Source organism: Streptomyces xanthophaeus, from assembly GCF_000725805.1.
Lineage (GTDB): Bacteria > Actinomycetota > Actinomycetes > Streptomycetales > Streptomycetaceae > Streptomyces > Streptomyces xanthophaeus.
Genome location: NZ_KL647132.1, coordinates 513521 through 568721, shown reverse-complemented (window position 1 = coordinate 568721; position 55201 = coordinate 513521). Strand labels below are relative to the sequence as shown.

General features: G+C 72.8%; 54 protein-coding genes, 1 other RNA gene and 1 pseudogene (1 of these 56 only partly in view). 25 read left to right on the top strand and 31 right to left on the bottom strand.

The features are described from left to right. Positions 1–9 carry the final stretch of a DUF397 domain-containing protein gene (locus tag IO30_RS0131950; protein WP_031148824.1) on the top strand. Its footprint begins 252 nt before the window's first position, so 9 of the gene's 261 nt are visible here — the last part of the coding sequence; its start codon lies off the left edge, out of view; the stop codon is at positions 7–9. A gap of 64 nt (positions 10–73) precedes the next feature. On the opposite strand, the gene IO30_RS0131945 is transcribed toward IO30_RS0131950, so the two are convergent. Next, a complete protein-coding gene (locus IO30_RS0131945) occupies positions 74–1324 on the bottom strand; it encodes a WD40 repeat domain-containing protein (RefSeq protein WP_237403465.1) in 1251 nt (416 codons plus the stop codon). After that, positions 1321–1719 (bottom strand): DUF4259 domain-containing protein, encoded by a 399-nt coding sequence (locus IO30_RS0131940; RefSeq protein WP_031148820.1) that lies wholly within the window; start codon positions 1717–1719, stop codon positions 1321–1323. Before IO30_RS0131940 ends, IO30_RS0131945 begins: the two co-directional genes overlap by 4 nt. A gap of 136 nt (positions 1720–1855) precedes the next feature. Here IO30_RS0131940 and IO30_RS0131935 point away from each other — a divergent pair, with 136 nt between their 5' ends. Both IO30_RS0131935 and IO30_RS0131930 read left to right on the top strand, forming a co-directional pair. Next, a complete protein-coding gene (locus IO30_RS0131935; protein WP_031148818.1) occupies positions 1856–3982 on the top strand; it encodes an acyl-CoA dehydrogenase family protein in 2127 nt (708 codons plus the stop codon). Positions 3983–3997: 15 nt separating this feature from the next. After that, complete coding sequence (locus IO30_RS0131930; RefSeq protein ID WP_031148816.1) at positions 3998–5182, top strand: lipid-transfer protein; 1185 nt, start codon at positions 3998–4000, stop codon at positions 5180–5182. 567 nt (positions 5183–5749) lie between these two features. Here IO30_RS0131930 and IO30_RS0131925 read toward each other — a convergent pair. Then, entirely contained in the window at positions 5750–6112 is a 363-nt protein-coding gene (locus IO30_RS0131925) for a hypothetical protein (protein WP_051859756.1), read from the bottom strand. A gap of 248 nt (positions 6113–6360) precedes the next feature. Here IO30_RS0131925 and IO30_RS0131920 point away from each other — a divergent pair, with 248 nt between their 5' ends. Genes IO30_RS0131920 through IO30_RS0131910 form a run of 3 tightly spaced genes read left to right on the top strand, consistent with a single transcriptional unit; the run spans position 6361 to position 9307 of the window. Continuing rightward, positions 6361–7215 carry a MaoC/PaaZ C-terminal domain-containing protein gene (locus tag IO30_RS0131920; RefSeq protein WP_031148812.1) on the top strand — a complete coding sequence of 285 codons (855 nt, stop codon included), beginning with the start codon at positions 6361–6363 and terminating at the stop codon, positions 7213–7215. A 29-nt stretch (positions 7216–7244) separates the two neighbouring features. Beyond that, positions 7245–8321: a Zn-dependent alcohol dehydrogenase gene (locus tag IO30_RS0131915; protein WP_031148810.1), complete on the top strand. Its 1077-nt coding sequence runs from the start codon at positions 7245–7247 to the stop codon at positions 8319–8321. Between the two features lie 44 nt (positions 8322–8365). Then, positions 8366–9307, top strand: coding sequence for a 3-oxoacyl-ACP reductase (locus IO30_RS0131910; protein WP_031148808.1), 942 nt, complete (start codon positions 8366–8368; stop codon positions 9305–9307). 98 nt (positions 9308–9405) lie between these two features. Here the strand turns inward: IO30_RS0131910 and IO30_RS0131905 are convergent, their stop codons facing one another. Beyond that, positions 9406–9732, bottom strand: a complete 327-nt coding sequence (locus tag IO30_RS0131905; RefSeq protein ID WP_031148806.1) for a hypothetical protein — start codon at positions 9730–9732, stop codon at positions 9406–9408. A gap of 218 nt (positions 9733–9950) precedes the next feature. After that, positions 9951–11075, bottom strand: coding sequence for a hypothetical protein (locus IO30_RS0131900; RefSeq protein ID WP_031148804.1), 1125 nt, complete (start codon positions 11073–11075; stop codon positions 9951–9953). A gap of 207 nt (positions 11076–11282) precedes the next feature. On the opposite strand from IO30_RS0131900, the gene IO30_RS0131895 reads away from it, so the two are divergent. The 5 genes from IO30_RS0131895 to IO30_RS0131875 all read left to right on the top strand — a co-directional run bounded on the left by IO30_RS0131895 (position 11283) and on the right by IO30_RS0131875 (position 15161). Next, complete coding sequence (locus tag IO30_RS0131895) at positions 11283–12140, top strand: Nif3-like dinuclear metal center hexameric protein (RefSeq protein WP_031148802.1); 858 nt, start codon at positions 11283–11285, stop codon at positions 12138–12140. After that, positions 12137–12880 (top strand): zinc ribbon domain-containing protein, encoded by a 744-nt coding sequence (locus IO30_RS0131890; RefSeq protein WP_031148800.1) that lies wholly within the window; start codon positions 12137–12139, stop codon positions 12878–12880. The genes IO30_RS0131895 and IO30_RS0131890 overlap by 4 nt, the downstream gene beginning before the upstream one ends. Further along, positions 12880–14322, top strand: coding sequence for a bifunctional RNase H/acid phosphatase (locus tag IO30_RS0131885; protein ID WP_031148799.1), 1443 nt, complete (start codon positions 12880–12882; stop codon positions 14320–14322). Before IO30_RS0131890 ends, IO30_RS0131885 begins: the two co-directional genes overlap by 1 nt. Positions 14323–14493: 171 nt before the next feature. Continuing rightward, on the top strand, positions 14494–14745 hold the full coding sequence (locus IO30_RS0131880) for a type II toxin-antitoxin system VapB family antitoxin (protein WP_031148797.1): 252 nt from the start codon (positions 14494–14496) through the stop codon (positions 14743–14745). Next, complete coding sequence (locus IO30_RS0131875) at positions 14742–15161, top strand: PIN domain nuclease (RefSeq protein ID WP_031148796.1); 420 nt, start codon at positions 14742–14744, stop codon at positions 15159–15161. Before IO30_RS0131880 ends, IO30_RS0131875 begins: the two co-directional genes overlap by 4 nt. An 83-nt stretch (positions 15162–15244) precedes the next feature. Here the strand turns inward: IO30_RS0131875 and rnpB are convergent. After that, positions 15245–15647: RNase P RNA component class A (rnpB, locus tag IO30_RS42375), an RNA gene on the bottom strand. A gap of 77 nt (positions 15648–15724) precedes the next feature. Between rnpB and IO30_RS0131870 the strand changes: the two genes are divergently transcribed. Then, complete coding sequence (locus tag IO30_RS0131870; protein WP_031148794.1) at positions 15725–16459, top strand: MerR family transcriptional regulator; 735 nt, start codon at positions 15725–15727, stop codon at positions 16457–16459. Next, positions 16456–17106, top strand: coding sequence for a hypothetical protein (locus IO30_RS0131865; RefSeq protein WP_031148792.1), 651 nt, complete (start codon positions 16456–16458; stop codon positions 17104–17106). Before IO30_RS0131870 ends, IO30_RS0131865 begins: the two co-directional genes overlap by 4 nt. Here IO30_RS0131865 and IO30_RS0131860 read toward each other — a convergent pair. Beyond that, positions 17093–18538 (bottom strand): RNB domain-containing ribonuclease, encoded by a 1446-nt coding sequence (locus IO30_RS0131860; protein WP_031148790.1) that lies wholly within the window; start codon positions 18536–18538, stop codon positions 17093–17095. The genes IO30_RS0131865 and IO30_RS0131860 overlap by 14 nt on opposite strands. A gap of 177 nt (positions 18539–18715) precedes the next feature. Here IO30_RS0131860 and yaaA point away from each other — a divergent pair, with 177 nt between their 5' ends. Further along, positions 18716–19516, top strand: a complete 801-nt coding sequence (gene yaaA / locus IO30_RS0131855; RefSeq protein ID WP_031148788.1) for a peroxide stress protein YaaA — start codon at positions 18716–18718, stop codon at positions 19514–19516. 99 nt (positions 19517–19615) lie between these two features. On the opposite strand, the gene IO30_RS0131850 is transcribed toward yaaA, so the two are convergent. Beyond that, positions 19616–20365 carry a bifunctional DNA primase/polymerase gene (locus tag IO30_RS0131850; protein WP_031148786.1) on the bottom strand — a complete coding sequence of 250 codons (750 nt, stop codon included), beginning with the start codon at positions 20363–20365 and terminating at the stop codon, positions 19616–19618. Positions 20366–20528: 163 nt separating this feature from the next. Continuing rightward, the gene (locus tag IO30_RS0131845; protein WP_031148784.1) at positions 20529–21140 is read right to left on the bottom strand and encodes a TetR/AcrR family transcriptional regulator; all 612 of its coding nucleotides are present in this window, start codon (positions 21138–21140) and stop codon (positions 20529–20531) included. A 155-nt stretch (positions 21141–21295) separates the two neighbouring features. Here IO30_RS0131845 and ddaH point away from each other — a divergent pair. After that, positions 21296–22117: pseudogene (gene ddaH / locus IO30_RS0131840) on the top strand (dimethylargininase); the annotation flags it as partial. Positions 22118–22125: 8 nt separating this feature from the next. Here ddaH and IO30_RS0131835 read toward each other — a convergent pair. Both IO30_RS0131835 and IO30_RS0131830 read right to left on the bottom strand, forming a co-directional pair. After that, positions 22126–23139: a small ribosomal subunit Rsm22 family protein gene (locus IO30_RS0131835; protein ID WP_031148780.1), complete on the bottom strand. Its 1014-nt coding sequence runs from the start codon at positions 23137–23139 to the stop codon at positions 22126–22128. 9 nt (positions 23140–23148) lie between these two features. Then, positions 23149–24483: a Bcr/CflA family multidrug efflux MFS transporter gene (locus tag IO30_RS0131830; RefSeq protein WP_234321900.1), complete on the bottom strand. Its 1335-nt coding sequence runs from the start codon at positions 24481–24483 to the stop codon at positions 23149–23151. 107 nt (positions 24484–24590) lie between these two features. Here IO30_RS0131830 and IO30_RS0131825 point away from each other — a divergent pair, with 107 nt between their 5' ends. Genes IO30_RS0131825 through IO30_RS0131815 form a run of 3 tightly spaced genes read left to right on the top strand, consistent with a single transcriptional unit; the run spans position 24591 to position 26836 of the window. Continuing rightward, entirely contained in the window at positions 24591–25352 is a 762-nt protein-coding gene (locus tag IO30_RS0131825; protein WP_031148776.1) for an SDR family oxidoreductase, read from the top strand. Between the two features lie 57 nt (positions 25353–25409). Beyond that, the gene (locus tag IO30_RS0131820; RefSeq protein ID WP_031148775.1) at positions 25410–26273 is read left to right on the top strand and encodes a PhzF family phenazine biosynthesis protein; all 864 of its coding nucleotides are present in this window, start codon (positions 25410–25412) and stop codon (positions 26271–26273) included. After that, positions 26273–26836 carry a GNAT family N-acetyltransferase gene (locus tag IO30_RS0131815; RefSeq protein WP_031148773.1) on the top strand — a complete coding sequence of 188 codons (564 nt, stop codon included), beginning with the start codon at positions 26273–26275 and terminating at the stop codon, positions 26834–26836. Before IO30_RS0131820 ends, IO30_RS0131815 begins: the two co-directional genes overlap by 1 nt. Positions 26837–26843: 7 nt before the next feature. Here the strand turns inward: IO30_RS0131815 and efeU are convergent, their stop codons facing one another. The 6 genes from efeU to IO30_RS0131785 all read right to left on the bottom strand — a co-directional run bounded on the left by efeU (position 26844) and on the right by IO30_RS0131785 (position 33608). Then, entirely contained in the window at positions 26844–27707 is an 864-nt protein-coding gene (efeU, locus tag IO30_RS0131810) for an iron uptake transporter permease EfeU (RefSeq protein ID WP_031148771.1), read from the bottom strand. 22 nt (positions 27708–27729) lie between these two features. After that, entirely contained in the window at positions 27730–29055 is a 1326-nt protein-coding gene (gene efeB / locus IO30_RS0131805; RefSeq protein ID WP_078904340.1) for an iron uptake transporter deferrochelatase/peroxidase subunit, read from the bottom strand. A gap of 58 nt (positions 29056–29113) precedes the next feature. Beyond that, complete coding sequence (gene efeO / locus IO30_RS0131800; RefSeq protein ID WP_031148767.1) at positions 29114–30265, bottom strand: iron uptake system protein EfeO; 1152 nt, start codon at positions 30263–30265, stop codon at positions 29114–29116. A 175-nt stretch (positions 30266–30440) separates the two neighbouring features. Beyond that, on the bottom strand, positions 30441–31313 hold the full coding sequence (locus tag IO30_RS0131795; protein WP_051859755.1) for a heme ABC transporter ATP-binding protein: 873 nt from the start codon (positions 31311–31313) through the stop codon (positions 30441–30443). Beyond that, positions 31310–32323 (bottom strand): FecCD family ABC transporter permease, encoded by a 1014-nt coding sequence (locus tag IO30_RS0131790; RefSeq protein ID WP_373316551.1) that lies wholly within the window; start codon positions 32321–32323, stop codon positions 31310–31312. The genes IO30_RS0131795 and IO30_RS0131790 overlap by 4 nt, the downstream gene beginning before the upstream one ends. A 262-nt stretch (positions 32324–32585) precedes the next feature. Continuing rightward, on the bottom strand, positions 32586–33608 hold the full coding sequence (locus tag IO30_RS0131785; protein ID WP_031148763.1) for a heme/hemin ABC transporter substrate-binding protein: 1023 nt from the start codon (positions 33606–33608) through the stop codon (positions 32586–32588). Positions 33609–33726: 118 nt separating this feature from the next. Here IO30_RS0131785 and IO30_RS0131780 point away from each other — a divergent pair, with 118 nt between their 5' ends. The 3 genes from IO30_RS0131780 (at position 33727) to IO30_RS0131770 (ending at position 37473) form a co-directional block, all read left to right on the top strand. Further along, positions 33727–35196 (top strand): HtaA domain-containing protein, encoded by a 1470-nt coding sequence (locus IO30_RS0131780; RefSeq protein WP_051902693.1) that lies wholly within the window; start codon positions 33727–33729, stop codon positions 35194–35196. Positions 35197–35278: 82 nt separating this feature from the next. After that, complete coding sequence (locus IO30_RS0131775; protein ID WP_031148759.1) at positions 35279–36778, top strand: HtaA domain-containing protein; 1500 nt, start codon at positions 35279–35281, stop codon at positions 36776–36778. A 32-nt stretch (positions 36779–36810) separates the two neighbouring features. After that, positions 36811–37473: a PhzF family phenazine biosynthesis protein gene (locus tag IO30_RS0131770; RefSeq protein WP_031148757.1), complete on the top strand. Its 663-nt coding sequence runs from the start codon at positions 36811–36813 to the stop codon at positions 37471–37473. Between the two features lie 36 nt (positions 37474–37509). Here the strand turns inward: IO30_RS0131770 and IO30_RS0131765 are convergent, their stop codons facing one another. Together IO30_RS0131765 and map are read right to left on the bottom strand one after the other, a co-directional pair. Continuing rightward, a complete protein-coding gene (locus tag IO30_RS0131765) occupies positions 37510–38157 on the bottom strand; it encodes a biliverdin-producing heme oxygenase (RefSeq protein ID WP_031148755.1) in 648 nt (215 codons plus the stop codon). 134 nt (positions 38158–38291) lie between these two features. Beyond that, positions 38292–39149: a type I methionyl aminopeptidase gene (gene map / locus IO30_RS0131760; RefSeq protein WP_031148753.1), complete on the bottom strand. Its 858-nt coding sequence runs from the start codon at positions 39147–39149 to the stop codon at positions 38292–38294. Between the two features lie 71 nt (positions 39150–39220). Between map and IO30_RS0131755 the strand changes: the two genes are divergently transcribed. Then, positions 39221–39475, top strand: coding sequence for a hypothetical protein (locus IO30_RS0131755; RefSeq protein ID WP_031148751.1), 255 nt, complete (start codon positions 39221–39223; stop codon positions 39473–39475). Positions 39476–39490: 15 nt separating this feature from the next. Here IO30_RS0131755 and IO30_RS0131750 read toward each other — a convergent pair whose 3' ends face one another. Then, positions 39491–40099: a hypothetical protein gene (locus tag IO30_RS0131750; protein ID WP_031148749.1), complete on the bottom strand. Its 609-nt coding sequence runs from the start codon at positions 40097–40099 to the stop codon at positions 39491–39493. Between the two features lie 124 nt (positions 40100–40223). Between IO30_RS0131750 and npdG the strand changes: the two genes are divergently transcribed. Next, positions 40224–40943: an NADPH-dependent F420 reductase gene (gene npdG, locus IO30_RS0131745; protein ID WP_031148747.1), complete on the top strand. Its 720-nt coding sequence runs from the start codon at positions 40224–40226 to the stop codon at positions 40941–40943. Positions 40944–41000: 57 nt separating this feature from the next. Here the strand turns inward: npdG and IO30_RS0131740 are convergent, their stop codons facing one another. Further along, entirely contained in the window at positions 41001–43031 is a 2031-nt protein-coding gene (locus tag IO30_RS0131740; protein WP_031148745.1) for a TerD family protein, read from the bottom strand. A 181-nt stretch (positions 43032–43212) separates the two neighbouring features. Here IO30_RS0131740 and IO30_RS0131735 point away from each other — a divergent pair, with 181 nt between their 5' ends. Next, the gene (locus IO30_RS0131735) at positions 43213–43407 is read left to right on the top strand and encodes a hypothetical protein (RefSeq protein WP_031148743.1); all 195 of its coding nucleotides are present in this window, start codon (positions 43213–43215) and stop codon (positions 43405–43407) included. Here IO30_RS0131735 and IO30_RS0131730 read toward each other — a convergent pair. Further along, the gene (locus IO30_RS0131730) at positions 43404–44207 is read right to left on the bottom strand and encodes a site-2 protease family protein (protein ID WP_031148741.1); all 804 of its coding nucleotides are present in this window, start codon (positions 44205–44207) and stop codon (positions 43404–43406) included. The genes IO30_RS0131735 and IO30_RS0131730 overlap by 4 nt on opposite strands. A gap of 73 nt (positions 44208–44280) precedes the next feature. Between IO30_RS0131730 and IO30_RS0131725 the strand changes: the two genes are divergently transcribed. Continuing rightward, entirely contained in the window at positions 44281–47901 is a 3621-nt protein-coding gene (locus IO30_RS0131725) for an AfsR/SARP family transcriptional regulator (protein ID WP_031148739.1), read from the top strand. A 21-nt stretch (positions 47902–47922) separates the two neighbouring features. Here IO30_RS0131725 and IO30_RS42330 read toward each other — a convergent pair whose 3' ends face one another. From IO30_RS42330 to IO30_RS0131680, 9 genes are all read right to left on the bottom strand, one after another. Then, entirely contained in the window at positions 47923–48705 is a 783-nt protein-coding gene (locus IO30_RS42330; RefSeq protein ID WP_157853410.1) for an SAM-dependent methyltransferase, read from the bottom strand. Positions 48706–48736: 31 nt separating this feature from the next. Then, on the bottom strand, positions 48737–49714 hold the full coding sequence (locus IO30_RS0131715; protein ID WP_031148735.1) for a hypothetical protein: 978 nt from the start codon (positions 49712–49714) through the stop codon (positions 48737–48739). Continuing rightward, positions 49696–50265 carry a flavoprotein gene (locus IO30_RS0131710; RefSeq protein WP_051859751.1) on the bottom strand — a complete coding sequence of 190 codons (570 nt, stop codon included), beginning with the start codon at positions 50263–50265 and terminating at the stop codon, positions 49696–49698. Before IO30_RS0131710 ends, IO30_RS0131715 begins: the two co-directional genes overlap by 19 nt. 67 nt (positions 50266–50332) lie before the next feature. Next, on the bottom strand, positions 50333–50470 hold the full coding sequence (locus tag IO30_RS45690) for a hypothetical protein (protein ID WP_157853409.1): 138 nt from the start codon (positions 50468–50470) through the stop codon (positions 50333–50335). A gap of 41 nt (positions 50471–50511) precedes the next feature. Beyond that, the gene (locus IO30_RS0131700; protein WP_051902689.1) at positions 50512–51468 is read right to left on the bottom strand and encodes a T3SS effector HopA1 family protein; all 957 of its coding nucleotides are present in this window, start codon (positions 51466–51468) and stop codon (positions 50512–50514) included. A 4-nt stretch (positions 51469–51472) separates the two neighbouring features. Beyond that, complete coding sequence (gene lxmK / locus IO30_RS0131695) at positions 51473–52507, bottom strand: class V lanthionine synthetase subunit LxmK (RefSeq protein ID WP_209439907.1); 1035 nt, start codon at positions 52505–52507, stop codon at positions 51473–51475. Between the two features lie 90 nt (positions 52508–52597). Continuing rightward, positions 52598–53032 (bottom strand): hypothetical protein, encoded by a 435-nt coding sequence (locus IO30_RS0131690; RefSeq protein ID WP_031148726.1) that lies wholly within the window; start codon positions 53030–53032, stop codon positions 52598–52600. 212 nt (positions 53033–53244) lie between these two features. Then, entirely contained in the window at positions 53245–54096 is an 852-nt protein-coding gene (locus tag IO30_RS0131685; RefSeq protein ID WP_031148724.1) for an ABC transporter permease, read from the bottom strand. After that, positions 54093–55115, bottom strand: a complete 1023-nt coding sequence (locus IO30_RS0131680) for an ATP-binding cassette domain-containing protein (protein WP_031148722.1) — start codon at positions 55113–55115, stop codon at positions 54093–54095. Before IO30_RS0131680 ends, IO30_RS0131685 begins: the two co-directional genes overlap by 4 nt. Between the last annotated feature and the right edge of the window lie 86 nt (positions 55116–55201).

The following is a 55201-nucleotide window of genomic DNA, read 5'->3' as shown; positions in this document are numbered from 1 at the left end:
AGTCTCTGACGCGCGCCTCGGGCGACACCCGGCCCGGGGCGGCCACGGCTGTGGCGGCTCCGGGGAAGGGCGGCTACTCGTCCTGGCCGTGCGCGTGGTTGACGGCCGCCTGGACCTGCAGCCACGTCGGGTCCGTCGCGGTCGCGGTGGTCACGCTCGCCAGGTCCTCCGCCTCCCAGGCCCGGGAGCCGTCGGTCAGGGCGAGGTGGGGGTACAGGTCGCCGTCTTCGGTGACCTCGGACGTGGAGGCCAGGAACGCCGCGACCGCGGCCCTCGCCGCATCGTCGGCGGCCGTGCCGCACGTCGGCGGGGCGTCGGAGCGGAGGGCCAGGAGGGCGAGGTCGCCCGCGCCGGTCGCGACGACGAGCCCGCCCGCAGCCGTGGCGGCCAGCGCGGTCACCGGGGAGCCGGCCAGTACGCCGTGCTCGGTCGGGCGCGGGGGCTCGACGTCGACGTCGACCTCGACGAGCGTCCCGGTGGGGGTCCCCGTCCAGAGGACCCCGGGGCGGGTTCCGAACGCGATGTTGTGCCGCGACCAGCTGCGCAGCTGGTCGGGCGTGCCGAGGGACGTCGCCAGGACGCTGCGGAGGGAGGGGAACTCGAACACCTCCAACGAGTTCCCGTACGCATGGCCCCGGACCGCGAAATGGCGTCCGTCGGGGCTGAAGGCCGGCGTCTCGTAGCCGTCGGCGTCCAGGATCAGTGCCCGGCGCTGCATCCGCATCGAGGCGGGCCCGGTCCCGTCGTCGATCCGCGCGAAGAGGCCGAGCGTCGCGCCCTGATCGCTGGCGAGCGTCACCACCAGCCCGCCGCCGGGATGCTCCGCGACGCCGGTGTCCCAGCGCGGGCCGGGGGAGAGGGTGCCCGAGGCGAGGTCGATGGCGTCGGAGCGGTCCCACGCGCCGTCCTCGTCGCCCGACGAGGAGGGTGAGGCCCACAGCGTCCGGCCGTCCGGGCTGAACGCCAGGTTCCGGTATCGGGTGGTGGGCGGAAGGCCTTTCAGGTCGGGTTCGGAGCGTCCGGCGGGAGCCCACTGCGTCACCCCGTCCTCACCCGCCACCAGGAGCAGGGGCCGGTGCGGATGCCACACCGCTCGGGGCGTCCGCTTGATCCGGCTCCAGCCGACGGCGTCGCCGTAGGCGTCCGACCCGGCGCCGACGGAGCCCAGTTCGTGCAGTTCACCGTCCGTGCAGTCCCAGACGTGGACCGCCGGACGTTCCGAGTCCAGGCCGGCGACCAGGGGGAGGCGGGGGTGCGCCGTCAGCCGTTCCAGGGGCCGTCCGCTGCCGACCCGGACGCGGGCCACGAGCTCGGGGCCGGTCACAGGAGGACGCTCCGCAGCTGGGAGACGCCCGCTCGCCAAGGGCCGCTCTCCTCGCTCTCCTCCCAGAGCTCCATGAGCTCGGACGGCTCGGTCACGACCCGGTCGAGGGCGCGGACGGCCAGCCCGCGGAGGTCGGCGGGAAGCTCGGGGAGGGGCAGGTCCGGCCCGTAGGGGGTGGTGACGGGCTCTCCCCCGGGGCGCTGAGCGGCGACCAGGGCCGCCGCGGCGATCGCCTCCGCCGCTATGTCCTGGTCGAGGTAGCCGGGGGTGTCGGCCGCGCAGGCGAGGGCCGCGCGGATCAGTGTTTCCCGCTCGCCTTCGGGCGCCTCGTCGAGGCTGCCGGAGAAGTCCGCAGCGGTGTCGTTGTCGAAGGGGCCGACGTCCCAGGTTCCCATGATCTCTCCTGCTCGCGTGATGTCCGGGCATCGTGTCAGCGGGCACTGACAACGGCTCACGCGCTCGGTGACGGAGTAGGAACACGTTTCATTTCTGACCTTCCGTCAGAATGGAACGTGTTCTACTCTGCCGCGCATGGGCATCGGAATCACACAGGAACAGCGGGAGTTGGCCGAGGCCGTCCGCGGCTGGGTCGCGCGGGCCGTGCCTCCCGAGGAGGTGCGCAAACTCCTCGACACCCCGCCGCAGACGGGCTCGCGGCCCGCCTACTGGGAGGGGCTCGCCGCCTCCGGGCTGCTGGAACCGCACCTGGACGGCGGCACCCTCCTCGACCTCGCCGTCGTCGTGGAGGAGGCCGCCCGGGCGGCGCTGCCCGGGGCGTACCTGCCGAGCGCGCTCGCCTCCGTACTCCTGGACCGGGCCGGGGCCGAACCCCTCGGCGGGCGGGTCGGGGCCGTCGCGCTCGGGCCCGGGGACCTGACCGCCGTGGCCGTCGAGGGCGGATACCTCCTCGACGGCACCGCGCCGCCCGTGCTCGGCGCGGGCGAGGCCGACCTCGTGCTGCTCGCCGCCGAGACCGCGCACGGGACCCGCTGGTTCGCCGTCGACGCCGCCGCGCTGGACATCCGTACGCACGACAGCGCCGATCCCACCCGGCCCACCGCCCACGTGCGGGCCCGCGGGGTCACCGCCGGGCCGGACGGGCTGCTGGAACTGGACGCCGCCCTCGTGCGGGACCTCGCCTGCGTGCTCTTCGCCGCCGACGCCTGCGGCACCGCGGCCTGGGCGCTGCACACGGCCGCCGAGTACGCGAAGGTGCGCGAGCAGTTCGGGCGCCCCATCGGACAGTTCCAGGGGATCAAGCACCTGTGCGCCGACATGCTGGTGCGCCTGGAGCAGGCTCGGGCCCTGGCCTGGGACGCCGCCCAGGCCACGGAGGAACCGGCCGAGGTGCGCTCCCTGGTGGCCGCCCTCGCCGCCGGGACCGCGCTGGACGCCGCCTACTCCTGCGCCAAGGACTGCATCCAGGTGCTCGGCGGCATCGGCTTCACCTGGGAACACGACGCCCACATCTACCTGCGCCGGGCCCTCGTCGCACGCCAGCTGCTCGGCCCCGGCGACGGGCACCGGGTACGGGCCGTACGGCTCGCGGCGGCCGGCGCGCGGCGCGAGCTGAAGCTGGAACTGCCCGCGCAGGCCGAGACGCACCGCGCGAAGGCCCGTACCGCCATCGAGGACGCCAAGGGCCTCGACCCGGCCGCGGCCCGCCGCATCCTGGCCCCCACCGGGTACGCGGCCCCGTACCTGCCGCCGCCGTACGGGCTCGGGGCCGGGCCCGTCGAGCAGCTCGTCGTGCAGCAGGAGCTGGTGGCCGCCGGGGTCAGGCTCGCCGACCTCGGCATCGCGACCTGGGTCGTGCCCTCGCTGCTGGCCTACGGGACCCCCGAGCAGCAGGAGCGCCACCTGCTGCCGACGCTGCGCGGGGACGTCACCTGGTGCCAGCTCTTCTCCGAGCCGGGCGCGGGATCGGACCTCGCCTCGCTGCGGACGAAGGCGGAGCGGACGGAGGACGGCGGCTGGGTCGTCAACGGGCAGAAGGTGTGGACGAGTTCCGCGCACAGCGCCGACTACGGCATCCTGCTGGCCCGGACCGACCCGGACGCGCCCAAGCACAAGGGGCTCGGCTACTTCATCGTCGACATGAGGGCCCCCGGGATCGACATCCGGCCGCTCAAGGAGATCACCGGCGAGGCCCTCTTCAACGAGGTCTACTTCGACGACGTCCGGCTCTCGGCGGACGCGCTGGTCGGCGCCGCCGACGGCGGGTGGAAGGTCGCGCGCAACACCCTCGGCAACGAGCGCGTGCACATGGCCGACCAGATGACCTTCGACACCGGCCTCGAAGCCCTGCTGGCCCGCTCCACGGACCTCGAAGGCGGCTACCGGGCCCGGATCGGCGCCCTCGCCGCCGAGGCCCACGCGCTGGCCTGCATCGGGCTGCGCACCACCCTCCAGCAGGTCTCCGGGCTGGAGCCGGGCGCGGGCGCCTCCGTGCGCAAGCTCGTCCAGACCCCCCACCAGCAACGGACCGCCGAGCTCGCGCTCGAACTGCTGGGCCCGGCGGGCGCGGTGTGCGAGGGGGCGGGGGAGCGGGCGGTGCACGGGATGCTCATGTCCCGCTGCCTGACCATCGCCGGGGGCACCACGCAGGTCCAGCTCAATGTCGTCGCCGAGCGGATCCTCGGCCTTCCCAGGGACTGAAGGGACAGCAGGGACATGAAGTCGTACATCGTGGGCGTCGGCATGACGAAGTTCGAGAAGCCGGAGTCGAGGGACTGGCAGTACTGGGACATGGTGAAGGAGGCCGGGACGGCGGCGCTGGCGGACGCGGGCGTGGACTACGGGCTCGTCGAGCAGGTGCCGGTGGGTTACTGCTTCCAGGCCTCCACCGCCGGGCAGCGGGCGGCGTACGAGCTCGGGCTGACCGGGGTGCCCGTCTACAACGTCAACAACAACTGCGCGACGGGCTCGACGGCCCTGATGATGGCCCGGCAGTTCGTGGAGGGCGGGCTGAACGACTGCGTGCTGGCGCTCGGCTTCGAGAAGATGAAGCGCGGAGCGCTGGGCGGCGGGGCGGACGGCGGGGACTTCAAGACCTCCCCGGTGGCCCGGCACTACGGGATCATGGCCGCCGCGCACGGCTTCGAGATGTCACCGCCGACCGCCCAGATCTTCGGGAACGCGGCGCGCGAGCACATGGAGCGGTACGGGACCACGGCCGCGCAGCTAGCGATGGTCGGCGCCAAGAACCACCGGCACTCCGCGAACAACCCGAACGCGCAGTTCCAGGACGTCTACACGGTCGAGGAGATCCTTGCGGCCAAGCCGATCCACGACCCGCTGACCAAGCTCCAGTGCTCCCCGACCTCGGACGGGGCGGCGGCCGCGCTGGTGGTCTCGGAACGCTTCGTCGTCCGGCACGGGCTGCACGACAAGGCGGTGGAGATCGTCGCGCAGGCGATGACCACGGACACCGGGGAGAGCTTCGGGGGCTCGTGCATCGACGTGGTCGGCAAGCCGATGACGGCCGCGGCGGCCCGGCAGGTCTACGAGGCCTCGGGGCTCGGCATCGAGGACGTCGACGTGGTGGAGCTGCACGACTGCTTCTCGGTCAACGAACTGCTCACGTACGAGGCGCTGGGCATGTGCGCGGACGGAGCCTCCGGGAAGCTCGTGGAGAGCGGGGCGACCACGTACGGCGGCCGCTGGGTGGTCAACCCCTCCGGCGGGCTGATCTCCAAGGGGCACCCGCTCGGCGCGACGGGGCTGGCGCAGGCCGCGGAACTGGTCTGGCAGCTCCGGGGCGAGGCGGGGCCCCGCCAGGTTCCCGGCGCGCGGGTCGGCCTGGCCCACAACATCGGCCTCGGCGGCGCGGCGGTGGTCACGCTGCTGCGTTCCTAACCCTCTGGGGCTTCGCGGTGTCCCGTGCGGGGCTTGGCCGTGGGGTGGTGGCCCGTCTGCGGCCTCGTTGCACGGGGCTCCGCCCCGGACCCCGCTCCTCAATCGCCGGAGGGGCTGATTTTTGGCCTCGTTGCAGCGGAGCCTGTCCGGTACGGGTCGGGGAGCGGTGCCCCTCCGGGGTATCTCCTCGGCTCGCGCACCGAGCCCCGTCGGACACGTTCGGCCCAGGTTGCGCGCTCGTCCTGCGGGGACACCCCGCAGTGTCCCCACTCCCCTCGACCACGGCTTCGCTTCCGACGCCGGGGCGTGTGGGGTGGGGGCGCGCAGGAGGGTCCCCGCAGGACGAGCGCGCAACCTAGGCCGCACATGCGAAGCCGGGGCTCAGTGCGCGAGCCGAGGAGACACTCCGGAGGGACCCCGCCCCACACACGACACCCAGGCCAACACCCAACCCGGCCAGCACACCCAACGCCCAGCCTGGGCAAAAATCAGCCCCTCCGGCGTTTGAGGAGCGGGGGTCCGGGGGCTGGCCCCCGGCAGCGGCGCCGCAGACGCACCGAGCCCCCGTCAAGGGCGCGGCCGCAGCGACGGGTCGATCACGGTTTCGCCCCGCGAGGCCCGGCGGATGGCGTCGGCCAAGTCGTCGATCGGGCCGTCGCGCAGGACCAGCCCCGCCGCGCCGGCGGCGAGGACCGCGTCCAGCAGGCCCGGCCGCGCCGACCCCGTCAGGACCAGCACCGCGCACTCCGGATCGTCCGCCAGGACCGCGGCCACCGCGACCGGCTCCTCCACCACGGCAACGGCCGGGCGGGCCATCGTGTCCCGGACGACCTCGATGTCCGGCTGGAGGCCGAGCTGGAGCGCCAGCGCCGGGTTCGCCGGTTCCAGCAGCACACGCAGCGAACGGGCCGGGCGGTGGTCAACGGGCATCTCTTCCACCCGGGAAGGGTATGGCCCAGCCCTCGCGACCCCGCGCAACACGCCTCAGCCGAATGGAATCTGACGGCCGGTCAAGACTCTTCCCTCCTGCTGGGGCGTGCGTTATACATTCCTTCACCGGCCCTAGAACGCGTTCTAGAACCGGTCCCGCATACGACCTCGGTGCGGCCGACGGTGCGGACGGCCGCACCGAGGTCTTCCACGGCCCCCTTCATTTCAAGACAGGGAGCAGCATCCTCATGCCGATCGATGCCGCCAAGGCCCTCGCCGCCGCCCCCCGCGTGGGAGCCATCGGCTGGGACCACAAGGACATCCAGCTCTACCACCTCGGCCTCGGCGCCGGCCGCCCCGCCACCGACCCCGACGAGCTGCGCTACACCCTGGAGTCCAAGCTCCACGTGCTGCCGAGCTTCGCGACCGTCGCCGGTGCGGGCATGGCCATGCTGGGCGGCCTCGCCGCCCCCGGCATCGAGGTGAACCTCGCCGCCGTCCTGCACGGCGGGCACTCCATCGAGCTGCACCGGCCCATCCCGGTCAAGGGCGAGGCCACCTCCACCTCCAAGGTCGCGGCCGTCTACGACAAGGGGAAGGCCGCGGTCATCGTGCTGCGCTCCGAGGTCGCGGACGCCGACGGCCCGCTGTGGACCAGCGACGCCCAGCTCTTCGTGCGCGGCGAGGGCGGGTTCGGCGGCGAACGCGGCCCCTCCGTCTCCTCCGAGCAGCCGGGGCGCGCCCCCGACCGCACCGAGGAGCGGCGCATCCGCGAGGACCAGGCGCTGCTCTACCGCCTCTCCGGTGACTGGAACCCCCTGCACGCCGACCCGGAGTTCGCCAAGCTGGCCGGCTTCGACCAGCCGATCCTGCACGGCCTGTGCTCGTACGGCATGACCCTGAAGGCCGTCGTCGACACGGTCCTGGACGGGGACGTCTCCCGGGTCCGCGCCTACCGCACGCGCTTCGCCGGGATCGTCTTCCCGGGCGAGACGCTGCGCATCCGGATGTGGCAGGAGCCCGGCCGCGTCCTGGTGTCGGTGACCGCCGTCGAACGGGACGACGCGCCGGTCCTCGCCGACACCGTCGTCGAACACGCGTAGTACCAGACCAGACCTTAAGGAGCCGCACCGTGCGCGCAGCACTGCAGAGCGAGATCGGCCAGGACAAGCTCGAGGTCGTCGACGACATGGAGGCCGTGGGCCTCGGTCCCGGCAAGGTGAAGATCCGGATCAAGGCCACCGGCCTGTGCCACTCCGACCTGTCGGCGATGAGCGGCATCCTGCCGCAGCCGGCCCCGTTCATCCCGGGCCACGAGGGCTCCGGGGTGATCGCCGACGTCGGTGACGGGGTCACGCACCTCAAGCAGGGCGACCGGGTCCTCGTCTGCTGGCTGCCGCCGTGCGGCCACTGTCCGTCCTGCAAGCGCGGCCAGGGCCACCTGTGCCTGGAGAGCCTGGTCAACGCGGGCGTCCCCAACTTCCGCCGGGCGGGCGGGGACATCTTCGGCTTCGCCGCGACCGGCACCTTCGCCGAGGAACTCGTCGTCGACGCCAAGTGCGCGGTACCGATTCCCGACGACGTGCCCTTCGACATCGCCGCCCTGATCGGCTGCGGGGTCACCACCGGCCTCGGCGCGGCCATCAACACCGCCAAGGTGGAGGCCGGGTCCTCGGTCGCCGTCATCGGCTGCGGCGGCGTCGGCATCTCCGTCATCCAGGGAGCCAAGGTCCAGGGCGCGGCGCAGATCGTCGCCGTCGACCCCGTCGCCTCGCGGCGCGAGGCCGCCCTGCGGTTCGGGGCCTCCGAGGCGGTCGCCCCGGACGCCTTCGACGACGCCAAGAACCGGATCACCGGCGGCGAGGGCTTCGACTACGTCTTCGAGGTCGTCGGCAAGTCCGCCACCGCGCAGACCGCGTACAAGATGACCCGGCGCGGCGGCAGCGTGGTCGTCGTCGGCGCGGGAGCGCTGGACGACAACTTCCAGATCGACATGTTCTCGCTGTTCTTCGACGAGAAGAAGATCCTGCCGTCGATGTACGGCGGCGGGGACGTGCTCCGCTCCTACGAGCGCACCATCACCCTGTGGCGGGCCGGCCGGATCGACCTGGAGAGCCTGATCACCCACCGGGTGCAGCTCGCCGAGATCAACGACGCCCTCGACCAGATGCGTACGGGCACGGCCCTGCGCACCTGCATCGAGATCTGACCGCCCCCGCCCCGCCCCGTCCCGCTCTGAGAGGAATCCGGTAGATGTCACTCCCACTTGAGGGACTGTCCGCCATCGTCACGGGCGCGGGCCGCGGCCTGGGCCGGGCCGAGGCGATCGAGCTCGCGCGGCTCGGCGCGAGCGTGGTCGTCAACGACTTCGGCCAGCCCGGCCGCGACGGCTCGGGGGAGGCCTCGGCCGCCCCGGCGGAGGAGGTCGCCGCGGAGATCCGTGCCGCGGGCGGGCGGGCGGTCGCTCACCTGGGTGACGTGGCCGACTTCGAGCAGGCGCGCGAGCTCGTGGAGCTGGCCGTGAGCACCTTCGGCAAGCTCGACGTCCTGGTCAACAACGCGGGCATCCTGCGCGACCGGATGGTCTTCTCGATGTCGGAGGAGGAGTGGGACTCGGTGATCCGGGTCCACCTCAAGGGCCACTTCAACACCACCCACTTCGCGTCCGTGCACTGGCGGGAGAGGTCCAAGGCGGCGGGCGGACCGGTCTACGGCCGGATCGTCAACACCTCCTCCGAGGCCTTCCTCGGCGGCTCGGCCGGGCAGCCGAACTACGCGGCGGCCAAGGGCGGGATCGTCGGCCTCACCACCTCCACCGCCCTCGCGCTCGCGAAGTACGGGGTGACGGCCAACGCCATCTGCCCGCGCGCCCGCACCCGGATGACGGAGGACGTCTTCGCGGGCTTCCAGGTCCCGGAGGAGGGCAAGCTCGACGCCCTCGCCCCCGAGCACGTGGCGCCGCTCGTCGGCTACCTGGCCTCGCCGGCCGCGGCCAGGGCCAACGGCCAGCTGTTCGTCGTGCACGGCGGGATCGTGGTGGTGATGGAACGCCCCAAGGTGGCGGCCAAGTTCGACACCACCAAGGAGGCCTTCTCCTTCGAGGAGCTCGACGAGGTCCTCACCCCGCACTACGACTCCCGCCCGGCGAACGAGACGTTCGCCGCGACGGAGGTCCTGGGCCTCAAGCACGACTGACGCGAGGTGGACCTTCGTCGTGAGACCCCCGCGGAAGCGGTGACCGCAGGTGCCCGGGAGTGGCAGACGGGCGCCTGCGAACACGTGCTGTCGCTGTGTCAGGAGAAGATGACGGAGCGGACCTTGACCTCTTCGCCGAGCTTCTTGCCGGGCTCCATGGCGGAGTAGGTGTCCCCGTTGCAGTCGGTGTCGACGAACACGGTGGCGGTGGAGATGGTGAGGTTCTGGGGCGAGTGCCCGGGGGCTTCTTCGGTGGTGCCGGGCAGGTTGATGCACTGGCCGCTCGCCGCGTCGGAAACGACGGCCTCTTGGCCCGTGCTGGTCTTGTAGACGAAGTCGCCGGTCGTCGCGTGGGCGGAGGTCGGTACGGCCAGGGCCAGGAGGAGCGTGCCGACAATCGCGCCAAGGGTCTGGTGAAGACGCATGAGGGGGATGTCCTTTGGTGAAGGGAACCGTTCGCCCCCGAGCCTGCCGCCGTGCCGTCCTCTCTCGAACCCACGACCGCCCTGGTTGCCCCAGTTGGAGCAGGGACGAATCGATCCTGCCTACGCCATGTGCTTCCACCAGCATGAGCAGACGTGAAGCAGCCGGGGCAGCCGTGGTCGGACCACTGATCGTTCTCACTTGATCCACGAGACGGGTCCTAGGTCGCAGGGCGACCCAGGGCCTGCTGGAGGGGGACCGGGCGGGGGGCCGCCGGGGGCGGGTCCAGGCGGACCGGCGGAGGCGGGGCGACCGGCAGGGTCGTCCCGAGGATCCCGCAGGGCACTTCCCGGGTCGCGTACGGCAGGTGGAGCCGGCCCTCCCGGTTCCACAGGCCGGTACCGCCCAGCCAGCCCACCGGGGGGCCGAGCCGGAAGACGTGCCGGTCGGCGGGACGCCACAGGGCGAGCCCGTCCCCGGGCAGCCACAGCGCGACCCCGCAGCTCTCCGGCATCAGGGCCTGCCCCGGCTGCACGGCGAAGGGCAGGGCCTGCGCCAGGCCCTGCGCCCGCAGGCACTCCGGGAAGCGGACCGGCAGGGAGCTGCCCAGTACCCCCCAGCCGAGCCGGGGTTCGCCCGGGGCGTCCGAGCGGATCAGCAGCAGTCCGCTGTCGGGGTCGGCGAGCAGCAGCCGGTCGTCGCTGTCCTCCGTGATCTGGAGCAGCGGGGAGCCCTCGCTGACGCTGCCGGGGCCGCCGCCCAGGTCCACGGCCACGGCCTTGGTGACCCCGTCCCGCTCGCGGTCCAGGGCCAGCATCCGGCCGGCGCGGTCCAGCCAGACCCCGCCGGAGCACCGCCCCGGGACCCGGGCCACCCGCTGCGGGCCGGGGGCGCCGCCCCCGGCCACCTGCCAGACCGTGGTGCCGGCGTCCGACACGGCCAGGGCGAAGGCGCAGGCCCCGTCCGGCGACGGCGGCAGCAGCCGGACCCGTACGCCCTCCTGCGCCGCCAGTCCGCCCAGCTGGAGCTCCCCGGTGCGCGGCCCGGCCGCGGCGCCCGTCGGGTACAGCAGGGCGAAGGCGTGCCGGTCCGCCACCCGCCGGTGGATCAGCACCCGCCCGTCGGCCAGCGGCAGCACCTCGCTGTCGGCCTCCTCGGGCTGGGCGAGCGGCAGCGGGACCGCGTACGCCTCGGGCCCGGCCAGGGTCCAGCGCTCGGCGTAGAGCGCCTCGCCGTTCCCGGCGAGCCGGGCGGCGTACGACCCGTCCACGGCGATCGTGAACGGCGCCGGGACCGGGGCGGCCGGGGGCGTGGCCGTCGTCGTTTCGATGGCACAGACAGTCATCTGCGCGTCACCTCCGGTCGTGAAGCTAGTTTTCGCACTTCATGCCGAACAACACGACCTGGGCGGCTTCACACATAAGGGTGGCCGGGCGGCGATTCGCGTGTGGTCGAGGTGGTGGTTGTGCTGTGCGATATCGGGGCGTTCGGGGCGGGGCCCGTTCTTGCTGCTCCTGACCTGGACGGCCGCCACGGACGGTAGCCTTGGCCCGTGCCCCGTCTCTCTGAAGTCATCGCCGCGCTGGACGCTCTCTGGCCCCCTTCGCGGGCCGAGCAGTGGGATGCCGTCGGGACCGTCTGCGGCGATCCCGACGCCGAGGTCTCCCGGGTCCTGTTCGCGGTGGACCCCGTACAGGAGATCGCCGACGAGGCGCTGAAGCTGGGCGCCGACCTGATCGTCACCCACCACCCCCTGTACCTGCGCGGCACCACCACCGTCGAGGCCGGCACCTTCAAGGGCCGCGTCGTGCACACGCTGATCAAGAACGACATCGCGCTGCACGTGGCCCACACCAATGCCGACACCGCCGACCCCGGTGTCTCCGACGCCCTCGCCGGCGCCCTGGACCTGCGCGTCACCGGCCCGCTGGTGCCCGACGCGAGCGACCCGAACGGCCGCCGGGGCCTGGGCCGGATCTGCGAACTGGACCGGCCCGAGACCCTGCGCGAGTTCGCCGCCCGGTGCGCCGCCTGGCTGCCGCCGACCGCGCAGGGCATCCGCGTGGCCGGTGACCCGGACGCGCTGATCCGCCGCGTCGCCGTCAGCGGCGGCTCCGGCGACAGTCTCTTCGCGCAGGTCCGGGCGGCGGGCGTGGACGCCTTCGTGACCGCCGACCTGCGCCACCACCCGGCGTCCGAGGCCCGCGAGCAGAGCCCGCTGGCCCTCGTAGACGCCGCCCACTGGGCCACCGAGTGGCCCTGGTGCGAGCAGGCCGCCGCACAGCTCGACGCGATCTCCGAGCGCCATGGCTGGGGCCTGCGTACCCACGTCTCGCGCACGGTCACCGACCCCTGGACGGTGCACGCACCGTCCGTGACACCCCCTTCTAACCCTGGAGCCCCCAACTGAACGCCGAGCCCGCCGACCAGATCCGACTTCTCGACGTCCAGGCCCTGGACGTGCGGCTGTCTCAGCTCGCCCACAAGCGCAAGTCGCTGCCCGAGCACGCCGAGGTCGACTCGCTGACCAAGGACCTCGCCAGCCAGCGCGACCTGCTCGTCGCCGCCCAGACGCAGGCCAGCGACGCAGCCCGCGAGCAGACCAAGGCGGAGCAGGACGTCGACCAGGTCCGCCAGCGCGCGGCCCGCGACCAGCAGCGGCTCGACTCCGGCGCGGGCGTCTCGGCCCGTGACCTGGCGAACCTGCAGAGCGAGGTCGTCTCCCTCGCCAAGCGCCAGAGCGACCTGGAGGACGTGGTCCTGGAGGTCATGGAGCGGCTGGAGGCCGCGACCGAGCGCGTCACCGGGATCACCGGGCGGGTCTCCGCGCTGGAGACGGAGCTGACGGACGCCACCGCGCGCCGTGACGCCGCCACCGGCGAGATCGACGACGAGGCCGCCAAGATCGCCAAGGACCGTGAGGTCATCGTCGGCTCCATGCCGGCCGACCTGATGGCGCTGTACGAGAAGATCCGCGTCAAGCAGGGCGGGGTCGGCGCCGCGCGCCTGTACCAGCGCCGCTGCGAGGGCTGCCGCCTGGAGCTCGACATGGCCGAGGTCAACGAGATCAAGGCCGCCGCGCGCAACCAGGTCGTACGCCACGAGAACTGCGGCCGCATCCTGGTCCGTGCGGCCGACTCGGGCATCTGATGCCGGGGCCCGTCCGGTTCGTCGTGGAGGCGGACGGCGGTTCCCGGGGCAACCCGGGCCCCGCCGGATACGGCGCGGTGGTCCTCGACCCCGCCACGGGGGAGACGCTGGCCGAGCGCGCGGAGTACATCGGCGTCGCGACGAACAACGTCGCCGAGTACAAGGGCCTGATCGCCGGGCTGGAGGCGGCGCTCGAACTCGACCCCGAGGCGACGGTCCTGGTCCGGATGGACTCCAAGCTGGTCGTCGAGCAGATGTCGGGCCGCTGGAAGATCAAGCACCCGGACATGAAGCCCCTCGCCGCCCGGGCGGCGAAGGTCCTGCCGCGCGCGCAGGTGACGTACGAGTGGATCCCGCGCGAGCGCAACAAGCACGCGGACCGGCTCGCCAACGAGGCGATGGACGCGGGCAAGCGCGGCGAGCAGTGGGAGCCGTCCCGCTCCTCGGCCGCCCTCGATCACGGCGCGGCCCGCGCCCTCGCGGCCCCGTCCGGCCCGCCGGGCGACGCGGCCGCGGGCGCGGCGGCCGTCCGCGCGGCGCTCGCAGCGGCCTCGGCCGGCTCCCCGGTCTCGTCCGCGTCCGCCGCCCGCGCGGGCGCGCGGGCGGTCGTCCCGGCGGAGGCCGCCGACGTGCTGTTCACGGACGACGAGGCCCCGCCCGTCGCCCCGGAGGACCCGCCCGTGATCGAGCCCTGCCTCGACGCGGACTCCCCGACGACCGCCACCGAGCCCGGAACGGGAGGGGCAGCGGGTGCGGCCGGGACCACCGATGCGGCCGGGACCACCGCCGCGGCGGCCCCCGGCTGGGGTCCCGACATGGGCGCGCCCGCCACCTTCGTGCTGCTGCGGCACGGGGAGACCGCGCTCACCCCGCAGAAGCGCTTCTCCGGCAGCGGCGGCGGCGACCCCGAACTGTCCGAGGCCGGGCGCCGGCAGGCCGCCGCCGTGGCCGCGGCGCTGGCCGCACGGGGCACCGTGCAGACGGTCATCAGCTCCCCGCTGCGCCGCTGCCGCGAGACCGCCCAGGCCGTCGCCGACCGCCTCGGGCTCCCGGTGACCGTCGAAGAGGGCCTGCGCGAGGTGGACTTCGGGGCCTGGGAGGGCCTGACCTTCGCCGAGGTCCGCGAACGGTTCCCCGACGACCTCCAGGCCTGGCTGGACTCCCCGCGGGCGGCTCCCACGGGCGGCGGCGAGAGCTTCGCGGCCGCCACCCGCCGGATCTCCGCCACCCGCGACCGGCTGCTGGCCGCGCACGCGGGCCGCACGGTGCTGCTGGTCACCCACGTCACCCCGGTCAAGATCCTGGTACGCCTCGCCCTCGGCGCCCCGCCGGAGTCGTTGTTCCGCATGGAACTCTCGGCGGCCTCGGTGTCGGCGGTGGCCTACTACGCCGACGGCAACGCCTCGGTCCGCCTGCTGAACGACACCTCGCACCTGCGCTGACCCGGGCAGCAACGAAAGAACCCCCGCCGTTCCCGGCGGGGGTTCTTCGGTTCATCAGGGCCGGTCGCTCCTTTTTCGGGATTTCAGCGCGCGAGGGCGCGCGAGCGCGCGGGAGCCTATGATGTGGCAACAGTGGAAAAGATTCCCACATCACACACAGTGAGGGGTGCCATGGGCATTACGAACGTCGACCTCGACGACGACGTCCTCGCCGAAGCCGCACGGCTGCTCGGCACGAAGACGAAGAAGGACACGATCAACACCGCCCTGGAAGAGGTGATAAGGCGCCACCGTCGTCGGCAAGCAGCCGAGCGCCTCGCAGAACGCGGTGCCCGCGGGGACTTCGAGCCGACCCGCCGGGCCCGGGAGGCCCGCAAGAACGCCGAACGGGCCGAAGTCACCTCCTCCAGGGGCGATGCGTGATCCGCTACCTCATCGACACCAGCGCATACGTGCACCTGGTCACTCACCCCGACGACATGGTCGGCTGGGACGCCGAGATCGAAACCGGCGCCATCGGCATATCCGAGGCCACCCGCACCGAGATCCTGTTCAGCGCCAACGGCCCCGCCGACCGTGACGACATCGAAAGCGACCTCTCCGCCCTCTTCGGCCTCGTCCGCATCCCCAAGGACGCATGGCGCTGGGTGGAGAACGCGCAGTACAAGCTGACCCAGAAGGGCCGGCACCGCGCGGCCGGGCCCCTCGACCTCCTCGTCTGCGCCACCGCCGTCCACCACGGCCTGACCGTCCTGCACCGGGACAACGACTTCGCCACCGTCGCCCGGGTCATCAAGGAAGTGCACCAGCGCGACGTACGCCGCATCGAAGAAGACTGACCGCCCCACCGGGCCTGCCGAAATGCCCCCGCCGTGCGGGAAGAGTGGGTCCCCCACCCTGACCAGGGCCGAAGGGGGAACGGCAGACGAGCCGGCCTGTACGCCGGGTTCTGTCTCCCGGAGACCTCGCGGTCGCCGGGGAGACGGCCATCCATCTAGGACCGGCGTTGCCGCCGGCCTCGTGCGGTCTACCCGCGGACATCGGGCGGGCAGCCCTCGAACGTCCGCGCAGACCCGTCCGTGGACGGATCCTCTTGACCTTGCTCCGGGTGGGGTTTACCTAGCCGCCTGGGTCACCCCAGGCGCTGGTGGTCTCTTACACCACCGTTTCACCCTTACCGAGGGCCGAAGCCCCCGGCGGTCTGTTTTCTGTGGCACTGTCCCGCGGGTCACCCCGGGTGGGCGTTACCCACCACCCTGCCCTATGGAGCCCGGACGTTCCTCGGCGGGATCCGGGGACCCCGACGCGGCCGCCCGGCCGACTCGTCTGTCGTGCCGACCATGTTACCGGCTGTGCCGTCGCGGCTTGACCTTGACGCAGCGGCAGGGTTTCTACTGGGCTCATGCGGATCGGAGAGATCGCCGAACTGGTCGGGGTCACCACCCGGGCCATCAGGCACTACCACCATGTCGGGCTGCTCCCGGAACCGGAGCGGCGACCCAACGGATACCGGGCCTACAGCGTCCGCGACGCCGTCCTGCTGGCGCGGGTGCGCCGCCTCACCGAGCTCGGGCTCAGCCTGGACGAGGTGCGGGACGTGCTCGCGGACGACGCGGGGCGCGAACTCGCCGAGGTGCTGGCGGAGCTCGACGCCGACCTGGCCCGGCAGGAGGCCGGGATCGCGGAGCGCAGGCGGCGGCTCGCGGTGCTGCTGGCCGCTGAGCCGGGGGAGACCGAACCGCTGTCGCCCGCCCTCGCCGCGCTCCTCGCGAAGGCGCCGCCCACGGCTTCGGCGACCGCCGCGATGGACCGCGAGCACCTGACGCTGCTCGATGCCGCGGGCTCCGGCGGGGAGGAACTGTACGCCGCGCTCGGGCCGTTGGCGGCCGACCCCGCTGTGCTCGCGCTCTACGAACGCCTCGACGCGCTCGCCGACGCGGCGACGGACGACCCGCGGATCCCGGTGCTGGCCGCCGAACTGGTGGCGGCCGTCCCCGACGAGGTGTTCGCCGCCGTCCCCGCCGAGGGGCGGGTCGTGGCCGGTTTCCAGGAGGCGCTCCTCGCGGAGTACGCCCCCGCACAGGCCGAGGTCGTACGCCGGGTCATGACGGCGTTCATGGAGAGGGGGCGGGGATGAGTCCGACAGACGTAGGAGCCGGGGTGCCGATGCGGGTACGGGGCGCCGTGCGCCGGGTGCTGCCGGTGCAGGTGCGGCGGCTGGTGCGGCACGAGCTGCTGGCCACCGCCTCCCTCGGGTGGTGGGTGCGGCGGCGCAGGCACGGGGTGCGCCCCGGGGACCTCGCCGCCGGGTACACCGGACCGCAGACGGCCATGATGTACGGCCTGCTGTTCGTGTCGGTGATCGAGACCGTCGCGCTGGCCCTGCTCATCCCCTGGCCGGCCGTCCACCGGGTCCTGCTGGTGCTCGACGTGTACGGGATCCTCATCGTCCTGGCGATGCACGCCGCCTGCGTCACCCGGCCGCACGTGGTCCGCTCCGACGGCTCGCTGCGGATCCGCTACGGCGCCCTGTTCGACCTGACCGTCCCGCCGGACGCGGTGGCCTCGGTCCGCGTCGACCGCCGCTACCCGGAGGGCCGCCTGGTCACCGTGTCCGAGGACGGGGTGCTCGACCTGATCGTGGGCAGCCAGACCTCGGTCACCCTGGAGCTGAACCGCCCCCTGGCCTTCGTCCGGCCGCTCGGCGCCCGGGGGACGGCGCGGACCGTCCGCTTCCACGCCGACGACCCGCGCGCCCTGGTCACCGCCCTCAGGCAGGGATGAAGAGGATCTTCGTGGTGCCCGGGTCCGCCTGGGTCAGCCGGACCCGGATGCGCTCGCCCAGCGGGAGCTCCCGGGCGGCGGACTCCACGCGGCCGACCACCGCCGGGTCCTGGAGGTGGACCGTGCCGACCAGCGGGTCGTGCTCCTTCACGTCGATCACGGTGGCTTCGAAGGTCTCCCCGACGCGGTCCTTCAGCAGGGCGGCCTCCACCAGGTCCACGCACTCCCGCTCCACCGTGTTGGCCAGCCGGGCGCCCTCGGCCATCTCCCGCGGCAGCGCGTCCAGCGCCGACACCGCCCACTGCGGCGGCTCTTCCCCCGCCGCGGCCGCCAGGCACAGTTCGCCCGCGTACCGGTCGACCAGCCGGCGCAGGGGCGCGGTGCAGTGCGCGTACGGGGCCGCCACCGCGGCGTGCACCGCCGGGTCGGGGCTGTCGCCGCCGGTGAAGGCCGTGTAGCCCGCGCCGCGCAGCAGGGCCGTGCACTCCTGGAGGAAGGCGGCGTGCGCGGGGAGGTGCGGGTCGAGGGAGCGCACGAGTTCGGCGTACGGGACGTGGTGCGGCCAGTCGATCCGCAGGGCCCTGGCCGCCCGGCGGAGCCGGCCGACGGCCCCGTCGGGGGCGGTGGGCAGGGTGCGCAGGATGCCGGTCCCGGCGGCGAGCATCAGGTCTGCGGCCACCATGCCGGTCATGAGGGACACCTGGGCGTTCCAGCCGTCGGCGGGCAGCGGGGCCCGGTAGTCCAGGGTGTAGTGCCCGTCGCGTTCGACGACCTCCTGCTCGGGCACGTTCAGCGAGATGCCGCCGCGTTCGCGTTCCAGGGCCTCGCGCAGCCCGCCGATGTCCTTCAGCAGGGCCAGGGACTCCTCGGCCGTACCGGTGTCGATGGCCTTCTGCACGCCGTCGTAGTCGAGCCGGGCCCGGCTGCGGACCAGGGCCCGGCGGACGTCGGCGGTCTCGACCCGGCCGTCGGCGTCCAGGTCGAGCCGCCACAGCAGCGCGGGGCAGGTCTGGTCGGGCAGCAGGCTGGCCGCGCCCTCCGAGAGCACGGGCGGGTGCAGGGGGACCTTCCCGTCGGGGAAGTACAAGGTGGTGACCCGGCGGTGGGCCTCCGCGTCGAGGGGGCTGCCCGGGGTGACGAAGGCGGCGACGTCGGCGATGGCGTAGTGCACGCGGTAGCCGCCGGGGCCGTTGCGGCGGGCGAGGTGCATGGCCTGGTCGAGGTCGACGGAGCCCGGGGGGTCGATGGTGAACAGGGGGAGGTCGGTGGCGTCGTGCGCGGGCAGGCGCGGGTTGCGGGCGGCCCGTTCCGCCTCGGCGCGCACCTCCGCCGGGAACTCCTGCGGCACGTCCAGCTTCGTCCGCAGGTCACGCAGCGCCGCCCGCAGGGCAGCCCCGTCTGCGCCGGTCATGTGCATAGGACGGCGTGGCATGGATCGAGCGTAGAGGCGCCGGGACCGGGCGGCACGGCGAACGGGTGCGCGAGGCGGTGCGGCGGGCGCGTGCGCGGGCCGGTACCGAGGCAGTGCGGCGGGCGGGGTGCGGCGGGCGGTCTACCCTGGCTCGGGGGCCGCATCCCCTGCGCCGTGACGTATTGAAGGAGAACCACCGTGCTCGTGCTGCTGCCGCCGTCCGAAGGAAAGGCCGCCGGCGGCTCCGGCGCACCGCTGAAGCCGCAGGAGCTGTCCCTGCCCGGCCTGGCCCCGGCGCGTGCCGCGGTGCTGGAGGAACTCGTCGCGCTGTGCGCGGGGGACGAGGCGAAGGCGCGCGAGGTGCTGGGCCTGAGCGAGGGCCTGCGGGGCGAGGTCGCCAAGAACGCGGAGCTCCGCTCGGCGGTGGCCCGTCCGGCGGGTGAGGTCTACACGGGCGTGCTGTACGACGCCCTGGGCCTGGCCGGTCTGACCCCTGCGGCCCGCAAACTCGCCGAGGACGCGCTGCTCGTGTTCTCCGGCCTGTGGGGCGCGGTGCGGATCACCGACCGGATCCCGTCCTACCGCTGCTCGATGGGCGTGAAGCTGCCGGAGCTCGGGGCGCTCGGCGCGTACTGGCGGGGCCCGATGGCCGAGGTGATGCCCGGTGCGGCGGGCGAGGGGCTGGTGCTGGACCTGCGCTCGTCGGCGTACGCGTCCGCCTGGAAGCCGAAGGGCGAGACGGCCGGCCGGACCGCGACCGTACGGGTGCTGCACGCGCAGGTCGTGGACGGGGTGGAGAAGCGGTCGGTGGTCAGCCACTTCAACAAGGCGACGAAGGGCCGGATGGTGCGCGACCTGCTGCTGGCCGGTTCCGTCCCGGCGGGGCCCGCCGAACTGGTGGAGGCCCTGCGGGACCTGGGCTACACGGTGGAGGCCGAGGCCCCTGCGAAGGCGGGCCGCGCCTGGTCCCTCGACGTGGTCGTCACCCAGATCCACTGACCAGGCCGGATGCCGGATGCCGGGTCCGGGGGCCCGGCCCCCGGACGTCCGTCAGCGGCGCAACGGTGCTGCGGCCCAACGGCCCAACGGCCCCGCGGATCAGCGGCCCAGCGGCCAGGCCACGGCGGCCGGGGCCCGGTCGGAGGTGCCCGCGTACACGGCGCAGGCGTCGGTCAGGGTCTCCAGGAGGGTGAGGGGGTCCGGGAGCGCGTGCTCCATGCCGCGCAGCCACGTGACCGCCTGGTCACCGGGCAGGGCTGCCGGGGGCACCAGGACGTAGCTGCCGCGGCAGTGCCAGCGCAGGCCGGGGTGCTCGTCCATCGTCTCGGGGTGGCAGTCCAGTTCGCAGGGCCACCACTCGTCCTCGTCCTCGGGGGTGCCGCGGGTGGCGGTGAAGAAGAGCATCCGGGCCTGCTCGCCCGTACCGCTGGACTCGGCGACCGGGCCGACCTCGATGCCGGCCTCCAGCAGGCGCTCCAGGGCGGCGGTCCCGGCTTCGAGCGGGACGTCCAGCACGTCGTGGACCATGCCGGTCGCGGTGATGAAGTTGGCCTGGGGCTGGTTGCGCGCCCACCGTTCGACCTGGGCGCGGTCGGTGGTCGACTGGGTCTGCCAGGCGAAGGAGAGGGGGTGGCGTGCGGGCGTCGGACAGCCGATCCGGTCGCACGAACACCGGTAGCCGGCGGGATGGGCGGCGGGGGCGAGCGGCAGACCGGCGGCGGCGACGGCCACGAGGAGCGCTTCGCGCTCCAGCTCGGGGTCCTCGGCGGTGGGTTTCTGCCGCCGGCGCAGCCACTGGGAAATCCTGCTCTGCTCGCCGCGTTTGACGCGGCCGGACTCAGACCCCATCTATCCCCTCACCTCACCGTTACCCCGGCAGACCCTCACATGGTCCCACCATCCTGCGCCCCGGGTGACCGGTCTCCCCAACCGGGGGGCTGGGGATGAGGGACCTGCAAGGCACACATAACCACAGAATTAGTGCAAATGTTCTCGCCTTGCCGCCGGGCGGCTACCTGCCGGTGACGTTCGCCACGCCGCGGAGCACCTGGTCCACCAGTGCGTCGGCGAAGGCGTGGGTCAGCGGAGCGGTCCGCAGCAGCCAGCGGTGCATCAGCGGTCCGACCAGCGTCTCGACGGTCAGCCGCAGGTCCGCGTCCGGCGCGAGCTGCCCGGCCTCCTGGGCCGTGCGCAACCGGGCCTCGTAGAGCGCGAGCTGGGGCTCCAGCAGCTGCTCGGTGAAGCGGGCGCCGAGCTCGGGGTCGGTGGCGCCGGCGGCCGTCAGGGCGCGGGCGGGGGCCTCGTACTTCTCGTCGTTGAACTCGTCGACCGTGGCCCGCAGGACGTGTTTCAGGTCGGCCGCGAGGTCCCCGGTGTCGGGGAAGCCCGTCCAGTCGGCCTCCTCCCCGGCTTCCCCGGCCAGCGCGAGGGAGGCGTCGAGGAGGACGGCGGCCTTCGAGGGCCACCAGCGGTAGATGGTCTGCTTGCCCACCCCGGCGCGGGCGGCGATGGCCTCGATGGTCAGCTTGTTGTAGCCGACTTCCCCGACGAGGGCGAGCGCCGCGTCGAGGATGGCCCGGCGGGAACGGTCGCTGCGGCGGGTGGCGTCAGGGGTCCTGGTCATACGGCGAACATACCAACCCGAGACGTCTCGTCTTTCTCACCTTTCGCGCCCTTTTCCAAACCACCCAATCAGTTCACTGCGCCGTTCCCCTCCGAGGAGAGACGATTCTGTCCACAGCGGCATGAGCCGTACGCCATGCACGTCGTGCACGTCGTGAGGAGCCTTCTTTGCGCAGAGACGCCACACCCCGGCGCTACCTGATGTGCCCACCCGCACACTTCCGGGTCACGTACTCCATCAACCCGTGGATGGATCCCACGAAACCGGTGGACCTGCCCCTCGCACAAGCCCAGTGGGAAGACCTGAGGGACCGCTACACCTCCCTCGGCCACACCGTCGAGACCCTCGTCCCCGATCCGGCACTCCCCGACATGGTCTACGCGGCCAACGGCGCCCTGGTCGTCGACGGCAAGGTGTTCGGGGCCCGCTTCGCCCACCAGGAACGGACCGCCGAGGCGGAGCTCCACCTCGACTGGTTCCGCTCCCACGGCTTCGCGGACATCCACGAGCCGGCCCACATCAACGAGGGCGAGGGCGACTTCGCCGTCACCGCCACCTACATCCTGGCGGGCCAGGGCTTCCGCTCCAGCCCGCTCTCCCACGACGAGGCACAGGAGTTCTTCGGCCGTCCCGTCATCGGCCTCCACCTGGTGGATCCGCGCTTCTACCACCTGGACACGGCCCTCAGCGTCCTCGACGGCGACGAGATCATGTACTACCCGCAGGCCTTCTCACCGGGCAGTCAGGCCGTACTGCGGCGGCTCTTCCCGGACGCGCTGCTCGCCGAGGAGCAGGACGCGGCCGACTTCGGCCTGAACGCGGTCTCCGACGGCAGGCACGTCCTGCTGCCGCAGGCGGCCGCCGGACTGCTGGCGCCGCTGCGCGACCGCGGCTTCGAACCGGTCCCCATGGACCTGGGCGAGCTGCTCAAGGGCGGCGGCAGCGTGAAGTGCTGCACCCAGGAGCTGCGGCCGTGAGGCCGTAACTAGTCAGCCGGAGGCCAGGCCTGGCCCCAGTCGGCGTCCCGCGCCGCCTTGTACAGGTCACCGTGGCGCTTGGTCACGGTGGCCCGGGTCAGGCCGCTCTCCCCGTCGGAGCCCTCGGGCCCGCACAGCTCCAGCAGGACGAGCCCCTTGCGGATCTGCGGCCTGCGCGTGATCCGCGAGGCGGCCGGCTCCACCGGGAAGCGGGTCGCGGCCACGTAGCTGAACTTCTCGTCCTCGTAGGCCAGGGAGCCGCCCTTGACCTTCCGGTGCAGCGAGGACCGGCTCACCCGCGCCGAGAAGTGGCACCAGTCCTGGCCGACCTCGATGGGGCAGGTCCCGTCGTGCGGACAGGGCGCGGCCACCCGCAGCCCGGCCGCGATCAACTGCTCGCGGGCCTCCCTGATGCGCAGGTAGCCCTCCGGGGTGCCCGGCTCGATCAGGACGACCGCCTGCCCGGCCCGCGCCGCCTCGGCGACGACCGCCGTCCGCGCCTGCGGCGTCAGCTCGCCCAGCACGTACGAGACCGTCACCAGATCGGCTTCGGGGATCTCCAGCCCGGCCCCGATGACCGCCCGCTGCCACAGCGCCTGCTGCAGCGCCGGCGAACCCGAGACCGCCGCGAGCTCCTTGCCCAGGGCCAGCGCGGGCTCCGCCCAGTCCAGCACCGTCGTGCGCCGCGGCCCGTCCCAGGTGGCGTCCACCGCCCAGGTCGCCGACCCCGTGCCGCCGCCCACGTCCACGTGCGAGGCCGGGGCCCAGCCGGGCGCGGCCTGCGCGAGACCGTCCAGGGCGGACCGTACTGCTTCGAAGGTGGCCGGCATCCGGTACGCCGCGTACGCCGCCACGTCGGAGCGGTTGCGCAGCACGGGTGCGTCGGTCGGGGTCTGCCCCCGGTAGCTGGCGATGAGCCGCTCGACGGCGGCCGAGGCCTGCTTGGGCGGGAGTCCGTCGAGCAGTCCGCCCAGAGCGGTGCGGAGGGTCGAGGCGGAGGTGGGGGCGGCGGAGGCGGTCACCTGCGAAGTTTACGGCGCGGCCGGAGCCTGTGGCTCCCGGCTGCGCCACGGCCGGCACATGCCGAGGAAGAAGCCGGTCGCGAGCACCGAACACGTCACCTGGACCACGGCCATCGGCACCGCGGTGTCCTCGCCCGCGATCCCCACCAGCGGCGAGGCGACCGCCCCGACGAGGAAGGAGGCGGTGCCGATCAGCGCGGAGGCCGAACCGGCGGCGTGCGGGGTGCGCATCAGGGCCTGCGCGTTCGTGTTCGGCAGGATCAGGCCCATGGAGGACATCAGCACGAACAGGGCGGCGGCCACCGGGAACAGCCCGGCCTTGCCGAACACCTCGGTGGACATCAGCAGCAGGGCCACCGACGCGGCCCCGGCGATCGCGAGCCCGGCGGTCAGCACCTTGTCGAGGCTGACCCGGCCCACCAGCAGCTTGCCGTTGATCTGGCCCGCGGCGATCAGGCCCACGGAGTTCACGCCGAACAGCAGGCTGAAGGCCTGCGGCGAAGCCCCGTAGATCTCCTGGATCACGAACGGCGAGGCCGCTATGTAGGAGAAGAGCACGGCGAAGGCGAAGCCGCCGGCCAGCGTGTATCCGGCGAAGACCCGGTCACCGAGCAGCCCGCGCATGGTGCGCAGCGCCGTCCCCACCCCGCCCGTGTGGCGCCGTTCGGGCGGCAGCGTCTCGTCGAGCCGCCGCCACACGAGCAGGGTCAGCAGCGCTCCGACGCCGGTCAGGACGACGAAGACGCCCCGCCAGTCGGAGAAGCGCAGCACCTGGCCGCCGATGAGCGGCGCGATGATCGGGGCGACCCCGGAGACCAGCATCAGGGTGGAGAAGAACCGGGCCATCTCGACCCCGTCGTACAGGTCGCGCACGACGGCCCGGGCGATGACTATCGCGGCCGCCCCGGCCAGGCCCTGGAGCAGGCGGAAGGCGATCAGCAGCTCGACGGTCGGGGCGAAGGCGCACAGGGCGGTGGCGAGGACGTAGACGACCATGCCGGTGAGCAGCGGCGTACGACGGCCCCACTTGTCGCTCATCGGGCCGATGACGAGCTGGCCCAGGGCCATGCCGGCGAGGCAGGCGGTCAGGGTGAGCTGGACGGTCGCGGCCGGGCTGTTCAGGGCGTCGGTGACCGCGGGCAGGGCCGGGAGGTACATGTCCATGGACAGCGGGGGCAGGGCCGTGAGGCCACCCAGCATGAAGATGACGAGCAGGCCCGTGCGGCGGGCCGCCGTCAGGGGCGCGGAGGCCCCGGGGAGGGCCGGCCCGGCGGTCCGGGCCACGGAGGGCGACGCGGGCGACGACGCGTCCGAGGGGGTCGTCGCGGGGGCTCTCTCCGTCATACGTGACTCCAGTCTTCTCGTCCTGCTCGCGACCCCTGACCGACCCATGCTCTCAGCTGGCGGAACGTCCGGGACCAGGCCTGCGGTGTGACGTAGCCTGCGGCCCCATGAACGCACGTGTGAAGAAGACCGCGGTGGTGACGGGAGCGGGTTCGGGCATCGGCCGCTCCGTGGCCCTGGCGCTGGCCGGGGCGGGCTGGGCGGTGGCCGTGGCCGGCCGCCGCCGGGAGCCCCTGGAGGAGACGGCCCGGGAGGCCGGCCCGGACGCGGACGTGCTGTGCGTCCCGGCGGACGTCAGCGACCCGCAGGACGTGGCCGCGCTGTTCGCCGCCGTGCACGGCCGGTACGGGCGCCTGGACCTGCTCTTCAACAACGCGGGCACCTTCGGCCCGGGCGGCGTCCCGCTGGAGGACATCAGCTACGAGGCCTGGCGCTCGGTCGTGGACGTCAACCTGACCGGCTCCTTCCTGTGCGCGCAGGCGGCCTTCCGGCAGATGAAGGTGCAGGACCCGCAGGGCGGCCGCATCATCAACAACGGCTCCATCTCGGCGCACGTACCGCGCCCGAACTCCGTCGCCTACACCGCGACGAAGCACGCCATGACCGGCCTGACGAAGTCGCTGTCCCTGGACGGGCGGCCGTACCGGATCGCCTGCGGCCAGATCGACATCGGCAACGCGGCGACCGAGATGACCGAGCGGATGCAGAGCGGCATCCTCCAGGCCAACGGGCAGCTGGCGGTGGAGCCGGTGATGGACGCCGCCGACGTGGCGCGGACGGTGCTGCACATGGCGGAGCTGCCGCTGGAGGCGAACGTGCAGTTCGCCACGGTGATGGCGACGGCCATGCCGTACATCGGCCGCGGCTGAGACGGCTGCTGCCGGGGGCTGTTGCCAGGGCGAGGCGGAGCCGCCGATCATGAAGGCATGACCGCTGCCGAAGTACTGCGCTACACCGCCTTCTCCCACGACCCCGAGGGCGGCAACCCCGCCGGGGTCGTCCTCGACGCCGCCGGGCTGGACGAGGAGGCGATGCTGGGGATCGCCGCCGGGCTGGGCTACAGCGAGACGGCCTTCCTGACGGCCCCGCCCGAGGGGTTCGGCGGGGAGCCCGGACGGGCCTTCACGGTGCGGTACTTCAGCCCCAAGGCGGAGGTCCCGTTCTGCGGGCACGCCACCGTGGCCACCGCCGTGGCCCTGGCGGAGCGGATCGGGCCCGGGGAGCTGCTCCTGGCGACCCGGGCGGGCACCGTCCCGGTGTCCGTCACCGCCGTGGACGGGGTGCTGCGGGCCACCCTGACCAGCGTCGAGCCCTCCGTGTCGGACATCGGGGACGGCGACCTGGCCGAGGCGCTGGCCGCGCTCGACTGGCCTGCGGCGGACCTGGACCCGCAGATCCCGCCGCGGATCGCGTACGCCGGGGCCCGGCACCTGGTCCTGGGCGCGGGCAGCCGGGCCCGGCTCGCCGACCTCGCCTACGACTTCGCCCGGCTGGAGGCCCTGATGCGGCGCCTGGACCTCGTCACGGTCCAGCTGGTGCACCGGGCGGGCCCGGCGGAGTTCCACGTACGGGACCCCTTCCCGGTCGGCGGGGTCGTCGAGGATCCCGCCACGGGGGCCGCGGCTGCCGCCTTCGGTGCGTACGCCCGCGAGCTCGGCCTGGTCCCGGCCGACGCCGTGCTCACCCTGCACCAGGGCGAGGACATGGGCCGCCCGGGCGTGCTGACGGTGGAACTGCGGGCCGGGGACTCCCGGGTCCGGGTCGGCGGCGAGGGCGTACGGATCCCCTGATGCGGGTCCTGGCGTACCCGCAGGCAGAGCTTCCGCAGGAGTTCGCGGTCCAGGTCGAGGCCTTGGAGGCGGCGGCCTGGCCGGGCTCCGTGCCGGGCCACGACCCGGCGCTCGCACCCCGGGTGATGCTGCTGGCCGACGCCGCCGGGACGGTGGCTGCCGCACTGGCCCTGCTGCACAAGGACGTCGTGGTCGCGGGGCGGACCTACCGCGCGGCCGGGCTCAGCGGGGTCGTCACCCGGGCCGGACTGCGGGGCCGCGGGCTCGGCGGCCGGCTGGTCGCGGCGGCCCGCACGGCTCTGGCCGCGCATCCGGAGGCGGACCTGGCGCTGTTCAGCTGCGACCGGCCGCTGGAGCCGTTCTACCGGGCGGCCGGGTTCGCGGAGCTGCCCGGCACCGTCCTGGTCGGCGGCACCCCGGCGGATCCGCTGGCCACGGACGCGCCGGGCTTCGACAAGGTGGTGATGGCGGCCTTCTTCACGGACGCCCCCGACCCGGACCGGGCCGCCTTCACCGGCATCCGGGTCCCGCTGTACCCGGGGACCACCGACCGGCTGTGGTGAGCGCCGCTCAGCCGGTGCCGGTGCCGGTGCCGTCCGCGGCGGCCGGGGCCGACGCGGGCGCCGGGCGGCCGCCGCCCTGCCCGAGGAGGAACAGCGCGAGCACGGGCACCAGGTACAGCACCCAGGCGGTGAGCTGGAGGACGGTCGGATCCGGCTGGAAGTTGAACACGCCCTTCAGCAGGGTCCCGTACCAGCTGTCCGGCGGCACTGCGGAGCTGATGTCGAAGGCCTTGTCCTCCAGGCCGCCCAGGAAACGGGCCTCCTGGAGGTCGTGCACCCCGTACGCGAGCACGCCCGCGGCCACGACCACGAGCATCGCGCCGGTCCACGTGAAGAACTTCGCCAGATTGATCTTCAGGGCGCCGCGGTAGAACAGCCAGCCCAGCACGACCGCCGTCGCGATGCCCAGCAGTACGCCGATCAGCGGGGCGGAGGAGCCCTCGCCGCTGGCCCGCACCGAGGCCCACACGAACAGCGCCGTCTCCAGGCCCTCGCGGCCCACCGCCAGGAAGGCGGTGGCGACCAGGGCGCCGGTGCCCATGGCGAGGGCCGTGTCCAGCTTGCCGTGCAGCTCGGCCTTCAGGTGCCGCGCGGTGCGCTTCATCCAGAAGACCATCCAGGTCACCAGGGCCACGGAGATGATCGACAGGCTGCCGCCGAGGAGCTCCTGCGCCTCGAAGGTCAGCTCCTGGGTGCCGAATTCGAGCATCGCGCCGAAGGCCAGCGAGATCCCGCAGGCGATCGCGATGCCGACCCACACCGGGCGCAGGGCGTCCCGGCGTCCGGTCTTGACCAGGTACGCGACGAGGATGCAGACGACCAGGCTGGCCTCCAGGCCCTCGCGCAGGCCGATCAGATAGTTGCCGAACACGGCGGTTCCTTCCCGGCGGGGACTACGCGAACAGCGTCCGGCCCCACCAGTCGTCCTTGTCGCGGACGCCCGGCGGGACGGCGAAGACGGCCGAACCCACGTGCTGGATGTATTCGTTGAGGACGTCGGACTTCGCCAGGCTGCGCTGGACGGGGACGAAGCCGGTGCGGACGTCGCGCTGGTAGGCGAGGAAGAACAGGCCCGCGTCGAGGCGGCCCAGCCCGTCCGTGCCGTCGGTGAAGGAGTATCCGCGGCGCAGGATGGTCGCCCCGTTGTTGGAGTCCGGGTGGGCCAGGCGCACGTGCGCCTCCGGCTTCATCGCCTTCAGGAACGGCTCGTCGCGCTCCTTGGACTTGCCCACCGCAGCACCCTCGCCCTTGTCGCGGCCGAAGATGTCCTCCTGCTCCTGGAGGGAGGTGCGGTCCCAGGTCTCGATGTTCATCCGGATCCGCCGGGCCACCAGGTACGAGCCGCCGGTCATCCAGTCGCTGCCGTCACCGGCGCCGGCCCACACGTGCTTGTCGAGGGCGGCCTGGTCGGTGCCGGAGATGTTCCGGGTGCCGTCCTTGAAGCCCATCATGTTGCGCGGGGTCTGCTCGTCGGGGGTGGTGGAGGAGGTCTTGCCGAAGCCCAGCTGGGACCAGCGCACCGCGGTCTTGCCGAAGCCGATGCGGGCGAGCTGGCGGATGGCGTGCACCGCGACCTGCGGGTCGTCGGCGCAGGCCTGGACGCACAGGTCGCCGCCGCTGCGGGCCGGGTCCAGATTGTCCCCGGGGAACAGTTCCAGGTCCACCAGGGCCTCGGGCCGCCTGTCCTCCAGGCCGAAGCGGCCCTTGGCGAACAGGCCCGGGCCGAAGCCGACCGTCAGGGTGAGCCGGGAGGCCTTCAGGCCCAGCGCCTCGCCGGTGTCGTCCGGCGGTGCCTCGGGCAGGCCGCCGAAACCGCCCTCGCCGACCGGCAGTCCGGCCGTCATCCGGCGGGCCGCCTCGGTCCAGTCCTTGAGGAGTTGCACCAGCTCGGCGCGGTCCTTCGTCCGTACGTCGAAGGCCGCGAAGTGCAGGCGGTCCTGCACGGCGCTGGCGATGCCGGCCTGGTGCTCGCCGTGGAAGGGCACGGCCGCCCCGGCGAGGGCGGCGGGCACCGGGGCCGCGGAGGGGCCGAAGGCCGCCGCCGCACCGCCCGCCGCGGCGGCGCCGAGCGCGAGCCCGGCCCCGCCCCAGCCCAGGACGGCACGCCGGGAGGGCGCGACGGCGCTGCCGGGCGCGGTCCCGGGCGCGTTCCCGGCTCCGGGCGCGGTCCCCGCACCCTCCTCGTCCGGCGACTGCCCGGTGGGCTCCGACTCGGCCATCCCGCTCACCTGTCTCTTCTTCCGCTGATCCTGCTGGTCCCGCCGGTCCTGGCGCCCGCTACTTCGCGACCGCGGCGGCGAGCTTGGAGAGCGGCTCGGCCAGGGCGTTGACGCCGTCCGAGAGCTCCTTGCGCTCGGGCTCGCCGACCTTGTCGTACGAGGTGAACTCGTAGCCGGCCGGGTCGGTGCGGTACTTGTCCAGGAGGACGTTCAGCGCGGCGAACTGCGTGTCGAGCTCCTTGGTGAGCGCCGGGTCGTTCTTCGAGGCGACCGGCTTGAGGAGCTCGTACGCCTTCTGCGCGCCCTCCACGTTCGCCTTGAAGTCCACGAGGTCGGTGTGGGAGTAGCGCTCCTCCTCACCCGTGACCTTGCCGGTGGCGACCTCGTCGAGGAGCTCCTTGGCGCCGTTGGCCATCGAGGTGGGGGTGATCTCCGCCTGGCCGACCTTCTTCTGCCATTCGGTCAGGTCCGCGATCAGGGTGTCGGCGAGCTTCTTCTCCTCGTCGCCGATCTTGTTGTCGGCCCACAGGGCCTTCTCCAGGCGGTGCCAGCCGGTCCAGTCCTTCGCCGGGTCCTGGCCGGCCTCCAGGCCGTCCTCGCGGACGTCGACCTTCGGGTCGATGTCGCCGAAGGACTCGGCGACCGGCTCGGTGCGCTCCCAGCCGATGCGCGAGGGCGCGTACGCCTTCTTCGCGGCCTCCACGTCGCCGGCCTTGACGGCGTCGGCGAAGACCTGCGCCTTGGGGAGGGTCTCCTCGGCCTGCGCGACCACGTACTGGCGGTAGGCGGCGACCGCGGCGTCGGCCTCGGGGCTGCGCTTCTCGCCGCCGCCCTGGCCGGTGGCCTTGACCTGCTGGCGGATGCCGTCGCCCTTCATGCCGGGCTTGCAGACGATCTCGTAGTCGCCCGCCTTGATCTCGGCGGTGATGGAGGCCTTGGTGCCGGGGCCGATGTTCTCGCGCTCGGTGACGATGCGGTCGTCCGGGAAGAGGACGTAGAGCTCGGTGACCTTGGAGCCCTTGTTCTCGACGTCGATCTGCACCTTGCCCGCGGGGAACTCCGTCTTCGACACCTCGCACTTGCTGTCGGTGGCCGTCACCCGGACCGCGCCGTCGCCGCCCGAGTCGCTCTTCTCCGCGCAGCCGGTGACGGCGGTGAGGGCGGCCACCACGGAGGCGGCGGCCAGGACGGAGAGGGGGACGCGGCGCATAGGGGGCTCCTGGGCATCGGACGAAGGGGCCGTCCCGAGGGGGAGGCCGGTGAGGCGGACCTAACTTAACCGAGGCTTACCTCAGACATACCTCCTCGTCGAGTGATTCGGCTCTCATGTTCCGGCCCCGGACACGGGGCCGTCACGGAGCTTCCACGGGGCCCTCAAATCCAGGTCAAGCGGGGGTCAAGCCCGGGGCCGAGGGCAGCTCGCCGCGCACCGGGACCACCAGCGGAGATCCGGTCCGAGGGTGCGGAAGGACCTCCACCGGCTGCCGGTAGACCCGGCTCAGGAGCCCGCCCTCGAACACCTCGGCCGGCGCGCCGTCCGCCGCGATCCGCCCGTCGTGCAGGACGGCCGCCCGGTCCGCGTAGGCGGCGGCCAGGCCCAGGTCGTGCAGGACGACCACCACCGCGTCCCCGGCCGCGGCCCGCTCCCGGCAGATCCGCAGGACGAGTTCCTGGTGGCGCAGGTCCAGCGCGGCCGTGGGCTCGTCGAGCAGCAGCAGCGGGGCCCGCTGGGCCAGTACGCGGGCCAGCGCGACCCGGGCCCGCTCGCCGCCGGACAGCGCGGAGAAGGGGCGTGCGGCGAACTCCGTGACCTCGGTGGCGGCCATGGCTGCGGCCACGGCCTCCTCGTCGGTGTCGGCGAAGGCCGTGCCCGCCCAGGGCGCGCGGCCCATCCGTACGACGTCCTCCACCGGGAAGGGGAAGGACAGCGCGGCCGACTGGGGGAGTACGGAGCGGCGCAGGGCCAGCTCCGGGGCGCTCCAGCCGGTCACCGCGCGGCCGTCGATGCGGACCTCGCCGGAGGCGGCCGGCAGGTCGGCGCAGAGCGCGGCCAGGAGGGTGGACTTGCCCGCGCCGTTCGGGCCGACCAGGGCCAGCACCTCCCCGGCGCGCGCGGTCAGGCCGATGCCCGAGAGGACCTCGCGCCCGCCGAGGCGGACGTGCAGGTCCACGGTCTCGGCGAAGGCCGTGCCGGGGGCGGGCCGGGCCGGGACGGCCCGCTTGTTCCGGGACAGGAGCCCGGTCAGCCGGCCGGTCATGCCCAGCCTCCTTGCTTGCGGCGGGTGCGGCGCAGCAGCCAGAAGAAGAACGGGCTGCCGATCAGGGCGGTCAGCACACCGAGCGGCAGCTCGGCGGGCTGGGCGAGGGTACGGGCGGCCAGGTCGCCCGCGACCAGGACCACGGCTCCGGCCAGGGCGCTGCCGGGCACCAGGAAGCGGTGGCCGGGGCCGTTGGCCATCCGCAGCAGGTGCGGGACCAGCAGGCCGATGAAGGTGATGATGCCGGCCACGGCGACGGCGGCCGCGGTGAGCAGGGCGACGATCAGGATGAGGGCCAGGCGCAGCCGTTCGACGTCGACGCCGAGGTGCCGGGCGGGCCGCTCGCCGAGCGAGAGCAGGTCGAGCTTGCGGGCGTAGAAGGGGGCGGCGAGCAGACCGGCGATCGCGCAGGGGAGCACGGCCAGCACCTTGGGCCAGGTGGCCTGGGCGAGGGAGCCGAGCTGCCAGAAGGTGATCTGGTTGACCTGGCCGCTGTCGGCGAAAAAGATGAAGAGGCCGATCAGGGCGCCCGCGAAGGCGTTCACGGCGATGCCGGTGAGGATGAGGGTGACGACCTCGGTCCGGCCGCCGTTGCGCGACAGCAGGTACACGCCGGTGACGGTGATCAGGCCCGCGACGAAGGCGCAGGCGGTGACGGTCCAGTTGCCGAAGAAGCTGAGGCCCAGACCGATGGCGGCGACGGCCCCGACCGCGGCGCCCGCCGAGATCCCGATGACTCCGGGCTCGGCGAGCGGGTTGCCGAAGACGCCCTGCATCAGTGCGCCCGCGCAGCCGAGGCTCGCGCCGACGAGCAGGGCGAGCGCGACCCGGGGCAGCCGTACGTTCCACAGCACGCTCTCCCCGACCCGGTCGAGCGGGGTCCCGCCGAGGCCCAGCCGGTGCTGGACGGAGGCGAGGACGTCGCCGGTGGGGATGCGGTACGCGCCGATGCCCGCGGAGAGCAGGGCGAGGAGGAGCAGCGCGGCGCCCAGGGCGAGGGTGAGGAACAGGGCCCTGCGCCCGGCGGCGGGCCCGGCGGCCCTGCCGGGGCGCGGCTTGCCGCTGACGGGTGCGGTGACCGCGGGCGGGGCGGGGGCAGTTGCGGCGGCGGGCGGGGAAGCCGGGGCGGACGCGGCGGAGGCGGGTCCCGCGACTGCGGGCGTGGCGTCGGCGGTCACGGCCGAGGGCGTGGCGTCGGCGGGGCCGGTCTCCGCGGGGCGGGGTCCGTCCGGGGCCCCGGGGGTCTGCGGGGGGTCGTAGGGGAGCGTCACGTCAGGCGGCCTTGCCGTAGAGCTGGGTGATCAGGGAGGTGAGGACCTGGTCCGTGCGGGGGCCGTAGTTGAGCAGGACGCCGTCGTCGACGCTGACCACCCGCCGGTCCATGCCGGCCGGGGTCTGGGCGACGCCCGGGATCCTGACCAGCCCGTCGACCCCGCCCACGGACTCCAGGCCCTTGGACATGACGAGGATCGCGTCGGGCGCGGCCGCGGCCAGGGCCTCGCTGGTGATGGGGGTGAAGTCCTTGCCGAGCCCGGAGTCCTTGCCCGTGTCGACCGCGCCCGCGGCCTCCAGCAGGGAGGCGGCGCCGGAGTCCGAGCCGCCCAGCAGGTAGACCGAGGCGGTGCCGCGCAGGTAGAGGAAGGCGACCCGGGGCTTCTTGCCCGTGGCGGCCGGAATGTCCTTGCGGGCGGCGGCGATCCGGTCGGCGGTGCGCCGGTTCAGCTGCTCGCCGGCCTCCTTCACGCCGAGCGAGGCGGCGACCGCGGCGATCCGCTTCGGTACGTCCTCCAGCGTCTTGGCGGGGGAGACGACCAGGACCGGGATGCCCGCGTCACGGATCTGCTGAATCGCTTCTGCGGGACCGGTGGTGGTCTCGGCCAGGACCAGGGTCGGGCGCAGCGAGAGCACGCTCTCGGCGGAGACGTCGTGTCCACGTGTCACCACGGGCAGCTGCGCGGCCTGTTCGAAGGTGGCCGTGATGTCCCGCGCGACCACCTGCCGGCCGAGGCCGAGGGTGTGGACGATCTCGTTGAGGCTGCCGGTCAGCGGGACCACCCGGTCCGCGGAGCCGACGGTGACCGGAGTGCCGTCGTCCGAGGCGACGGTGACGGGCAGTACGGGGGAGGGCGCGGGTTCGAGCGGTTCCACCCGGTCCGGGGCCGAGGCGGCATGGGCGGGCTTGCCCGCGGGCGTGGCCGTACTCCCGCAGCCCGTCACGGTCAGTGCCAGGGCGACCAGGACGGTCAGGGCAAGGCCGGTGCGGGGGAAGCGGGATGGGGCGGCGGGCGTAGGCACGAAGGCACCGTCCTGGTCGTCCGACGGATGAAGGCGGGGGCGGCCGAGGGGTTCCGATCACGGCCAACAGTAGTTTAGGTTAGCCTCACCTTACTCGCTAGGCCCTGGAGGGACATTCATGTCCGCAAGACCTGCCCGCACGCTGGCAGTCGCTCTGCTGGCGGCCCTGCTGGGAGTGCTGCTCCCGGCCACTGCCGCCCAGGCGGCGGGCCGCACCGTGCAGGGCGGGCGGCTGGACTGGGGTATCAAATCGTCCTTCCAGAGTTATGTCACCGGACCCATCGCGAAAGGTTCTTTCAAGCTGAAGAACGGCGCCGCCACCGCGGGCGGCAGCCTGTTCCGCTTCCACTCGGCGGCCGGTTCGTACGATCCCGACAGCGGCGAGTTCAACGCGTCCTTCACCGGCGGCGTGAGCTTCCAGGGCCACCAGAAGCCCGACGGCGCGTACGAGCTGGACATGACCGTCAGCCGGCCGACCGTCAAGATCTCCGGTGGCCGCGGCACCCTCTACGTGGACGTCTCCAGCAAGGCCAAGGACACCGGCCAGGTCACCAGCCAGTCCCAGGTGCCCTTTGCCGCCCTGAACCTCGGCGGCATCAACATGAAGGGCGGCGCCACCCCGATCGCCCTCTCCAACGTCCCGGTCACCCTCACCGACCAGGGCGCCAAGGCCTTCGCGGGCTACTACGCGGCGGGTGCACCGCTCGACCCGCTCTCGCTCTCCGCCGACGTCGTCGCCCCGGCGGGCAGCGCCCAGCCCTCGCAGTCCGCGCAGCCCCCGGCTTCCCCGGCCCCGGGCGAAGCGACCCCGCAGCCGGCGGGCGCCTTCACCGACGCCGCCGTCGACTGGGGCGTACGCCGCACCTTCCGTGAGTACGTCACCGGTTCCATCGGCCAGGGCAAGTGGGTCCTGACCGAAGGCGCCCTGGACGGGGGTGCGCTGTTCCGCTTCCCGCAGGGCAAGGGTGCGTACGACGGTCAGAAGGGCACGCTGGAGGCGGCCTTCGCCGGGGCCGTCCAGTTCACCGGCGCCCACCTGGACCTGACGCTCGGCAAGCTGAGCGTCAAGGTGGAGAACGGCAAGGGAGTCCTGTCCGCCGACGTCACCACGGGCGGCCAGACGAAGAACGCCGTCGCGCTGGTCGAGTTCGACGCCAAGGGGCTGAAGGCGGAGGGCGGCCTCGCCACCCTGACCGAGGCCCCGGCCACCCTGACCGAGGGCGGCTCCCAGGCCTTCAACTCCATGTACAAGGCGGGCACCGAGATGGACCCCGTCACCCTGGCGGTCGCCCTCGACGCCTCGGCGAAGCTGCCCGCCCTGCCCGACCTCGGTTCCACGGCGTCCCCCGCGCCCGAGCCCTCCTCCGCGCCGTCCGCCGCCGCCTCGCCCGCAGCGAAGGCCGAAGAGTCCTCGTCCACCGGGCTGTACGTCGCCCTGGCCGTGGCCCTGCTGGTCCTGGTCGCGGGCGCCGCCTTCCTCGCGGTCCGCAGGCGCCGTACGGCCGCCGCGGCGACGCCCGGTGGCGGCGGCGATGCCGAAGCCGGCACCGGCACCCGCACCGGTGCCGCTCCCACCGACACCCCCTAGCCCCGCTGTCGTGGTCCCGTCCGGCCGACGGCACCCGGCGCCACCCCCGTCCCCCGTACCTGTTCCTTCAGGAGTGCCCGCCATGTCGTCCCCCCGACGCCCGATCGCCCTCGCCGCAGCCGTCCTCACGGCCGCCGCCCTCGGCACCACCGCCCTCGTCCTGCCCGCCACGGCCGCGGGAAGCCCCGTTGCCGCCCCGCAGGCCGGCGGCGCCCCGACCGCGCCGGTCAACGTCGTCGGCGGCACCCTCGACTGGGGTGTGATCGCCCGGTACCGCGCCTACGTGACGGGCATGGCCAAGGGCACCATCACCGTGGCCGAGGGAGCGAAGGTCAACGCGGACGGCAGCCTGCAGTTCGGCGAGGCCACCGGCCAGTACGACCCGGCGGGCGGCCACGTGGTGAAGGCCGCGTTCAAGGGCAGCGTCACCTTCTCCTCGCCCGCCCCGCCGACCGGCCACGGATTCGAGGTGAAGCTCTCGGACTTCCGCATCGACACCGGCACCAAGAAGCTGACCGCCGACGTCACCAAGGCCGGGGCCACGCAGCAGGACGTCCCGTTCGCGGACATCGCCTTCGCCGGCCAGGCGATGGAAAGGCTGGAGACGAATCTCACCGCGCAGGCAGGCACCGCGCTCGGCTCCGACACGTACGCGGGCCTGACCGGCGATCCCCTCACCGCGAAGCTGGAGTTCGAGAAGCCCGCATCGCCGAGCCCGAGCCCGACGCCGACCAAGCCCACGCCGAGCGCGACCCCGACCGAGCCCGTACCGACCGCGACCGCGACCCCGACGGCGACCAGGACCACTGCGGCCCCGAGCGCCCCGGCCGGCGGCCCGCAGAAGGTCCTCAAGGCCAACCTGACCTGGGGTGTCAAGGAGTCCTTCCGCACGTACGTGCTGGGCGCGGGCTCGGTCACCCCGGGCGGCGGGGCCGTCAAGAACGGCGACCTCTACGACTTCGCGCTCGCCAAGGGCGAGCTCGATGCCGCCAAGCAGAAGCTGAACGTCTCGTTCGAGGGCGTCCTGCGCTTCCAGTACGCGGCCCACGGCATCGACATGAGCTTCGCCAACCCGCGGGTCGAGGCCTCCGGCAAGGCCGGCACCCTCTACGTGGACGTCAAGAACGCCTCCGGCAGCAAGACGGCCGTCCCCTTCGCGACGCTCGACCTGTCGAAGACCGACTACAAGACCAAGGGCGGCCTGCTGGCCCTCCATGCGGTCCCGGCCGTCTTCACGGAGCAGGGCGCGGCGGCCTTCGCCAACGATGCCGCCGGCTCCATGTACAAGGCGGGCGACGCGATCGACCCGGTCTCCTTCTCGGTGGCCGTGGACAAGGACGTCACCCTCCCGGCCGCCGGCGGCACCACCGGCGGTACGGGCGGCGCCGCGGGCGGGGGTTCCGCCGGCGGTTCCGTGGGCGGCTCCGTGGGCGGTTCGGCCGGCGGCTCGGTCGGCGGCAACCTCGCCGCCACCGGCGCCGAGATCCCGGCCGCCGCCCTGCTCGGCATCTCCGGCGCGGTGGTCGCGGCCGGTGGGGGCGCGGTGTTCCTCGCGCGCAGGCGCCGTACTGCCCAGCTCTGAAGCCGTGCTGCCGGGCGTGCTTCAATTCCCGCGTGAACGATCTAGACGTCCTCAAGGTCTTCTGCGCGGGTGACGGCCGGTACGGCAACCTCCTCGGTGTCGTCCGCGACGGCCGGACCTGCCCGGACGACGCGTCCCGGCAGCAGCTGGCCGCCGAACTCGGCTACAGCGAGACGGTGTTCGTCGACGACCCCGAGCGCGGGGTCGTCGACATCCGCACCCCCGGCACGCAGATGGCCTTCGCAGGACATCCGCTGGTCGGGGTCGCGTGGTTGCTGGACATAGAGGAGCTCCTGCCCCCGGCCGGGTCCGTATGGGCGCGCGACGACGGGGAGTTCACCTGGATCACGGCCCGCGCCGAGTGGGTCGAGGGCAAGCGCACCGAGCAGTACGCGAGTCCTGCCGAGGTCGAGGCGCTGCCCGCCCCGCCCCCCGGCGAGGGCTGGCTGTACGCCTGGGCCTGGGAGGACGAGGCCGCGGGCCGGGTACGGGCCCGCGGCTTCCCGCGCCGCCCCGACCGGGCGGTCGTCGAGGACGAGGCCACCGGTTCGGCGGCGATCCTGCTCACGGCGCAGCTGAACCGCGCCCTGAACATCACCCAGGGCAAGGGCTCCCAGATCCTCACCGCCCCGGGCCCCGACGGCACGGTCGAGGTGGGCGGCCGGGTCAGGTTCGCCCCGGCGGCCCGCTCCTAGGGCGCCCCGCGGCCGTGGATCCAAAAGGAGAAACGATCAGGCGCTGAGCGGGAACTGCTCGCCCAGCTCGCGGAAGACCGCACCGTTGAAGTCGAAGGCGCGCTTGCACTCGTCGATGATGCGCTGCTTCTCCAGGTCGTCCGCGGCGATCGCGTCCAGCAGCTCGCGGTAGGTCCGCTTGAAGGCCGCGGGGTTGGAGATGTCGGCGAAGACGTAGAAGCGGACCCCGTCGCCCTTGCGCTCGAAGCCCCAGGTGCGCTCGGCCTTGTCCCGGATGATCTGGCCGCCGGAGAGGTCGCCCAGGTAGCGGGTGTAGTGGTGGGCCACGTACCCGCCGGGCCACTCGGCCGCGCACCGCGCCACGCGGGCGGCGTAGGCCTCGGTCGCGGGCAGCGCCACCACCGCGTCGCGCCAGGACGGTCCCAGCAGGTGTCCGAGGTCGCGCTCGATCTCCGCGACGCGCATCAGCTCCGGCTGGATGAAGGGGCCGGCCACCGGGTCGTCCTTGAGGGACTCGGCCGCGTCCTCCAGGGCCCGGTACACGAACCACAGCTGTTCGGTGTAGCGCGTGTAGGCGTCCACGCCGAGGCGCCCGCCGAGCAGGTCACTCATGAAGGTCGACGTCTCGGCCTCGGTGTGCTGCTCGTGCGACGCGACGCGGATGACCGTAGAGAAGGCGTCCAAGGGGGACCTCCGAAGAAGAGGAAACAGGCGTGGCAGCACCGCCGCCACACCCGATCCTCCTACTTAGGCATACCTAAGTCAATGTGTTCCCGACGTCCTGTCGGTAAAAAATTCCCGCCGTGCTCCGGCGACGGCTACGGCAGGGTCAGGATCTCCGCCCCGCTGTCGGTCACCACCAGCGTGTGCTCGAACTGCGCCGTGCGCTTGCGGTCCTTCGTGACGACCGTCCAGCCGTCCGCCCACATGTCGTACTCGTGGGTGCCCAGGGTCAGCATCGGCTCGATGGTGAAGGTCATCCCGGGCTCGATGACCGTGGTCGCGTGCGGGCTGTCGTAGTGCGGGACGATCAGGCCGGAGTGGAAGGACGAATTGATGCCGTGCCCGGTGAAGTCCCGGACCACGCCGTAGCCGAAACGCTTCGCGTACGACTCGATGACCCGGCCGATGATGTTGATCTGACGGCCCGGCCTGACCGCCTTGATCGCCCGGTTCAGCGCCTCACGGGTGCGCTCCACCAGCAGCCGCGACTCCTCGTCCACCTCCCCGCACAGGTAGGTGGCGTTGTTGTCACCGTGGACCCCGCCGATGTACGCGGTCACGTCGAGGTTCACGATGTCGCCGTCGCGCAGGACGGTCGAGTCGGGGATGCCGTGACAGATGACCTCGTTGACCGAGGAGCACAGGGACTTGGGGAACCCCCGGTAGCCCAGCGTCGACGGGTAGGCGCCGTGGTCGCACATGTAGTCGTGGGCGACCCGGTCCAGCTCGTCGGTGGTCACCCCCGGGGCGATGAGCTTGGCGGCCTCTTCCATCGCCTGGGCGGCGATCCGGCCGGCGATGCGCATGGCTTCGATGGTCTCCGCCGACTGCACCTCCGGACCGGTGTAGGGAGTGGGCGCGGGCTTGCCCACGTACTCGGGCCGGCGGATGTTTCCGGGAACGGAACGGGCGGGAGAGAGCTCGCCTGGTACGAGCAGCGACTGACCGGACATGCAAGCGAGTGTATCCAGCGGGGATGGGGCAAGCTGGCGACAGAGAGCGGTACGAGAGGAGCCTGACGACGATGGCCCTGTTCAAGAAGCGACAGGTGGGCAAGCCGGGCGAGTGGTACTACTGCCTGGTCCACAACAAGGTCGAAGAGGGCCCCGAGTGCCCGGCGAAGGACCGGTTCGGCCCGTACGGCACGCCGGAGGAGGCGGCCCACGCCATGGAGACGGCGCAGGAACGCAACCTCGAATGGCAGAACGACCCCAAGTGGAACGACAAGTCCCGCGAAGGGGACGAAGGCAGCACCGACACCGGCACAGCCTTGCCGTAGCGGCCGCGGCCGCCGCTACCAGCGGCTGCCGGGAGGGGGCGCGGTCAGCTGGTCGGCCAGCCGCGCCAGCCGGTCCCGGAACCGGCGCGGCCCGCGCTGCACCGGCAGGCCGTTCTCCCCGGCCGCCGCGCTGACCAGGTGCTGCACCGTGTCCAGGTCCAGCTCGGCCACCCCGTCCGCCACCGACAGCGCATCGTGCGCCAACGTCCGCAGATCCGGGTCCCCGCCGTCCAGGGACAGCACGGTCGCACCCGACCGCCGGGCGTCGTGCACCCGCTCCAGCAGCCCCGCCCCGGGCTGCTCAGGGGCCACCACCAGCAGGGTGTGCCCGCGCCCGGCCGCCGCCAGCCGCCCCAGCCCCACCGACAGGTGCGGCGGCTCCCCGGGCCGTACCCGGTGACGCACCAGCGTGGGCGCCAGCTCCGGCAGCCCCGACCAGGCGGCCTCGTCCACCAGGTGCGCCGCCATGTGCCAGGGCTCGTACTGCTCCGTGCCCACCAGCAGCAGCTTCCCGCCGGCCGGTACGACGGAACGCCGCAGCGAGCCCGCGAAACGCCGTGCGGCGCCGGGCCATTGCGTACCGGCGAGCACCTCGCGCAGCAGCGCGACCCTCACGGCATCCATATCGGCATCCTGCACCATGGAAGGGACATACGGGAGCGCTTCCCCGCAGCTGCCCCCCGCCCGGCCCCGGACCCGTGGCCGACGGCCGTTCGACTCTGCGGGTCCCGGGGTTACCCTCGCCCCCATGACCTCCACAGACAGCACTCAGACGCCGCCGGCCGCCAAGGCGCCGGCCAAGGATCCGTGGGACCTGCCCGACGTCTCCGGCCTCGTCGTCGGCGTCCTCGGCGGCACCGGCGACCAGGGCCGCGGCCTGGCCTACCGGCTCGCCCGGGCCGGCCAGAAGGTGATCATCGGCTCCCGGGCCGCGGACCGCGCCCGCGCCGCCGCCGAGGAACTGGGCCTCGGCGTGGAAGGCGCGGACAACTCCGAATGCGCCCGCCGCAGCGACATCGTCATCATCGCGGTGCCCTGGGAGGGCCACGCCAAGACCCTCGAAGCGCTGCGCGAGGACCTCGCGGGCAAGCTCGTGATCGACTGCGTCAACCCGCTCGGCTTCGACAAGCAGGGCGCCTACGCCCTCCAGGTCGAGGAGGGCAGCGCGGCCCAGCAGGCCGCGGCCCTGCTCCCCGACTCCCGCGTCACCGCCGCGTTCCACCACCTCTCGGCGGTCCTGCTCCAGGACGAGTCGATCGACGAGATCGACACCGACGTGATGGTCCTCGGCGAGGTCCGCGCGGACACCGACCTGGTCCAGGCCCTGGCCGCCCGCATCCCGGGCATGCGCGGAGTGTTCGCGGGCCGCCTGCGCAACGCCCACCAGGTCGAGTCCCTGGTCGCCAACCTGATCTCCACCAACCGCCGCTACAAGGCCCACGCGGGCCTGCGCGTCACGGACGTCTGACGCGGCGCCCGTCCGGCTCCCCGGCCCACCGGCCCGGACCGCCGGACGGGCTTCCGTTCAGCCCCGCCGTCCCGCCCGCGCCGCCCCGGCGATCCCCAGGTGCACCACCACCGAGTGGTAGAAGCGGTCCACGGCGTCGTCGACGCTGCGGATGAACCCGGATTCCGTGTTGCCGCGGGTGTTGCCCATCCCCTTGATGAGGGACAGCCGGAATCCCGTGAGCGGGGCGCCGTCCCTGGGCAGCAGGTCGCCCGGCTCGGGGCGCAGCCGCTCCAGGGTGCCGCGCGGCCCGTTCTGTTCCTCCACGAGGCTCTCCACGTGCAGATCGGCCGGGGCGTCGCCGAGCATCCGTACCAGCCGCTTCGCCGTGGCCAGGGGGGAGGCGCCTTCCGGGGCCGGGACGTCGACGGACGCACGCAGCTTTCCCGTCCGCAGGTCGGCTGTCACGGCGATCACGACGCTGGCCCCGTCGACCCGCAGCTCCGCCGAGAGCTTGCCCTGCGCGCACAGCTTCTCGGCCGCCGTGGCGCGGCGGGCCCCCGGATCGCTGCCCCGCCGGGCACGCTGCACCGGCAGGGCCTTCTGCCCCAGCTCGCCGCCGAGGCGCAGGCAGACCTGGCGGATGAGCCGCTCCCAGCTCTCCACGACGTCCACGGCGCGGGGGTCGCCGGTGCTGAGGGTCTCGTCCTCGATGCCCCTGCGTACGGGTACCCAGGCGGGACCCATGTTCTGGAATCCGTGGCACCCGGAATTCTCGTGCTGGAGGTACTCCAGCAACTCCTGGAGCAGCCATGCGTGCGCTGCGTTGCCCACGCCCTCGTGGCGGATCAGCATCTGGGCCTGGTGCGTCACCTCGGCCCACGAGAGGTGCCACAGGCTGACCTTGTGCTTGCGCCGTCCGTCGGTCTTGACGTCCACCATGGCGGCGCCCTCGAGCGCCACGTCGTTGGAGAGCGTGATCACGGCCTCGTAGCCGCGGCGCGCGGCGATGTCCACGTACTGCTGGACCTGCTCGGCTTTGAGCGGGTTGCCGTTCGTCTTGGTCTCCACGAGCGCGGTCCACAGCTTCCCCGCGCGTTCCACCCGGATCACGCCGTCCGGCCGCTTCGGGGTGTCACCGTGGGGGAGGGGCACCTCGGTGAACGTCTGCATCCGCCCGGCGGGGGCGCCGAAGGCCGCGGTGAGGCGGCGCCCCAGCTCCGGCACCTGCTCCATGACCGACAGCAGCACCGAGGTCGCGCGCACCTCGCGCTCCCGGTCGCTCTTGAGCGAGGGGACGGGGAACAGCCGCGCCGGGTGCCAGGAGTCGTTCTCGGCGAGCGACTTCTTGACCACCTTCGGCAGGGTGACTTTCTTCTTGGTCGTCCGGGGGCTCCGGCCGCGGGTCTGGGCCGGGACGGCGGCGCTTGCGGCGGGCAGCGGGGCCGCAGCGGCCGACGCGGCGGCAAAGGGAGCGGCCGCAGCCTGCGCCGTACCCAGCCCGGGCGCGGTTGCGGGATCCGTACCGGCCCCGGCCTCCGCGGCTGGTACGGACTCGTCGGCCTCCTCAAGAACGGCGATGCCGAAGTCAGTGGCGAGGCCGGCCAGCCCGGTCTCGTAGCCCTGCCCGACAGCGCGGAACTTCCACTCGTCACCCCGGCGGTACAGCTCACCGAAGATGAACGCCGTCTCCACACCCGCGTCGTCGATGGAGTACCCGACGAGTGGTTCGCCGGACCGGTCGGCGACGGTCATCCGCAAGTCGTCCAGGTCCCCGAACCGGGCGCCGCCGTACTGGCTGGCCGCGACCACGATCCTGGCGACGTCCTGGGGCACCGCCGACAGGTCCAGGCTGATGCGGTCCTCGTCACCGCTGCCGGTCGGCGTCTTGCCCAGCAGCTGCACGCTGCCGTCGGCCGCGGCCGGGTTGTTGTAGAAGTAGAAGTCGTTCTCGCCGCGGACCTTGCCGTCCTGGTCCAGGAGCAATACGGAGACGTCGGCGTCGCCGGCTCCGGAGGCGCTGCTCCAGCCCAGACTGACGACCACAGCACCGACGTCCTCGCTCAAGGCGGTGAGGCTGACGTTCGCGCCCTTTGAGATGTCCCGCATCTTCCCCCCAGTTGCCCGGCCTCGTTCCCGCGGGAACCGTAGCGCCGTACCGGCCGAAAGATCAGGCAAAGGCGAAAAAGTGGGATCCGGCCCGTGGTCCGTTTCCTTACGGGAGCACTGCGGGGCATGGGGGACACTGGAGGGGATCGACGCCGTTCAGTGTTCCCGAGGAGCTCTCCCCATGCCCCGCCTTGCCGTCTTCGCCATCGTCTGCTGCGTCCTCGCCCTGGCCGCCGCCGTGGTCGCCTTCGTGGAGGGCAGCTTCCTCGGTATCGTCTGGGTCCTGCTGGCCGGCCTCACGTCCAACATGGCCTGGTACTACCTGCGCAAGGCCAAGGCCGACAAGGCCGCCGCGGCCGCGCGGCAGGCGTCCTAGTCCTCGGCGACGGCGCAGAAGAACGCGGGATCGCCGCGCCAGAAGCTGTACAGCTCGCGGCCGCAGTACGCCTCCGTCTCGGGCACGCCCAGGGAGTTCAGCAGGCCGTACACCGCGTCGAAGAAGAACGCGTTGATGCCGGGGATCCACAGCAGCGCGAAGACGGCGAGCAGCCCGAACGGCGCCAGCGGCTCCACCTGCCGGCGCACCCCGTACGGCAGCCAGGGCTCGATCACCCCGTAGCCGTCCAGGCCCGGCACCGGGAGGAAGTTCAAGATCGCAGCCGAGACCTGGAGCAGCGCCAGGAAGGCGAGCGCGAGGCGGAACGGCATGGGCACCCCGTCCAGGGCGTCCAGCCAGAACGGCGCCGTGCAGACGACGGCGAAGGCCACGTTGGTCAGCGGGCCCGCCGCCGAGATCAGGCTGTGCTTCCAGCGGCCCCGGATCCGGTCGCGCTCGATGTACACGGCGCCGCCGGGCAGGCCCAGCCCGCCGAGGATCACGAAGACCACCGGCAGGACGATGCTGAGCAGGGCGTGCGTGTACTTGAGCGGATTCAGCGTCAGGTAGCCCTTGGCGCCCACCGTCAGGTCGCCGCCGTGCAGGGCGGTGCGGGCGTGCGCGTACTCGTGCAGGCAGAGGGAGACGACCCAGGCCGAGGTGACGAAGAGGAACACGGCGAGCCCCGTGCTCGTCGCGTACCCGGTCCACACGGCCCATCCGGTCACCGCCATGACGGCGACGATGCCGAGGAACACGGAACTGATGCGCCGCTCGCTGCGGCCGCCCTGATGACCCATGCGGCGAAACCTATCCCGGGAGTCCGCCGGAAATGAGGTCGGGTCGAAGACCGGGTCCGGTGACAATGGGCCGGTGCGTTACGCGATCCTCGGTACCACCCAGGCCATCCGCGACGACGGGAGCACCGTCGCCGTCGGCGGAGCGCGCCTGCGTGCGCTCCTGACGGCGCTCGCGCTGCGGCCGGGCCGGGCGGTCCCCGCGCACCTGCTCGTCGCCGAGGTGTGGGACGGTGACCCGCCGGCCGAGGCGGTGGCCGCCCTGCACGCGCTGGTCGCCCGGCTGCGGCGGGCCCTCGGGCACGCGGCCGTACGTTCCGCGGAGGGCGGCTACCTGCTGGCCGCCGAGCGCGAGGACGTCGACGTGTACCGCTTCGAGCGCCTGGCCCTGGCTGGGCACGCCGCGCTGGACCAAGGGGACCCCGCCAAGGCGGGCACCCTCTACGAGGATGCGCTCGCGCTGTGGCGCGGGCCCGCGTTGGCGGACCTCCCCGACCCGGCCGCGGAGTCCGCGCGCTGGGAGGCCGTACGGGACGAGGCGCACCGGGGCCTGCTCGGCGCGGCCCTGGCCCTGGGCCGGGCCGAGCGCGTCCTGCCGGAGCTGACCGCGTTGTGCGCGCGGCAGCCGCTGGACGAGGCCCTGCAGGCCCTGCGCATCAGGGCGCTGCGCGACGCGGGCCGCCCGGCGGAGGCGCTGGCCGCCTACGAGGCCGTCCGCCGCGAGCTGGCCGACCGCCTGGGCACGGACCCCGGACCGGCCCTGCGGGCCCTGCACGCCGAACTGCTGTCCCCGAGCCCGAGCCCGGGACCGGACCGCGGCGGCAACGGCCCCGGCCACGGGCCCGGCCCCGGATACGGCCTCGGCTCCGGCCCCGGATACGGCCTCGGCTCCGGCCACGGGCCCGGCCTCGGCTCCGGCCACGGCTCCGGCACCGGCCACGGGCCCGGCCCCGGATACGGCCTCGGGCCCGGCCACGGCTCCGGCCACGGCTCCGGCCATGGCCTCGACTCCGGCCTCGGCTCCGGCCATGGCCTCGACTCCGGACAGGGCCACGGCCCCGGCCCCGGATACGGCCTCGGCTCCGGCCCCGGCCACGATGCCGCCGCCTCTGCTGCCGCTCCTGCCTCCGCCGTGGCCGGGCCGGGGAATCTGCGGGCCCGGCTGACCACCTTCGTCGGCCGGGAGGAGGACATCCGGGTCATCGGCGACGACCTGGCGCGGGCCCGGCTCGTCACGCTGCTCGGGCCCGGCGGCGCGGGCAAGACCCGGCTGTCGCAGGAGGCCGCCGAGGCACACGCCGGCACCGCCTGGCCCGACGGGGTGTGGATGGTGGAACTGGCCCCCGTCGACGACCCCGAGGACGTGGCCGAGGCCGCGCTCGCCGCCCTCGGCGCGCGCGAGACCAAGCTGCGCGCAGGCTCCGCCGAGGAACTGCGCGCCCTGACCGACCGCGGCGGCTCCGACCCTCTCGACCGGCTCACCGAGCACTGTGCGCGACGGCACCTGCTGCTGCTCCTGGACAACTGCGAGCACGTCATCGGCGCCGCCGCCGAGCTCGCCGAACGCCTCCTCACGCACTGCCCCGGCGTACAGGTCCTGGCCACCAGCCGCGAACCCCTCGGCGTGCCGGGGGAGTCCCTGCGCCCGGTGGAGCCGCTGCCCGACCCGGTCGCGCTGCGCCTCCTCGGGGACCGCGGGGCCGCCGCCCGGCCCGGCTTCAGCACGGCGGACGACCCGGCCGCCGCGGCCGAGATCTGCCGCCGCCTGGACGGGCTGCCGCTGGCCATCGAGCTGGCCGCGGCCCGGCTGCGGCTGCTCACCCCGCGCCAGATCGCCGACCGGCTCGACGACCGCTTCCGGCTCCTGACCAGCGGGGCCCGTACGGTCCTGCCCCGGCAGCAGACCCTGCGGGCCGTCGTCGACTGGTCCTGGGACCTGCTCGACGAGGCCGAACGCACCGTCCTGCGCCGCCTCTCCGTCTTCGCCGGCGGCTGCGACCTCGCCGCCGCCGAGGCCGTCTGCGCGCACGCGCCCCACGCCCTGCCCGGCCTGCCCGGACTCCCGGACCTCCCCGACGTCGCCGACGTCCTCGGCTCCCTCGTCGACAAGTCCCTCGTGGTCGCCGCCCCCGGCCCCGACGGCTCCGGCATGCGCTACCGGCTGCTGGAGACGGTCGGCGAGTACGCCGGCGAGCGCCTCGCCGAGACCGAAGGGGACCGCGTCGCCACCGAGCGCCGCCACCTCGTCCACTACCGCGAACTCGCCCGCACCACCGAACCCCTGCTGCGCGGCCACGGCCAGCGGGCGGCCGCCGACCGTCTCGCCACCGAGTACGAGAACCTGCGCACCGCCCTGCGCCGCGCCGTGGCCGCCCGCGACGTCGACGAGGTGCTGTGCCTGGTCCACTCCCTGGGCTGGTACTGGCACATGCACGACCTGCGCGCCGAGTCCCGGCACTGGTCCGTGGCCGCCGCGGCGCTGGGCCCCAACCCCTTCGCCCCGCCCCTGGTCCCCGCGGAGCCCGTGTACGAGCGGCTCGTCGACTCGCCCCCGCCCTACTCCGGCGAAGTGCTCACCGAGGCCTGGCGCGCCGTCCACCTGGTGCAGCTGGCCTCCCGGGACCAGACCAGCGAGACCTGGAACAGCCCCGAAGCCCGCGCCCAGGTCGAGGGCGTGCTCGCCGTCTACCGGCCCGGACTCCCGCAGACCTGCCGGACCCCCGGTTCCCTGTGGATCTACGCCGTCATGATCGCGGGCGACCCCGGGCTGCTCAAACGGGTCATCGACGACACCGTCGACACCGCCCGCGGGCTGGGCTACCGCTGGGAGCTGGCCTCCGCGCTCCAGCTCCGCGCCAACGTCCTGGCCAACCGCGCCGACTGGGCGGGCGACGCGGCCCGCGACGCCGACGAGAGCCTGGCCCTCTTCCGCGAGCTCGGCGACGCGTGGGGCTGCGCCGAGGCCCTCTCGGCGCGCGCCGAGTCCCGGGAGAAGCGCGGAGAGTACGCCCTCGCCGCCCAGGACTACGGCGAGGCGATCGAGTACGCCGAACGCCTGGGCGCCAAGGCCCAAGTGACGGTGATGCGGGTACGCATGGCCGGCGCCCTTGTCGAGAACGGCCAGGCGGCGCAGGCGGAGGCGATCCTCACCGAGGTCCTCGCCTCCGCGGAGCGGTACGGCAACGAGGCCATGCCGGCCTGCCGCATGTTCCTCGCGGGCATCCTCGGCCGCAGCGGCCGCTTCGCCGAGGCCCGCGCCCAGATCAAGGCGCTGCGCGAGGAGTTCTCTCTCGGGGCGTACGCGGTCTTCGATGTGTTCCTGCTCGGCATCGTGGGCTGGCTGGACAATCAGGAGGGCCGCCACGAGGATGCGCTCACCCTCGTTCGGGAGGCGATGGACGCCTCCCAGGACCCCCTGGCGCTGATGGTCGCCCCGCACCTGCCCGCCGTGTTCCTCCTGACGGCCGCCGTCGCTCTCGCCGGGCCCGGTGGCCTTCGCCGGCCGGCCGACGCGGCGAGACTTCTGGGCGCCTATCGCGCCCACCTGCCCCCCGGGCACGTCCAGGTTTCCACCGAACGCGCGGACGCCGCCTTCGCCGAGGAAAGGGCGCGGGCGGAGCTGGGCGACACCGCGTACGAGAGCGCGTTCGTCGAAGGCGGCGGCCTCACCCTCCAAGAGGCCATCGCCCTCGTCTGATCCGCGCCGCGGCGCGGGGCATCAGTCCACGGACTCCGCCACGACGAGTTCCCGCGTGGCGAACGGCGTGGGAGCCCCGGTGTCCTGCGCCTGCGGATCCCGGTGCCGGCGCTTTACCGCCAGCCCGTGTCCGGCAAGCTGCGCCGCGAGGTCATCGACGGTGTCGACCCTGAACCGGAAGCCGGTCAGGTGCCGCTGTGTCCGTCCGCTCCCGTCGATGATCTCCGCGTACATGTTGGTGAACTGGACGCGCTCCTCGGGAACCCGCCGCGTGGAGACGAGGACGAAGCCGCCACGCTCCCCCAGCGTGACCGGCAGCGTGATGGTCTGCTCCGCCGCGGCCTCGCCCGTCGGTACCGGGGTGTGATCGAAGACGATGCGCCCGCCAGGGCTCAGATGGCGGCGGACGACATCGAGGAAGGCTTTACGTGCCTCTCCCTCGAACAGGGTGATGCTGAGACCGGCGATCACGATCGTGCTGAAGGTGCGCCCGAGGTCGAGCCCGGTGACGTCGGCCTGAATCCACGTCACCGACCCGGAGACGCCGCGTTGCGCGGCGAGCCTTTCCGCAGCCGCCAACTGGAGGGTGGAGAGATCGACCGCCGTCACGCGCCGGCCGGCGCGAGCGAAGGCGACGGCCGTTCGCCCGCCCCCGCAGCACAGGTCGAGGACATCGCCGTCCGAGGGCCCGGCATGCTCGAGGAACCAGTCCGCGTCTCTGTCGGAGGCGCTGACGAGCTTGGTGTAGAAGGCTCCGAGGATGCCCTCGAACGGCGGGCTGACCGTGGTGTGCGGGAGGCCCATGGCATGGATCCCGGCGACGGCCCCGAACAGATCAGCTGAGACGGGCATGCTTTTCGCTACTTCCTGGGTGGGACGGTGGTGTGATTTCCATACGCGCGAGGGTGTGATTTCCGGAACTGTCGACGAGTTCCGGCATTTCCTCGATGTAGGAGTCGAGTGGGCCTGTTCCGAAGAAACTCGCGTAGTCGATGACGTGCATGAGCCTTCGCAGCACGATGCAGCGTCCCAGGACCTCTCGGTCCAGTACGGGGAGAAGGGGCTTCAGGAAGGACCGTGCGTGGCAGCCGATGGTCTCGGCATATGCCGTGTTGCCATTGCGCATGCTCACGTCGGACAGTTCCGCCAGCTCTCCGAGCAGCCACCCGGCGTCGTATTCGACGGGGCCGCGCGCGATGCTTTCGCCGTAGAGAATCGCCGTGGAGCCGTCCCGCTGGGGAAATACCGCGGCCAGGGACAGCTCGCCGTGCAGGGCGATGTGGGCCGGGTGTGCGCGGGCGATGGAATCGGCCCACGCGCGCAATTCCCCCATGCGCTTCGAACCGATGGAGGCCAGGAGACGACCATGGAGATCCCTGCTCGCGCCCGGACCCGTGGCCGACGCGAGCCAGCGTGAGATCTGGACCGAGCCGAGCGGCGGTGGCGCCGAGCCGGCGACCGGTTGCGCCGCGGCGCGTTCACGTACCGCAGCGCCGGCCTCGGCGAGGGAAGCGCACAGGGCCCCGTGGGGCCGCGTTTCCCGGCTCGCGCCGGTGACGATCAGCTCGGCTGCCGAGGCCGCCGCCGCGATCTTGTAGGTGAAGGTGTTGCCGCTACGGCGCAGGGCACGGAGCCAGATCCCGGGTACGCCGTCGGGGGGAGCGCCGGTGGACGCGTACATGCGTGTGCGGTGCCACAGGAACGCGCCGTCGGACGGATCGATCCGGGTGCGCAGTTTCGGCGTGCCGAAAGAGCGCGAGGGAGAGGGCGGAGACGGCTTGTCCGGGCTGTCCGTCACGGTGTCCGGGGCCATATCCGCTGGACTTCCTTCCAGGCCTCGGGGAAGGCGGCCGGTGCTCCGGGCGTCGCCGTTCCGGTGGCCACGCTCGGGCCGCTTGATGTGGGCAGCACGGTGACGCCCCGTCGGGTCGCCAGTGCGGCCAGGTGCCCGTTCACCACATCGTTGTCCACGCAGCCTGCCGGCAGGGAGGGGGCCACGACCACGGGAGCCCGCGTGCACTGCAGCATCAGGAGGCCTGGGGTGTCGGCCAGCCCCAGGGAGAACCTGGAGACGAAGTGGGTCGTCGCCGGGTAGACGAGGACGACGTCGGGCCATGCGGCCAGCTCCAGGTGCGGGGGGCCGCCGCGGTCGTCGAAGGCATCCCACTGGTCGATCCGGGTCTCGCAGTCACCGATGACGCGAAGGGCGCGGTCGGAAACGAACCGTGAGGCGCTGTGCGTGAGGAGGATCCGGAGTTCCAGCTCCGGTGCCACGGCGCGCAGCCAGGTGACGTAGGCCGGCAGCAGGGCAACGCCGATGGCGCCGGTTCCGTAGAGGAGGAGCCGCTGCTTCGTTTCGGACATCGAGGGGCCTCCGGAGGGGGCGGCGGGGGTGGTTCCGTATCGGGCCACCCCCGCCCTGGTTCAGCTGTCAGCAGTGGAGGGAGAGCGTGGTGATGACCGCCGTCGGCGTCACCTGGAGCTCGTGGTCCGGAATGGTGAGGTCGGCCGCCTCGTCCGCGGAGACATAGGTGGCGTAGCCCTCGAAGAGCTCGGTTGCGGCGTCCATGGCTGTTCCTCTTTCGGGATGGTCCCGTCCGGGTGACGGGATCAGGATGGTGTGTTCGAGAGTTCGAGCTGTGGAGAATCGACGTTCCGGTGGATGTTCTGCGGATCGACGAAAGCCTTCTCCAGGTGCTCGCGCGCGGTTCTTTCGAACCGGCCGTCCGGACTCGTCCGGAACTCGAAAATGGCATCAGTGATGACGGTGGCCCGGTGTTGACCGAAGCTCACGGGTGCTGATGCCACGGTTCTGGGCTCCCAGGCGAAAGCGATGCCGGGAGCAAGTGCTCGGGTGAAGAACGGCACGGATGGAGAGGGGCCCTGGCGGGATATCGCGTCCACGAGGCCCGAAAGGAGAGGCAGGCTGTCGGCGTCGAGGTAGATGACGACGGAATCCCGGCGCGCCAGAGACTTCGGATGGGATGCAGCCTTTGCCTGGTATCCGGCCCGCCGGTCTTCCAGATAACGCAAGGAGACGCCCCAGATGGCGACTGCGGTTTCCGGGGACCCCGCGTTGACGTAGACGCGCAGGACGGGCCCCCGCAGTGCGGGACCAGAGCTTCCCGTTACGGCGAAGAACCCGGGTGACACGGCCGGACGGCGGGAGGCCACGTCGAAGACGGCGGTCTCCCCTCGGCCCCGGGGCTCCCCCGCCGCCGCGGGGAACCTCACCCGCACTCCGTTCAGTTCGGCAACGGTCCACGCCGGGGTCCGCCCAACGACGGTTCCGATGACCTCGCTCCTCATGTGGGGCACCTGCTGGGAGTACTCCTCGACGAGCGCGGGGTCTGGACCGCCGGACCATCGGGTGCCCGCTTCGGACCCGGGGAGTTCGAGACCGACGTGGAACGTCTCGTACACGGCCTGCCAGACCTTCGTGCGCAGGGCCCGCTCGCTGTCCGCCGTCAGAATCCTGTGGCCTACGAGTGCCTCCCGCAGGTCGGCGGACAGCTCGACGCTCTGCCATACGCGGACGACCCGGGGGTCTAGCGTTTCGTGGGTCATGGACTCACCCCAGCCCCAGCGCGGTGACGAACCGGCCGGGGTCCTTGAGCGCGACCGTCCCGATGCCGATGGCCATGCGGTCGACCGTGTGGAGGGCGACGCGCCCTTCGGCCTTGGCCAGGGCGCGCTCCAGCAGGTGCAGGCCCGCGTAGCCGGCCGCCCGGGCGGGGAGTTGCGGATGAACGGGACCCGCCGAGGCGAGATAGCCCTGCCAGAAGGCGGCGTTCCGGTTCCGCGTACGGGAGAGGGCGTCCGTACCACGCGCCACGATCCCCCGGTGCACCTCGGCCGCACCGTCCTCCTGCGCCGGACGGGCCGAGGGGATATCCAGAACGGATCGGTAGAGCCATTCCCCGGCGAAGGCCCCGACATCGAGGGCCGGATCCTCCACCGCGATCTCCTCCCAGTCGCAGACGTACACATCACGGCGCCGGGACAGGACTTGGTCCAGTCGCAGGTCGCCGTGGATCAGGGCCCTGGGGGCCCGGTCGCTCATCGTGCGGAGGTCGTGCACCGCAGCGGCCGTCGACGGGTCGTGATGCAGGAGCCGCCACGCTTCGAGGGTCCCGCCACTGGCCTGCTCGTAGTACTCCAGCGGCAGCGCTTCGAAGAGGTCGGCCTCGGCGAGCTTGCGGGTGAGGGAAGTGCCGGAGAGTTCCCCTTCCGGCGGCACGGTGTGCAGGAAGCCGACGCTCCGACCCAGGTCGTACGCCAGGTCCTCACCGAACCCGCCCTCCGAGGCCAGGTCCGCCCCGGACCGGGCATCCTCGATCCACTCGAACACCACGGTCCCGTGCTCGCTGCTCCAGCCCAGACACCGTGGTGTCCTCGTCCCCTGCCGGAGCCGCTCCCGGTACGCCGTCTCGAAGGTGATCAGCTGACGCAGCCGACGTTCCGAGTCCTCGCCGGTGAGTCTCTTCACGAAGACGGCTCGCCCCGTATCGGTGACCCCGCTGACATTGTCATTCCGTCCTGGCAATTCCACGACGGATTCGGGGTCCAGAGATCCCAGGTTTAATTCATTCAAGGTGGCCGCCACGCCGTCCAGTAGCGGTGGGACTTTCACGTCGGCCTCCCCGTCCGGGATATTTCTCTTACCATCCCCGGACGGGGAGGGCGGGTCATTTCGTCAGCAGCCGCCGGTGGTCTTCATTCCGGAGCTGATGGTCTTGCTCGACTTGCCGGTGGCGCGAACCTCCGCACGCCAGATGCCGGCGTCACAGCCCTTCTGCACGTACAGGGAGGTCGTGAACTGGTCCAGGTCGGTGTTGCGCTGGTCCATCACGCTCCAGTAGATCGAGCCGCCCCAGCCGATGTTCCCCCGGTAGAGCGTGACGGTGGCGCGGTTGTACTGCCCGTTGCAGTTGTTCATGCGGGCCTGGGACAGGATCCGGCCGCCGTCCAGGTGCGGTTCCTCGATGCTGAGGGTGCACGCAGCCGCGGCGGACGGTGCCGCCACAGAGGCCGGCGCGGCGGCGAGCGTGAGGCCGGCCAGTGCCGCGACGGCGGCGGTGGTGGCGGCAGTCCGGCGGGCGAAACGGGAGTGCACATTGAGCGTGGACATTGAGGGGCCTTTCCTTAGGTCAGTTCAGATTGGCTGCTGCAATTATTTCCACAACATGATCGCGAAGGCAATCGAGAAACCTCAATTCTTCCTCAGGGTTTGGCGGCCCGGTGATATGGAAGAACTGCTTCCATATTCCTTCTGGTTAAAGGGTTAACAAAAGGCGGCGACCCCCAGTGGGGGTCGCCGCCTTTTGTCAAATGATTTATTGTTCAGGTCTTCTGGCGGAACTTGCGGACGGCGAGCGGCATGGTGACCGCAGTGATGGCGACCGACCAGGCCAGGGTCATCCACACCGAGTCGCCGACCGGGGTCCCGTTGATCAGGGCACGAGCCGCATCGGCCAGGTTGGACAGCGGGTTGTAGTCGGTGAAGCTCTGCAGCCAGCCCGGCATCGTCGCCGGCTTCGCGAAGATCGAGCTGCCGAACTGCAGGGGCATCAGGACCAGCATCGCCATGCCCTGGACGGCCTGCGCGGTCTTCATGGTGAGACCCAGCAGGATGAAGATCCACATCAGCGAGGCGCCGAAGACGACCGAAAGGCCGATGGCGAAGAACAGGTCCGGGATCGAGCCGTCGATCGACAGGCCGAGGATGAAACCGACGCAGAGCAGGATCGTGATGGCGATCAGCATCCGGCCGATCTCGACGACGATCTTCGCGAGGAGGACGGACGACCGGGCGATCGGCATGGACCGGAAGCGGTCCATCACGCCCTTCTTGAAGTCGTCGTTGACCCCGGTGCCGACCGCCATGGCGATGTTCATCCCCATCATGGCCATCAGGCCCGGGACCAGGTAGCTGACGTACTCACCCTGGTTGCCCTTGCCGGAGACGGCGCCGCCGAAGACGAACACGAACAGCAGCGTGAAGATGATCGGCATGAACAGGACGTCGAACATCGACTCGGGGTCCTGCTTGATCTGCAGGGCGTTGCGGCGCACCAGGGCGCCGATGTGCCGCAGGTTGGCGCGCAGGCCGATCCGGCCCTCGCCGGCCGGTACGGGGCGGGCGTCCGGGGAAGCCGCGGTGTCGGCGGGCTTCGTCGTGGTTACGGTGCTCATGCCGCGACCTCCTCGGTCTTCTCGGTGGGGACGGAGTCCTCGACGGAGGCGGGCTTCTGTCCGGTGATGGACAGGAACACCTCATCGAGGCTGGGCAGGTAGGTGCCGAGGTCGGCGATCGCGTACCCGCGGGCGGCCAGCAGGCCGACCACGGCGGTCAGCTGCTCGTCGCTCAGGATCGGGACCAGCAGCACGCCCTCGTCCGGCACGGCCTGGGAACCGGCGACGCCGTCCAGTCCGGCCTCCGCGAGCGAGCGGGCCATGCCCGGCAGGTCCGACGCGGACACCGGGCGGATCTTCAGGGTGCGGCCGCCGACGCGGGCCTTCAGCTCGTCGACCTTGCCGTTGGCGATGACCTTGCCGCGGTCGATGACCGTCAGCTCGCTGGCGAGCTGCTCGGCCTCCTCCATGTACTGGGTGGTGAGCAGCACGGTCGCCCCCTCGGCGACCAGCCGCTGGACCTCGTCCCAGACCTCGTTGCGGGTGCGGGGGTCCAGACCGGTGGTCGGCTCGTCCAGGTACAGGACGGCCGGGTTGCCGATCAGGGAGGCCGCGAGGTCGAGCCTGCGGCGCATGCCGCCGGAGTAGTTCATGACGGCCTTCTTAGACGCCTCCGTCAAGGAGAACCGCTCCAGCATCTCGTCCGCGCGGCGGCGGGCGTCCTTGCGGGAGAGGTCGAGCAGCCGGCCGATCATGTAGAGGTTCTCCCAGCCGGAGAGCTTCTCGTCGACCGAGGCGTACTGCCCGGTGAGGCCTATGGTCCGACGCAGCTGCCGCGGCTGGCGGACCACGTCGTAGCCCGCGACCCGGGCGGTGCCCGCGTCCGGGACGATCAGGGTGGACAGGCAGCGCACCAGGGTGGTCTTGCCCGCGCCGTTGGGCCCGAGGACCCCGAGGACGGTGCCCTCGCGGACATCGAGGTCGACCCCGTCGAGGGCCTTGGTCTCGCCGTAGTGCTTGACGAGCCCCCGTACCTCTACGGCGTGGGGGTTCTTGTCGTTTCGCGTCATGCCCACCATGGGACCATGCGCCACTGACAGCGCACCGACAGCCGACCGACAGCCGGCCGACGGGCAGCCGACAGCCGGCAGTCGGCCTGTCGGCG

Bases quoted from the DNA above. Each gene is read 5' to 3' on its own strand.
- IO30_RS0131825 (WP_031148776.1), top strand. From the start codon at position 24,591: ATGAACGCACGTGTGAAGAAGACCGCGGTGGTGACGGGAGCGGGTTCG.
- IO30_RS0131930 (WP_031148816.1), top strand. From the start codon at position 3,998: ATGAAGTCGTACATCGTGGGCGTCGGCATGACGAAGTTCGAGAAGCCG.
- IO30_RS0131815 (WP_031148773.1), top strand. From the start codon at position 26,273: ATGCGGGTCCTGGCGTACCCGCAGGCAGAGCTTCCGCAGGAGTTCGCG.
- IO30_RS0131690 (WP_031148726.1), bottom strand. From the start codon at position 53,032: ATGTCCACGCTCAATGTGCACTCCCGTTTCGCCCGCCGGACTGCCGCC.
- npdG (WP_031148747.1), top strand. From the start codon at position 40,224: ATGACCTCCACAGACAGCACTCAGACGCCGCCGGCCGCCAAGGCGCCG.
- IO30_RS0131885 (WP_031148799.1), top strand. From the start codon at position 12,880: ATGCCGGGGCCCGTCCGGTTCGTCGTGGAGGCGGACGGCGGTTCCCGG.
- IO30_RS0131830 (WP_234321900.1), bottom strand. From the start codon at position 24,483: ATGACGGAGAGAGCCCCCGCGACGACCCCCTCGGACGCGTCGTCGCCC.
- IO30_RS0131780 (WP_051902693.1), top strand. From the start codon at position 33,727: ATGTCCGCAAGACCTGCCCGCACGCTGGCAGTCGCTCTGCTGGCGGCC.
- IO30_RS0131925 (WP_051859756.1), bottom strand. From the start codon at position 6,112: ATGCCCGTTGACCACCGCCCGGCCCGTTCGCTGCGTGTGCTGCTGGAA.
- IO30_RS0131685 (WP_031148724.1), bottom strand. From the start codon at position 54,096: ATGAGCACCGTAACCACGACGAAGCCCGCCGACACCGCGGCTTCCCCG.
- IO30_RS0131795 (WP_051859755.1), bottom strand. From the start codon at position 31,313: ATGACCGGCCGGCTGACCGGGCTCCTGTCCCGGAACAAGCGGGCCGTC.
- IO30_RS0131710 (WP_051859751.1), bottom strand. From the start codon at position 50,265: ATGTCCGAAACGAAGCAGCGGCTCCTCCTCTACGGAACCGGCGCCATC.
- IO30_RS0131845 (WP_031148784.1), bottom strand. From the start codon at position 21,140: ATGACCAGGACCCCTGACGCCACCCGCCGCAGCGACCGTTCCCGCCGG.
- IO30_RS0131865 (WP_031148792.1), top strand. From the start codon at position 16,456: ATGAGTCCGACAGACGTAGGAGCCGGGGTGCCGATGCGGGTACGGGGC.
- efeB (WP_078904340.1), bottom strand. From the start codon at position 29,055: ATGGCCGAGTCGGAGCCCACCGGGCAGTCGCCGGACGAGGAGGGTGCG.
- IO30_RS45690 (WP_157853409.1), bottom strand. From the start codon at position 50,470: ATGGACGCCGCAACCGAGCTCTTCGAGGGCTACGCCACCTATGTCTCC.
- IO30_RS0131715 (WP_031148735.1), bottom strand. From the start codon at position 49,714: ATGGCCCCGGACACCGTGACGGACAGCCCGGACAAGCCGTCTCCGCCC.
- IO30_RS42330 (WP_157853410.1), bottom strand. From the start codon at position 48,705: ATGGGCCTCCCGCACACCACGGTCAGCCCGCCGTTCGAGGGCATCCTC.
- IO30_RS0131900 (WP_031148804.1), bottom strand. From the start codon at position 11,075: ATGACTGTCTGTGCCATCGAAACGACGACGGCCACGCCCCCGGCCGCC.
- IO30_RS0131880 (WP_031148797.1), top strand. From the start codon at position 14,494: ATGGGCATTACGAACGTCGACCTCGACGACGACGTCCTCGCCGAAGCC.
- IO30_RS0131870 (WP_031148794.1), top strand. From the start codon at position 15,725: ATGCGGATCGGAGAGATCGCCGAACTGGTCGGGGTCACCACCCGGGCC.
- IO30_RS0131820 (WP_031148775.1), top strand. From the start codon at position 25,410: ATGACCGCTGCCGAAGTACTGCGCTACACCGCCTTCTCCCACGACCCC.
- IO30_RS0131940 (WP_031148820.1), bottom strand. From the start codon at position 1,719: ATGGGAACCTGGGACGTCGGCCCCTTCGACAACGACACCGCTGCGGAC.
- IO30_RS0131905 (WP_031148806.1), bottom strand. From the start codon at position 9,732: ATGCGTCTTCACCAGACCCTTGGCGCGATTGTCGGCACGCTCCTCCTG.
- IO30_RS0131935 (WP_031148818.1), top strand. From the start codon at position 1,856: ATGGGCATCGGAATCACACAGGAACAGCGGGAGTTGGCCGAGGCCGTC.
- IO30_RS0131850 (WP_031148786.1), bottom strand. From the start codon at position 20,365: ATGGGGTCTGAGTCCGGCCGCGTCAAACGCGGCGAGCAGAGCAGGATT.
- IO30_RS0131860 (WP_031148790.1), bottom strand. From the start codon at position 18,538: ATGCCACGCCGTCCTATGCACATGACCGGCGCAGACGGGGCTGCCCTG.
- IO30_RS0131910 (WP_031148808.1), top strand. From the start codon at position 8,366: ATGTCACTCCCACTTGAGGGACTGTCCGCCATCGTCACGGGCGCGGGC.
- IO30_RS0131740 (WP_031148745.1), bottom strand. From the start codon at position 43,031: ATGCGGGACATCTCAAAGGGCGCGAACGTCAGCCTCACCGCCTTGAGC.
- IO30_RS0131700 (WP_051902689.1), bottom strand. From the start codon at position 51,468: ATGACCCACGAAACGCTAGACCCCCGGGTCGTCCGCGTATGGCAGAGC.
- IO30_RS0131775 (WP_031148759.1), top strand. From the start codon at position 35,279: ATGTCGTCCCCCCGACGCCCGATCGCCCTCGCCGCAGCCGTCCTCACG.
- IO30_RS0131750 (WP_031148749.1), bottom strand. From the start codon at position 40,099: ATGGATGCCGTGAGGGTCGCGCTGCTGCGCGAGGTGCTCGCCGGTACG.
- map (WP_031148753.1), bottom strand. From the start codon at position 39,149: ATGTCCGGTCAGTCGCTGCTCGTACCAGGCGAGCTCTCTCCCGCCCGT.
- IO30_RS0131730 (WP_031148741.1), bottom strand. From the start codon at position 44,207: ATGGGTCATCAGGGCGGCCGCAGCGAGCGGCGCATCAGTTCCGTGTTC.
- IO30_RS0131920 (WP_031148812.1), top strand. From the start codon at position 6,361: ATGCCGATCGATGCCGCCAAGGCCCTCGCCGCCGCCCCCCGCGTGGGA.
- IO30_RS0131735 (WP_031148743.1), top strand. From the start codon at position 43,213: ATGCCCCGCCTTGCCGTCTTCGCCATCGTCTGCTGCGTCCTCGCCCTG.
- IO30_RS0131680 (WP_031148722.1), bottom strand. From the start codon at position 55,115: ATGGTGGGCATGACGCGAAACGACAAGAACCCCCACGCCGTAGAGGTA.
- efeO (WP_031148767.1), bottom strand. From the start codon at position 30,265: ATGCGCCGCGTCCCCCTCTCCGTCCTGGCCGCCGCCTCCGTGGTGGCC.
- IO30_RS0131755 (WP_031148751.1), top strand. From the start codon at position 39,221: ATGGCCCTGTTCAAGAAGCGACAGGTGGGCAAGCCGGGCGAGTGGTAC.